The 57,671-nt window shown below is 64.1% G+C and carries 42 protein-coding genes (2 of these 42 cut by a window edge); 23 read left to right on the forward strand and 19 right to left on the reverse strand.

The genetic code is table 11. The annotated features are described in order from the left end of the window. The 3 genes from B4920_RS12485 to B4920_RS12495 all read left to right on the forward strand — a co-directional run. Nucleotides 1–1,876, forward strand: partial view of a TonB-dependent siderophore receptor gene (locus tag B4920_RS12485; RefSeq protein ID WP_079435013.1) — the 3' portion only. Its footprint begins 269 nt before the window's first position; only the last 1,876 of its 2,145 coding nucleotides appear in the window; the start codon falls outside the window, past its left edge; its stop codon occupies nucleotides 1,874–1,876. Between the two features lie 11 nt (nucleotides 1,877–1,887). Next, complete coding sequence (locus tag B4920_RS12490; RefSeq protein WP_079435014.1) at nucleotides 1,888–3,717, forward strand: ABC transporter ATP-binding protein/permease; 1,830 nt, start codon at nucleotides 1,888–1,890, stop codon at nucleotides 3,715–3,717. A gap of 83 nt (nucleotides 3,718–3,800) precedes the next feature. Next, nucleotides 3,801–5,756 carry a helicase-related protein gene (locus tag B4920_RS12495; RefSeq protein ID WP_079435015.1) on the forward strand — a complete coding sequence of 652 codons (1,956 nt, stop codon included), beginning with the start codon at nucleotides 3,801–3,803 and terminating at the stop codon, nucleotides 5,754–5,756. Between the two features lie 36 nt (nucleotides 5,757–5,792). Here B4920_RS12495 and B4920_RS12500 read toward each other — a convergent pair whose 3' ends face one another. Next, complete coding sequence (locus B4920_RS12500; protein WP_254050917.1) at nucleotides 5,793–6,845, reverse strand: DMT family transporter; 1,053 nt, start codon at nucleotides 6,843–6,845, stop codon at nucleotides 5,793–5,795. A 113-nt stretch (nucleotides 6,846–6,958) separates the two neighbouring features. Between B4920_RS12500 and B4920_RS12505 the strand changes: the two genes are divergently transcribed. From B4920_RS12505 to B4920_RS12515, 3 genes are read left to right on the forward strand one after another with little or no spacing between them, the layout of a single operon-like run. Continuing rightward, nucleotides 6,959–7,891 (forward strand): chromate resistance protein ChrB domain-containing protein, encoded by a 933-nt coding sequence (locus B4920_RS12505; RefSeq protein ID WP_216819858.1) that lies wholly within the window; start codon nucleotides 6,959–6,961, stop codon nucleotides 7,889–7,891. Then, on the forward strand, nucleotides 7,888–9,252 hold the full coding sequence (gene chrA, locus B4920_RS12510) for a chromate efflux transporter (protein WP_079435018.1): 1,365 nt from the start codon (nucleotides 7,888–7,890) through the stop codon (nucleotides 9,250–9,252). The genes B4920_RS12505 and chrA overlap by 4 nt, the downstream gene beginning before the upstream one ends. A gap of 12 nt (nucleotides 9,253–9,264) precedes the next feature. Beyond that, nucleotides 9,265–10,578 carry an MFS transporter gene (locus B4920_RS12515; RefSeq protein ID WP_254050918.1) on the forward strand — a complete coding sequence of 438 codons (1,314 nt, stop codon included), beginning with the start codon at nucleotides 9,265–9,267 and terminating at the stop codon, nucleotides 10,576–10,578. 68 nt (nucleotides 10,579–10,646) lie between these two features. Here B4920_RS12515 and B4920_RS12520 read toward each other — a convergent pair whose 3' ends face one another. Then, on the reverse strand, nucleotides 10,647–11,339 hold the full coding sequence (locus tag B4920_RS12520; protein ID WP_139379500.1) for a hypothetical protein: 693 nt from the start codon (nucleotides 11,337–11,339) through the stop codon (nucleotides 10,647–10,649). A 159-nt stretch (nucleotides 11,340–11,498) separates the two neighbouring features. Between B4920_RS12520 and B4920_RS12525 the strand changes: the two genes are divergently transcribed. After that, the gene (locus B4920_RS12525; protein ID WP_079435021.1) at nucleotides 11,499–12,269 is read left to right on the forward strand and encodes an MBL fold metallo-hydrolase; all 771 of its coding nucleotides are present in this window, start codon (nucleotides 11,499–11,501) and stop codon (nucleotides 12,267–12,269) included. A gap of 34 nt (nucleotides 12,270–12,303) precedes the next feature. Here B4920_RS12525 and B4920_RS12530 read toward each other — a convergent pair whose 3' ends face one another. Genes B4920_RS12530 through B4920_RS12540 form a run of 3 tightly spaced genes read right to left on the reverse strand, consistent with a single transcriptional unit; the run spans nucleotide 12,304 to nucleotide 15,289 of the window. Further along, nucleotides 12,304–13,482, reverse strand: a complete 1,179-nt coding sequence (locus B4920_RS12530) for a VWA domain-containing protein (RefSeq protein WP_079435022.1) — start codon at nucleotides 13,480–13,482, stop codon at nucleotides 12,304–12,306. Between the two features lie 13 nt (nucleotides 13,483–13,495). Next, nucleotides 13,496–14,338, reverse strand: coding sequence for a MoxR family ATPase (locus tag B4920_RS12535; RefSeq protein ID WP_079435023.1), 843 nt, complete (start codon nucleotides 14,336–14,338; stop codon nucleotides 13,496–13,498). A 30-nt stretch (nucleotides 14,339–14,368) separates the two neighbouring features. Then, nucleotides 14,369–15,289, reverse strand: coding sequence for a histone deacetylase (locus B4920_RS12540; RefSeq protein WP_079435024.1), 921 nt, complete (start codon nucleotides 15,287–15,289; stop codon nucleotides 14,369–14,371). Between the two features lie 94 nt (nucleotides 15,290–15,383). Between B4920_RS12540 and B4920_RS12545 the strand changes: the two genes are divergently transcribed. The 3 genes from B4920_RS12545 to rmuC all read left to right on the forward strand — a co-directional run bounded on the left by B4920_RS12545 (nucleotide 15,384) and on the right by rmuC (nucleotide 20,631). Further along, nucleotides 15,384–16,553 carry a M20 aminoacylase family protein gene (locus B4920_RS12545; protein ID WP_079435025.1) on the forward strand — a complete coding sequence of 390 codons (1,170 nt, stop codon included), beginning with the start codon at nucleotides 15,384–15,386 and terminating at the stop codon, nucleotides 16,551–16,553. Between the two features lie 109 nt (nucleotides 16,554–16,662). Further along, a complete protein-coding gene (locus B4920_RS12550; RefSeq protein WP_079435026.1) occupies nucleotides 16,663–19,149 on the forward strand; it encodes an ABC transporter permease in 2,487 nt (828 codons plus the stop codon). Nucleotides 19,150–19,164: 15 nt separating this feature from the next. Then, nucleotides 19,165–20,631: a DNA recombination protein RmuC gene (gene rmuC / locus B4920_RS12555; RefSeq protein WP_254050919.1), complete on the forward strand. Its 1,467-nt coding sequence runs from the start codon at nucleotides 19,165–19,167 to the stop codon at nucleotides 20,629–20,631. A gap of 84 nt (nucleotides 20,632–20,715) precedes the next feature. Here the strand turns inward: rmuC and B4920_RS12560 are convergent, their stop codons facing one another. Genes B4920_RS12560 through B4920_RS12585 form a run of 6 tightly spaced genes read right to left on the reverse strand, consistent with a single transcriptional unit; the run spans nucleotide 20,716 to nucleotide 28,048 of the window. Further along, nucleotides 20,716–22,170, reverse strand: coding sequence for a glycosyltransferase family 39 protein (locus B4920_RS12560; RefSeq protein ID WP_079435028.1), 1,455 nt, complete (start codon nucleotides 22,168–22,170; stop codon nucleotides 20,716–20,718). Beyond that, nucleotides 22,167–23,729: a glycosyltransferase family 39 protein gene (locus B4920_RS12565; RefSeq protein ID WP_079435029.1), complete on the reverse strand. Its 1,563-nt coding sequence runs from the start codon at nucleotides 23,727–23,729 to the stop codon at nucleotides 22,167–22,169. Before B4920_RS12565 ends, B4920_RS12560 begins: the two co-directional genes overlap by 4 nt. A 6-nt stretch (nucleotides 23,730–23,735) precedes the next feature. Continuing rightward, nucleotides 23,736–24,794, reverse strand: coding sequence for a glycosyltransferase family 2 protein (locus tag B4920_RS12570; protein ID WP_079435030.1), 1,059 nt, complete (start codon nucleotides 24,792–24,794; stop codon nucleotides 23,736–23,738). A gap of 5 nt (nucleotides 24,795–24,799) precedes the next feature. After that, nucleotides 24,800–25,771, reverse strand: coding sequence for a lysylphosphatidylglycerol synthase transmembrane domain-containing protein (locus tag B4920_RS12575; protein ID WP_254050920.1), 972 nt, complete (start codon nucleotides 25,769–25,771; stop codon nucleotides 24,800–24,802). Beyond that, a complete protein-coding gene (locus B4920_RS12580; protein ID WP_161493296.1) occupies nucleotides 25,768–26,568 on the reverse strand; it encodes a phosphatase PAP2 family protein in 801 nt (266 codons plus the stop codon). Before B4920_RS12580 ends, B4920_RS12575 begins: the two co-directional genes overlap by 4 nt. 31 nt (nucleotides 26,569–26,599) lie before the next feature. Next, on the reverse strand, nucleotides 26,600–28,048 hold the full coding sequence (locus B4920_RS12585) for a diguanylate cyclase (RefSeq protein ID WP_079435032.1): 1,449 nt from the start codon (nucleotides 28,046–28,048) through the stop codon (nucleotides 26,600–26,602). 262 nt (nucleotides 28,049–28,310) lie between these two features. Here B4920_RS12585 and purL point away from each other — a divergent pair, with 262 nt between their 5' ends. Further along, a complete protein-coding gene (purL, locus tag B4920_RS12590; protein ID WP_079435087.1) occupies nucleotides 28,311–32,240 on the forward strand; it encodes a phosphoribosylformylglycinamidine synthase in 3,930 nt (1,309 codons plus the stop codon). Between the two features lie 108 nt (nucleotides 32,241–32,348). Here the strand turns inward: purL and B4920_RS12595 are convergent, their stop codons facing one another. Then, nucleotides 32,349–33,992, reverse strand: coding sequence for an electron transfer flavoprotein-ubiquinone oxidoreductase (locus B4920_RS12595; RefSeq protein WP_079435033.1), 1,644 nt, complete (start codon nucleotides 33,990–33,992; stop codon nucleotides 32,349–32,351). A gap of 225 nt (nucleotides 33,993–34,217) precedes the next feature. Here B4920_RS12595 and B4920_RS12600 point away from each other — a divergent pair, with 225 nt between their 5' ends. The 7 genes from B4920_RS12600 to ftsB all read left to right on the forward strand — a co-directional run bounded on the left by B4920_RS12600 (nucleotide 34,218) and on the right by ftsB (nucleotide 41,568). Continuing rightward, complete coding sequence (locus B4920_RS12600; RefSeq protein WP_079435034.1) at nucleotides 34,218–34,646, forward strand: thioesterase family protein; 429 nt, start codon at nucleotides 34,218–34,220, stop codon at nucleotides 34,644–34,646. A gap of 69 nt (nucleotides 34,647–34,715) precedes the next feature. Next, nucleotides 34,716–36,695: an acetoacetate--CoA ligase gene (locus B4920_RS12605; protein WP_079435035.1), complete on the forward strand. Its 1,980-nt coding sequence runs from the start codon at nucleotides 34,716–34,718 to the stop codon at nucleotides 36,693–36,695. Between the two features lie 10 nt (nucleotides 36,696–36,705). Continuing rightward, a complete protein-coding gene (locus tag B4920_RS12610) occupies nucleotides 36,706–37,254 on the forward strand; it encodes a hydrolase (RefSeq protein ID WP_079435036.1) in 549 nt (182 codons plus the stop codon). A gap of 121 nt (nucleotides 37,255–37,375) precedes the next feature. Beyond that, a complete protein-coding gene (locus B4920_RS12615; protein WP_079435037.1) occupies nucleotides 37,376–39,010 on the forward strand; it encodes a CTP synthase in 1,635 nt (544 codons plus the stop codon). Nucleotides 39,011–39,021: 11 nt separating this feature from the next. Beyond that, on the forward strand, nucleotides 39,022–39,861 hold the full coding sequence (gene kdsA, locus B4920_RS12620) for a 3-deoxy-8-phosphooctulonate synthase (protein ID WP_079435038.1): 840 nt from the start codon (nucleotides 39,022–39,024) through the stop codon (nucleotides 39,859–39,861). A 93-nt stretch (nucleotides 39,862–39,954) separates the two neighbouring features. Beyond that, nucleotides 39,955–41,244 carry a phosphopyruvate hydratase gene (gene eno, locus B4920_RS12625; protein WP_079435039.1) on the forward strand — a complete coding sequence of 430 codons (1,290 nt, stop codon included), beginning with the start codon at nucleotides 39,955–39,957 and terminating at the stop codon, nucleotides 41,242–41,244. Nucleotides 41,245–41,292: 48 nt separating this feature from the next. Further along, nucleotides 41,293–41,568: a cell division protein FtsB gene (gene ftsB, locus B4920_RS12630; protein ID WP_079435040.1), complete on the forward strand. Its 276-nt coding sequence runs from the start codon at nucleotides 41,293–41,295 to the stop codon at nucleotides 41,566–41,568. A 155-nt stretch (nucleotides 41,569–41,723) separates the two neighbouring features. On the opposite strand, the gene B4920_RS12635 is transcribed toward ftsB, so the two are convergent. The 4 genes from B4920_RS12635 to B4920_RS12650 form a co-directional block, all read right to left on the reverse strand. Next, the gene (locus B4920_RS12635) at nucleotides 41,724–43,307 is read right to left on the reverse strand and encodes a glycosyltransferase family 39 protein (RefSeq protein WP_079435041.1); all 1,584 of its coding nucleotides are present in this window, start codon (nucleotides 43,305–43,307) and stop codon (nucleotides 41,724–41,726) included. Between the two features lie 140 nt (nucleotides 43,308–43,447). Continuing rightward, on the reverse strand, nucleotides 43,448–43,666 hold the full coding sequence (gene rpmE / locus B4920_RS12640) for a 50S ribosomal protein L31 (RefSeq protein ID WP_079435088.1): 219 nt from the start codon (nucleotides 43,664–43,666) through the stop codon (nucleotides 43,448–43,450). A 97-nt stretch (nucleotides 43,667–43,763) separates the two neighbouring features. Further along, nucleotides 43,764–45,026, reverse strand: a complete 1,263-nt coding sequence (locus B4920_RS12645; RefSeq protein WP_079435042.1) for a U32 family peptidase — start codon at nucleotides 45,024–45,026, stop codon at nucleotides 43,764–43,766. A 28-nt stretch (nucleotides 45,027–45,054) separates the two neighbouring features. Next, complete coding sequence (locus B4920_RS12650; protein WP_079435043.1) at nucleotides 45,055–46,041, reverse strand: DnaJ C-terminal domain-containing protein; 987 nt, start codon at nucleotides 46,039–46,041, stop codon at nucleotides 45,055–45,057. 52 nt (nucleotides 46,042–46,093) lie between these two features. Here B4920_RS12650 and B4920_RS12655 point away from each other — a divergent pair, with 52 nt between their 5' ends. Further along, entirely contained in the window at nucleotides 46,094–47,302 is a 1,209-nt protein-coding gene (locus tag B4920_RS12655; protein WP_079435044.1) for a hypothetical protein, read from the forward strand. Here B4920_RS12655 and B4920_RS12660 read toward each other — a convergent pair. The 3 genes from B4920_RS12660 to B4920_RS12670 all read right to left on the reverse strand — a co-directional run bounded on the left by B4920_RS12660 (nucleotide 47,299) and on the right by B4920_RS12670 (nucleotide 52,087). Beyond that, the gene (locus B4920_RS12660; protein ID WP_079435045.1) at nucleotides 47,299–48,834 is read right to left on the reverse strand and encodes a SpoVR family protein; all 1,536 of its coding nucleotides are present in this window, start codon (nucleotides 48,832–48,834) and stop codon (nucleotides 47,299–47,301) included. The genes B4920_RS12655 and B4920_RS12660 overlap by 4 nt on opposite strands. Beyond that, complete coding sequence (locus tag B4920_RS12665; RefSeq protein ID WP_079435046.1) at nucleotides 48,831–50,099, reverse strand: YeaH/YhbH family protein; 1,269 nt, start codon at nucleotides 50,097–50,099, stop codon at nucleotides 48,831–48,833. The genes B4920_RS12660 and B4920_RS12665 overlap by 4 nt, the downstream gene beginning before the upstream one ends. A 65-nt stretch (nucleotides 50,100–50,164) precedes the next feature. Then, nucleotides 50,165–52,087: a PrkA family serine protein kinase gene (locus B4920_RS12670; RefSeq protein ID WP_079435047.1), complete on the reverse strand. Its 1,923-nt coding sequence runs from the start codon at nucleotides 52,085–52,087 to the stop codon at nucleotides 50,165–50,167. 387 nt (nucleotides 52,088–52,474) lie between these two features. Between B4920_RS12670 and tig the strand changes: the two genes are divergently transcribed. The 4 genes from tig to lon form a co-directional block, all read left to right on the forward strand. Then, nucleotides 52,475–53,776 (forward strand): trigger factor, encoded by a 1,302-nt coding sequence (tig, locus tag B4920_RS12675; RefSeq protein WP_079435048.1) that lies wholly within the window; start codon nucleotides 52,475–52,477, stop codon nucleotides 53,774–53,776. A 21-nt stretch (nucleotides 53,777–53,797) separates the two neighbouring features. Beyond that, nucleotides 53,798–54,442 (forward strand): ATP-dependent Clp endopeptidase proteolytic subunit ClpP, encoded by a 645-nt coding sequence (gene clpP, locus B4920_RS12680; protein WP_079435049.1) that lies wholly within the window; start codon nucleotides 53,798–53,800, stop codon nucleotides 54,440–54,442. A 38-nt stretch (nucleotides 54,443–54,480) separates the two neighbouring features. Continuing rightward, the gene (clpX, locus tag B4920_RS12685) at nucleotides 54,481–55,752 is read left to right on the forward strand and encodes an ATP-dependent Clp protease ATP-binding subunit ClpX (RefSeq protein WP_079435050.1); all 1,272 of its coding nucleotides are present in this window, start codon (nucleotides 54,481–54,483) and stop codon (nucleotides 55,750–55,752) included. An 86-nt stretch (nucleotides 55,753–55,838) separates the two neighbouring features. Further along, nucleotides 55,839–57,671: the 5' portion of an endopeptidase La gene (gene lon, locus B4920_RS12690; RefSeq protein WP_079435051.1), read on the forward strand. The gene runs 585 nt beyond the window's last position; 1,833 of the gene's 2,418 nt are visible here — the first part of the coding sequence; its start codon is at nucleotides 55,839–55,841; its stop codon lies beyond the right edge, outside the window.

The raw sequence follows: 57,671 nt of genomic DNA on the forward strand, positions 1-57,671 counted from the left end.
GCGGACCCTCGCCGATGCCCTCAACCAGGCCACTGGCGTGACGGTGATCTCCAACGACACCACCCAGAGCCAGTACCGTTCCCGCGGCTACGCGCTGGGCGTGAGTTACGACGGCATCCCGGCCTACAACGGCTTGTCCGGCAAGTCGCAGCTCGATCTGTCGGTCTTCGAGCGGGTCGAGGTGCTGCGCGGACCGGCAGGGATTTTCAGCGGCAGCGGCGACCCCGGCGGCGTCGTCAATCTGGTGCGCAAGCGCGCCAAGGCGGATACGGCGCTGTCCGGCGCCCTCAGCGTCGGCTCGTGGAACACCACCCAGGGCGACGTGGATGTCACCGGCGCCCTCAACGAGAGCGGGACGGTGCGCGGGCGTGCCGTCATGTCCCTGACCGACCGGCAGTATTTCTACGAGCGCACGGGCACCAGCAAGTGGGTCGGCTACGCGACCATCGACTGGGACCTGACGCCCTCCACGACCCTGTCGGTGGCCGTCACCGCCCAGGAGGACCGGACGCGGGCGCCCTATATCGGACTGCCGGCATGGACGACCGGCTCGCTGACCCAGGCCTCGCGTTCCATCAATCCGCAGCCGAACTGGAGCCGGGTGGACTGGACGACCCACGACTATCTCCTCGAACTCGAACAGCGCTTCAGCAGCGGCTGGGTGGCCCGCGTCAAGCTCGACCGACGTGAGCAGACCCAGTACTGGAAGGATGCTTTCGCCTGGAGCGGTGTGAATCCGCAGACCAACACGCTCAACTACCGTCGCTGGATCGGCGACTACGACTACGATCGCAATGCCGTCGACGTCTATGCCAGCGGACCGTTCTCCCTTTTCGGGCGCAGCCACCAGGCCCTGGTCGGCTACAACTACGAGACCCTGAAGGCGGCCGGGCAGGGCTACGGCCTGGGCATGCAGCGCGATCTGGTGTCTGGCGTGCCCTTCGGCCAGCCGGGTGGCATCCCCGAGGTCACCTCGGCGTACAACTCCGGTTCGCTGAACGACACCCGCCAGCACGGCGTGTATGGCCAGTTGCGCCTCAAGCCGGCGGACCCGCTCACCGTGGTGCTCGGTGGCCGGCTCAGTACCTTCAACGACCGTTCCCGTTCGGTGGCGCCATCCACGCCGACGGACTGGAGCCAGGGCGCCCGCGAGCGCCAGCACTTCACGCCCTACGCGTCGGTGCTGTACGACATCGTTCCCGCGGTGACCCTCTACACCAGTTATTCCAGCATCTTCATTCCGCAGACCCAGCTCAAATCCGATGGCGGCACGATCAATCCGCGTGAAGGGCGGCAGTACGAGATCGGCGCCAAGGCGGCGCTGCTCGATGGCCGCTTGAACGCTTCTGCCGCGGTTTTCGACCTGCGCGACCGCAACCGCGCCTTCCTCAACGACGACGGCTTCTATCTCAATTCCGGCGAAGTGCAGAGCAAGGGCTGGGAGCTGGAGGTGGCCGGCCGGCCGGTGGCAGGCTACGAGATCCAGGCCGGCTATGCCCGCTTGGACGCCAAATACCTGAAGGACGCGAACAACGAGGGCCTGCCCTTCAACACCTGGGATCCGCGCAATTCGGCCAAGCTGTGGGGCGTGCGCCACTTCACCGAGGGCGGTGCGGCAGGGCTCGACGTTGGCCTCGGGCTGATCGCCGTCAGCGGCAGCCAGTCCGGCACCGGCAGTGCCGCCGTGCGCCGGCAGGGCGGCTACGCCGTCGTCAATGCCCTGGTGGCGTACCGGCTGAACAAGACCTTTTCCGTCCAGCTCAACGCCAACAACCTGTTCGACCGGACCTACTACACCCGGCTCGGCGGCCTGAACACCTACAACAGCTACGGCGAGCCGCGCAGCTTTGCGCTGACCTTGCGCGCCCAGTACTGAGCGGGGCGGCGATGCGTGCCATCACGAAGCGGATCGCCGGCTCGGCCGCCCCCCTGATCGCGGCCTACTGGCGCTCCGAGGAGCGCTGGCGCGCGTACGCGCTGCTGGCCCTGATCATCGGGCTCGACTTCCTCATCGTGTGGCGCGCGGCGCGTGTGACCTTCTGGCAGCGCGATCTCTACGATGCGTTCGCCGCCTACAACGTCGCCGCGTTCTGGGACCTGATGTTGCAGCTGGCGGTGCTGGCTTTCATCGGCGTCGCCATGAGCACCGCCCGCACCTACACGGCGCAGGCCCTGGAGATGCGCTGGCGCAGCTGGATGACCGAGGTCTTCGTGGCGCGCTGGCTCGACGGCAAGACCTTCTACCGGATCGAGCAGGCGCGGCGGGTGGACAATGTGGACCAGCGCATTGCCGAAGACCTGCGCATGCTGGCGACCCATACCCTGTCCCTGGGCCTCGGTCTCCTCAGCAACCTCGTCAACCTGGTGACCTTCTCGATCATCCTGTGGGGCCTGTCCGGGGTGATGAGCCTGGCCGTGGGCGGCTTCGACCTGGAGATTCCGGGCTATGCGCTGTGGGCCTCGATCCTGTTCGCCGCCGTCGGTTCGCTGGCGATGGAGAAGGTCGGCGGGCGGCTGACCGCGATCGATTACCGCCAGCAGCAGGCCGAGGCCGATTTCCGGGTGTTGCTGGTGCGGGTCAGGGACAGCGCGGAGCAGATCGCCTTCTATGCCGGGGAAGAGGCGGAGAAAGCCCGCCTGCGCCACGGCTTTGCCGCTGTGCGGGACAACTGGCGCCAGGTCATGACCTACACCAAGCGGGTGACCATGCTGGACTCGCTGTACACCGAAGGGGCGGCGCTGGTCCCTTATCTGCTCAATGCGCCGCGTTATTTTGCCCATTCCATCACGCTGGGCGAGCTGACCCAGTTCACCCAGTCCGCGATGAAGGTCCGGGTGGCCTTGTCCTGGTTCATCTACAAGTACAAGGACATCGCCCTGCTGCGCTCGGTGTGCCGTCGCCTGAGCGAGTTTGAGGCGGCCATGGGGGCGCCGGCTGCGCGGGGAATCCAGGTGGAAGAGCATGCCGGGGCGGCGGTCGATGTCCGGGACCTCGAATTGTGCCGTCCGTCGGGGGAGGCTTTGGTGTCCCTCGGCCGCTGGTGTATTGCGCCGGGCGAGCGATGGCTGGTTAAGGGGCCGTCCGGCGCCGGCAAGAGCACTTTGCTGCGGGCGCTGGCCGGCCTGTGGCCCCATGGCTGCGGCCGCATCGCCTGGCCGGCCGGTGGGCGGATGATGTTCGTGCCGCAGCGCAACTACCTGCCGCCCGGCACGCTCCAGGCTGCGCTGTGCTATCCCAGTGGAGAACACGCCTTCAGCCGGGCGGCGTGCCAGCAGGTTCTGGAGGACGTTCGGCTCGATGCGCTGGCTGGCGAACTGGATCGCTGCGACGACTGGGCCCGCCGGCTCTCCCCCGGCGAGCAGCAGCGGCTCGCGTTTGCCCGCGTGATGTTGCAGCGGCCGGATTTTCTCTTCCTGGACGAGGCCACCTCGTCCCTGGATGCCGACAACGAGGCGCGGCTCTACCGGATGCTGCTGGCGCGCCTGCCACAGCTGGCCCTCGCCAGCGTGGCCCATCGGGCGAGTCTGACCGCCTTTCATTCCCATGCGCTGGAGGTTCCCGAACTCGAACGTCTGCGCTTCGGAGAACAGGTCGGCGGTGCCGGTTATCCTGGGGTGAGCGGTGCCGATGTATCGGCTGCAGGTGGGCGCTCCACAAACGCCGGGCCATGGGGGCACGGCATCCGGATGTCTTCACATAGTGCGGATACGGTGTGAAGACGCGGCTGTCGATTGTGTCGACTGGGTTTTCATGAGAGCTTTTGGGATGCGGGCTTTCCGCATCATTCAAGAGGATTTGCATGGATTTTCAGCCCCGCGTACCCCCGACCGCCGTGCGCTTTGCGCGGACCTTCAGCGGCAACCGTGTCTGGCTGGCGGCGGGTCGTCGCGTCAGCCTCAATGGCGAGGAATACCGGGTCTTCGGTCACATCCCCGAGAGCTGCCTGGGGCAGGAGACTCACTGGCGCCGGCGGACCGCCGATGTGAGGGATGCGCTGGAGCAGACCATGCTCGAAGCCCAGGGCGCCCGGCTGGAACAGACGCTGGAGGCGGCCATCACGGCGATCGCGGCTTACCTCGATGCCTGCGTCGCAGAGGGCTTGCAGCCCAATCTGCGCAAGCTGCGCGAATCCTGGTCCTGCGGCGAGCTCGATCTGAGCGCCGCGGCGAAGGGGCTCAGCCAGTCTCTCAACGACTTGCGGGCCAAGCGCCGGCATCGGGATCTGGGGGAGCAGATCGGACGTTCAGTCCGGTTGTCCGATTACCCCGACACCTTTCCGGCGCGGCGTCGCGTCCGCAAGCTGATCGCCGTCCTGGGGCCGACGAATTCCGGCAAGACGCACGATGCTTTCGAGCGGCTGGCGACGGCGGCCAGCGGGGTGTATCTGGGGCCCTTGCGGTTGCTGGCGCTCGAGGCCTTCACCCGCTTGAACGAGGAGTTCGGCGTCAGTGCGTCGTTGGTGACCGGAGAGGAGCGCCGCATCGTCGAAGGCAGTCGGGTGACGGCTTCCACCATCGAGATGCTCGATCCCAGTCTTGAGCTGGATGTGGCGGTCATCGACGAGATCCAGATGTTGAGCGATCCGGACCGCGGCTGGGCCTGGACCCAGGCGGTACTCGGGGCCAACGCCAATGAAGTGTGGCTGCTGGGGGCGTTGTCGGCCGAGCCGGCCATTGTTGCGCTGGCGGCGCGTCTCGGCCTGCCGGTGGAGATCCGGCGCAAGGAGCGCAAGCACCCGCTGGTGGTGGGGCAGCCGCTGGCCAACAATCCGGCCGGCGCGCTGCGTCGCGCTCGCCCGGGGGATGCGTTCATCGTCTTCTCCCGGCGGGATGCGCTCAATCTGCGCGACGATCTGCTGGCCCTCGGCAAGTCCGTGGCCTGCATCTACGGCGCCCTGTCGCCGGAGGTGCGGGAACGCGAGGCGCGGCGTTTTGCCGAAGGCGACGCCGACATCCTGGTGGCGACCGACGCCATCGGCATGGGCTTGAACCTGCCGATCCAGCGGGTGGTGTTCACCGCGGTCCAGAAGTACGACGGTACGACGCGGGATACGCTTTCCCCTTCGCTGCTGCAGCAGATCGGCGGGCGGGCGGGGCGCTTCGGTCATCGGGAAGAGGAGGGCGTGGTCGCGGGCCTCACGCCCGATGAGCACAAGGTGGTCGCTGCGCTGATGAAAACGCATCAAGCCCCGCTCGAGACGCAGGGCTTCCAGATCACCGCGGGCAGCGCCTATCTCGAGCAGATTGCGCAGATGTCGGGAGACAACCGGCTCGAGGCGCTGCTGTCCTTGTTTCAGCTCCACGCGGACTGTGGCGACGGTTTCTTCGTCCCGCACATCCCCGAGGAGCAGCTGGCGCGTGCGGCCCAGCTGGACCGGATGAAGAACCTGTCCCTGCATCTGAAACACGTGTTCTCGATGGCGCCGATGGCGTCCCAGAACGAGACCATCGACGGCGAGTGGCGACGTTGGGCTTACGCGGCCAACCAGGGGCGCCACATCGCGCTGGATTTCCTGCCGAAGTCGCCCCGGCGGGCGTCATTGGAGGAGGCCGAGGTTACGGTGCGCCTGCTGGCGGCCTATCGCTGGTTTGCGTATCGCCTGCCTGAACTCTTCATTGACCACGAGATGGCGGATGCGGCGCTCGCGCCGTGGATCGCAGTCGTGGATGGGCATCTGCGCAGCCGTTACCGACAGGGGGTCGGTGGTGGGCGCAAGGGCGTGCCCAGCTGGTACTGGCCAGTGCGACGCACCTGATTGCGTGCTTCGCACCGCTTCATCGGGATGCCGTTTTCAGTGGGTATGCCCCTGGTGATGTGCGTCGGGGAAGTGGGCGTGGCTGTGAATCATCGGCTCGTGGCGATGGGCATGCGTATGGCGGGTGCCCGGCGCCACCGCTGTCTCGTGGACGTGCTGGTGGTGCTCGTCATGGACGTGTTCGTGGCTGTGTTCCAGTGCGGCATGAGCGTGTTCGTGTTCATGGCTTTCGGTCAGGTGCAACCCGATGCCGATGGCCATGAGCACGCCTGCGGCAACAAGCCTGACGGTCAGCGGTTCGCCGGTGAGCACGGCCAGCGTGGCGCCGAAGAACGGGGCCACTGAAAAGTAGGCGCCGGTGCGTGCTGTGCCGAGGTGGCGCATGGCGACAACGAACAGCACGAGACTGACACCGTAGGCGAGCAGGCCGACGCCCATTGCCAGGGCCGTGCTTGTCCACGCCGGCCAGCGATTGCCGAGCGCCAGTGCGAGTGCCAGGTTGGCACTTCCGGCAGCGATGCCTTTCACTGCCGCAATCCATGTCGCATCGGCCAGCGAGACCTTGCGGGTAAGGTTGTTGTCAATCGCCCATGCCAGGCAGGCGCCCAGGACCGCCAGTGCAGGCCAGCTTCCGGTGAGTTGTGCTTCCTGGGGCCAGCTCAGAACGACCGCCCCCAGTGCAATCGCGCCCATGCCGAGCGCGATGCGTCCATCGACGTTCTCCCGGAATACAAACCAGGCCAGAAGTGCGGTAAGCAGGCCTTCCGCGTTCAGCAGGAGGGCTGCCGCGGATGCCGGCATCGCTGTCAGCCCGAACATCAGCAACACGGGCCCCACGACGCCGCCCGCCAGCACGGCACCGGCAAACCAGCCTAGCTCGCCGCGTTGGAGCACTACCGGCCGGGCGCGGGTGATCCGTCGATAGGCCGTCAGTCCCAGTCCGGAGCCCAGGTAGAACAATCCGGCAAGCAGCCACGGGCTGAGATCCTCGAGGAGCCATTTGGCGATCGGGGCGCTGGCACCGAAAAGCAGGGCGGCAACCAGCGCTGCCGCAACCCCGGTATTGATGTTGAGAGGTCGAGTGTTCACGAGTTGAGCGCGATGTAGGCGTCGCCGGGATTGTGGCATGTCGGCGCTAGCGCATCCGGATGTCGATAAAAATCGTAGAAAGATCTACTATTTTGTAGAGTATGATTGTTTTTATGTGGACTATCCTCATTACCAGCCTCCCGACCGAGAATGCGACAGCCCGCATGCGGGCCTGGCGTAGCCTCAAGGCTTCTGGGGCCGCCGTGCTTCGGGACGGCGTGTACCTCATGCCGGAGCGGGACGATTGTCGGACGACGCTGGATGCCGTCGCGGCCGACATCCGTGCCGCGGAGGGGAGTGCATTGGTCTTGCGGGTGGAGGAGCCTGCCGACGCTGGCTTCGTCGCCTTGTTCGACCGCAGCACCGAGTACGCCGCGCTGCTGGCCGACGTCACCGAGTCGCAGCGGGGGTTGAGTCAGGAGCGCGCAGCCGAAGTGTTGAAGCACGCGCGCAAGCTCCGCAAGGCCTTCGTGAATCTCGTGGCGATCGACTTCTTTCCGGGAGAGGCCCGGAAGCAGGCCGACGAGGCTTTGCGGAGCCTGGAACAGCAGGCCGCCTGGGCCCTGTCACCCGATGAGCCGCGGGCCATCGACCATGCCCTGGTGCGTCTGAAGCGCCAGGATTATCAGGGGCGGGTGTGGGCGACCCGATGCCGGCCCTGGGTGGATCGGCTGGCCAGTGCGTGGCTGATCCGACGTTTCATCGATCCCGCCGCCACCGTGCTCTGGCTGGCATCCCCCGCGGACTGTCCGGCGGACGCGCTGGGCTTCGATTTCGACGGCGCCACTTTCACCCATGTCGGGGCACGGGTGAGCTTCGAGGTGCTGCTGGCCAGTTTCGGCCTGGAAACGCCGGCGCTGCAGCGCCTTGGCGGGCTGGTGCATTTTCTGGATGTGGGGGGCGTGCAGCCGCCCGAAGCGGCCGGCATCGAGAGCGCTCTGGCCGGACTGTGTGACACCATTGCCGACGACGACCGGCTTCTTGCACTGGCGGGCTGCCTGTTTGACGGACTGCTGGCCTCTTTTGAGAAAGGCCCGAAACCATGAATCAGCGTTCCAACGCCTTCGAATCGACGTCCCCGGAAGTCGGGCCGGCCGAAGTCAGTTTCTGGCAAGCCTTCCTGTTCTGGCTGAAGCTCGGCTTCGTCAGCTTCGGCGGGCCTGCAGGGCAGATTGCCATCATGCACCAGGAGCTGGTGGAGCGCCGCCGCTGGATCTCGGAGCGACGCTTTCTGCACGCACTCAATTATTGCATGGTGCTTCCCGGGCCGGAAGCCCAGCAACTGGCGACCTATATCGGCTGGCTGATGCACCGCAGCTGGGGCGGGATCGTGGCGGGGGCGCTGTTCGTATTGCCGTCGTTGTTCATCCTGATCGGGCTGTCGTGGATCTACGTAGCCTTCGGTGAGCTTCCCCTCGTGGCGGGACTCTTCTACGGCATCAAGCCGGCGGTCACGGCGATCGTCATGCAGGCGGCCCACCGTATCGGCGGTCGGGCCCTGAAGAACAATGCACTGTGGGCCATTGCCGCTGCAGCTTTCGTGGCGATCTTCGCCTTGAACGTTCCGTTCCCGGCCATCGTGGCGGCTGCGGCGGCCATCGGCTATGTGGGCGGGCGCGTGGCGCCGGACATGTTCAAGGCGGGGGGCGGCCATGGCAAGGCTGACAAATCCTACGGCCGCGCGCTGATCGATGACGACACTCCAACCCCGGAGCACGCCCGCTTCGGCTGGTTGAAGCTGATGAAGGTGGCGGTGGCCGGTGCATTGTTGTGGCTGCTCCCGATGGGCCTGCTGACGGCCGGCTACGGCTGGGAACACACGCTGACGCAGATGGGCTGGTTCTTCACGAAGGCCGCCTTGCTGACGTTCGGCGGCGCCTACGCGGTGCTGCCCTACGTCTTCCAGGGGGCGGTCGGTCACTACGGCTGGCTCAGTGCGCCCCAGATGATCGATGGTCTGGCGCTGGGAGAGACCACGCCCGGGCCCTTGATCATGGTGGTGACCTTTGTCGGCTTCGTCGGCGGCTATCTGAAGGCGATGTTCGGGCCGGACAGCCTGTTCCTGGCGGGGGCCGTGGCCGCCGTGGTGGTGACCTGGTTCACCTTCCTGCCGTCCTTCGTCTTCATCCTTGCTGGCGGGCCCTTCATCGAGACCACCCACAACGACCTCAAGTTCACCGCCCCCCTGACGGCGATCACCGCGGCGGTGGTCGGCGTCATCCTGAACCTGGCGCTGTTCTTCGGTTATCACGTTCTGTGGCCGCAAGGTTTTGCCGGGGGGTTCGAGTGGACCTCGGCACTCATCGCGCTGGGGGCCGCGATTGCGCTGTTCCGCTTCAAGCAGGATGTCATCCACGTGATCCTCGCCTGCGCGCTCGTCGGCTTTCTGGTGAAGATCTTCCTGTGACGTGTCGCCCTGTTGCCTGAACGCATGATGCTCCGCCGCGTGCTATTGCCGGCGGGTGTGGAGGGTGCCGTGCTGCCACTGCTGGCGGGCAAGGCCCTGCGGGCCTTCGTGGATGGATACGTGGCCGTGCTCCTGCCCAGCTATCTGCTGGCCCTGGGCTACGGAACGCTGGACGTGGGCATCCTGAGCACGGCCACCTTGCTGGGGTCGGCGCTGGCGACACTGGCGGTTGGTACCTGGGGCCATCGCGTCCACCACCGGCATCTTCTGCTCGGCGCGGCCTTGCTCATGCTGGCGACGGGCCTGTCCTTCGCCTATTTTTCGACCTTCTGGCCGCTGCTGCTGGTCGCTTTCGTCGGTACGCTCAACCCCAGTTCAGGAGACGTCAGCCTGTTTCTGCCTCTCGAACATGCCCGTTTGGCCGATTCGGGCCAGGGGACTGCGCGTACTGCGGTATTTGCCCGCTATTCGTTGCTCGGTGCCTTGTTCGCAGCGCTGGGCGCCCTGTGTTCGGGCGTGCCGGAATGGCTGGCGGCGCAGGGCTTCGGGCTGCTGGACGCCTTCCGTGCCATGTTCGTGCTGTACGGATTCATCGGGGGCGTGGTCTGGCTGCTTTATCGAAGGCTCCCGGTGCCGCCGCGCGAGCTTGGCGCCGGCGCACCTATGCCGCTGGGTGAGTCGCGGCGTACGGTCATCCGGCTGGCGGCGCTGTTCTCGGTCGACTCGTTTGCGGGTGGGCTGACCATCAACGCGCTGATGACCCTGTGGTTCCTGCAGCGCTTCGGTCTGTCCCTGGCCGTGGCCGGGCAGTTCTTCTTCTGGGCGGGGCTGCTGTCTGCGCTGTCCCAGCTCATCGCGCCGCGGGTTGCACAGCGCATCGGCTTGGTGAATACCATGGTGTTCACCCATATCCCGGCGAGCTTGTGTCTGATTGCCGCGGCATTCGTGCCGGACGTCGGCTGGGCGCTGGGGCTGTTGTTCCTGCGCGCATTGCTGTCGCAAATGGATGTGCCGGCGCGCAGCGCCTTCGTTATGGAGGTGGTTACTCCAGGCGAACGGGCTGCTGCAGCGAGTTTCACTGCGGTACCCAGAAGCCTGGCTGCCGCGGTGAGTCCGAGCATTGGCGGGGCACTGCTCGCGGCCGGCTGGCTGGCCGCGCCACTGGTTGTCTGCGGAGGGCTGAAGATCGCCTATGACCTGGCGCTCTGGAAGGCTTTCCGTCTGCACCTCACGCCAGGGCAGGTTCCGTCGAACTCATCAGCCGGGCTTGTCGGCGCTCCATCCAAAGCCTCGTCAGACGAGGCTTTGGATAAAGGCAGGCAATGAGGCGCTGAGGCGCCCTGTGCCGGCCCCGGTTGCGGCTGTGCTGAGCGGGGCCGGAGCAGCAGTTGATTTCAGGGGCTTTGCTGATAGACGCCGTAGGCGCTCATGACCTTGGGGGGCTTCAAGCCGCCCGTGGCCGGGTCGAACAGCGATGTCGAGTGGGTGGGCTGGTTGGCAAAGCCGACCGTGCGGTCCCGGGTGGCCTTGGTGCCGACCAGCATGTTGGTCCTGGCATCGTAGACGCTCTTGCTCCTGGCGTTTGCCAGGCGCGGCGCAGTGCCGCCCGGACCGCGGCCACCGGTCGAGCCGACGAGCAGCGATCCGCCGGCGGGCTTTAAGGCCGATCGGGTACGTTTGCCGCTGGAGTCACAGGCGCTGTAGATGTCGGCGCTTTTTCCGTTGAGGTTCGACGGATCGGTGGACAGGGTCACCCGCCCGGAGGCCTCCTGCCGGGTGACGGCAGTGGGCCGGGCTTGCCCCGACATGCCCTGCAGTGCGCACATGGTGGCGGAAGGGGGGCGCAGGTCCTCGGGCCGGACGCCTTCCCGGTTCATCACATTGACGCCACCGAAGCCTGCCTGGGCGCCGACGCCCTTGCGCATGGCCAGCAGCTTCTTGCGGGCGGCCATCGAACTGCCGGCTTGCGGGTTGTTCATGGCTGACGACGGAGCGCGGCTGGCCAGGCCGGTATCCAGGGACCATGCGGACTCGACGGGTACAAGCAGGATGACAGCCGCACACAGGATGGGAATGGCGTGTTTCACGACGGGTTTGAACGATCCGAAAGTGCGAAAACTACCCCAATGCCGTGGGAATGACGAGAAGTTTTTTTGACCCCGGTCAATGTAGGTGTTTGTCACGTTTTCGCCATGTGGCGTCTCGGATAAAGTATCGGACTTTCTGATACGCGGAAAGTGCACCCCATGGCAGTGGAACTCTTCAACAACGGCAAGCATGCCTGTCTGGCCTTTTATGATCTTGTGGACGAGGAGGCCGACCATGCAGTGCAGTGCAACCAGTTCCTGATCGTGGATGGGGAGCATGGCGCCCTGATCGATCCGGGCGGCAACATGACCTACAACGGCCTGCTGATGTCCATGCAGCGCTTCTTCCCGTCGCGGGGGCTGGATTACATCTTCGCCACCCACGCCGATCCGGACATCATCGCGTCCCTCAACAAGTGGATGGTGTCCACCCATTGCAAGGTGATGATCTCCCGTCTGTGGACGCGCTTCGTACCGCACTTCACCACCGGCAAGGATTACTCGGCACGGATCCTCGGCATCCCCGACGAAGGGATGAATATCCCGCTCGGCGAGAGCAAGATCAAGGCGGTGCCGGCCCACTTCATGCACTCGGAAGGCAACTTCCAGTTCTACGATCCGGTTTCCAAGATCCTCTTCTCGGGCGACATGGGCGCCTCGCTGGTGGATCATCGTCAGGCGGCCGAGCCGGTGCGGGATTTCGACGACCACGTGATCACGATGGCCGGCTTCCACCGCCGCTACATGATCTCCAACAAGATCTGCCGCTTCTGGGTGAACATGGTTCGGCAGCTGGATGTGGAGATGATCGTGCCCCAGCATGGCTGCCGCTTCGAGGGCAAGGTGATGGTCAACCGCTTCCTCGACTGGATCGAACAGCTGCCCTGCGGCATCGACATCCTGACCCAGGACAACTACCGGGCACCCTGAACGGCTTGGTCCCTAACATGCGCGGGAACAGTGCTTACTGCTTCCGCGACAGATGGGTGATGGCCCGCGTCAGGCCATCCAGCGTGAGGGGGAACATGCGCTCCCCCAGCAGCTTGCGCACGATGCCGATGGTTTGCCGGTAGTCCCACATGCGCTCCGGCTCGGGGTTGAGCCAGGCGACGGCAGGATAGGCGTCTGCAAGACGGCGCAGCCAGGTGGCGCCGGGTTCCGGGTTGCTGTATTCGATGGAGCCACCCGGCTGCAGGATCTCGTAAGGGCTCATCGTCGCGTCACCGACGAAGATCAGCTTGTATTCCGGACCGTACTTGTGGAGCACGTCGAGGGTCGGCGTCCGCTCCGTATGGCGTCGACGGCTGTCGCGCCATACGTGGTCGTACACGCAGTTGTGGAAGTAGAAATACTCCAGGTGCTTGAACTCGGTGCGGCAAGCCGAGAACAGCTCCTCGCAGACCTTGATGTGATCGTCCATCGAGCCGCCCACGTCGAAGAAGATCAGTACCTTCACTGCATTGTGGCGTTCGGGGCGCATCAGCAGGTCCAGATAGCCGGCGTTGCGGGCGGTGGCGGCGATGGTGCCGTCGAGGTCCAGTTCGTCCGGTGCGCCGAGGCGGGCGAAGCGGCGCAGGCGGCGTAGCGCCACCTTGATGTTGCGGGTGCCCAGTTCGACGGTGTCGTCCAGATTCCGGTATTCCCGCTGGTCCCACACTTTTACTGCCGTGCGGTTGCCGGCCGATTCTCCGCCGACACGGATGCCTTCCGGGTTGTAGCCGCTGTTCCCAAACGGCGAGCTGCCGCCGGTGCCGACCCATTTCGATCCGCCCTGGTGGCGCCCCTTCTGCTCCTGCAGGCGCTTCTTGAACTCATCCATCAGCTTGTCCCAGCCGAGCTTCTCGAGTTTGGCCTTCTCTGCGGGGCTGAGGTGTTTCGTCGCCATGGCCTTCAGCCACTCCTCGGGCAGATCCACTTCCAGGCCTGGGATGGTCTCGATGCCCTTGAAGTACTCGCCGAAGGCCTGGTCGAAGCGGTCGAAGTGGCTCTCGTCCTTGACCAGGCTGGCGCGGGCGAGAAAGTAGAAGTCTTCCATGCTGTGCCCGCCCAGGCCGGCTTCGAGGGCTTCGAGCAGGGTCAGGAATTCCTTCGTCGACACCGGCAGCTTGCGGTTCTTGAGGTGCAGGAAGAAGTCGATGAGCATGGTGGCGTCCGGCTCAGCGGTTGCGCTGGGCCATGTAGACCAGGCGCTCGAAGAGATGCATGTCCTGTTCGTTCTTCAACAGCGCGCCATGCAGCGGCGGGATGGCAGCCTTCTGGTCGGGCGAGCGCAGGGCTTCGACCGGAATCTCTTCAGCCACCAGCAGCTTGAGCCAGTCGATCAGCTCCGACGTGGACGGCTTTTTCTTCAGGCCCGGCACGTCGCGCAGGCCGAAGAAGACCTCCAGCGCTTCCTTCAGCAGGGCCTGCTTGATACCGGGGAAGTGCACGTCGACGATCTTCTGCATCGTGTCCCGGTCGGGAAACTTGATGTAGTGGAAGAAGCAGCGGCGCAGGAAGGCGTCCGGCAGCTCCTTTTCGTTGTTGGAGGTGATGAAAACGATGGGGCGGTGGCGCGCCTTGACGGTCTCGCGGGTCTCGTAGACATGGAACTCCATGCGGTCGAGTTCGCGCAGCAGGTCGTTGGGGAATTCGATGTCGGCCTTGTCGATCTCGTCGATCAGCACCACGGTCGGCTCGTCGGCATCGAAGGCCTGCCACAGGGTGCCCTTGACGATGTAGTTGCCGATGTCCTTCACCTTGTCGTCGCCGAGCTGGGAGTCGCGCAGGCGGGACACCGCATCGTATTCGTACAGGCCTTGCTGGGCCTTGGTGGTGGACTTGATGTGCCACTGCAGCAGCGGCATGCCGAGGGCGGCGGCGACCTCCTCGGCGAGCATGGTCTTGCCGGTGCCGGGCTCGCCCTTGATGAGCAGCGGGCGCTGCAGGCGGATTGCCGCATTGACGGCCAGCATCAGGTCGGGGGTGGCGACGTAGTTGTCGGAGCCTTCGAAACGCATTTGGGGGAGTCCTCGCTGGGGTTTTCTCGATTATAGCGGTGCTGCTTTACGTGCACGGAAGATGTGCGCGGCGCTGCTCACCGTGGCGACGTGGATGTCCACTGTGTCGTCGATCTGGCGGGCGTAGCCGCCGGCCATCGAGATGGCCACCGGCAGGCCGCGGCGCCGGCACTCGCCGAGCACCAGCTCGTCGCGGGCGGCGAGTCCGGCCTTGGTCAGCTTGAGGCGGCCGAGGCGGTCGTCCTCGAAGGGGTCGGCGCCGGCCAGATAGATGACCAGTTGCGGATCGGCACGGCGGAACACCTCGGCCAGCGCCGGCTGCAGCGCGTCGAGATAAGCCTTGTCGCCGCTGCCGTCGGGCATGTCCAGGTCCAGGTCGCTGCGTTCCTTGTCGAAGGGGTAGTTGCGGGCGCCGTGGATGCTGAAGGTGAAACAGTCCGGCCGGTTGGCGAGGATTGCCGCGGTGCCGTTGCCCTGGTGCACGTCGCAGTCGACGATGGCGACCCGTTCGACGCGGCCTTCGGCATGCATGGCCAGCGCGGCGATGGCGGCGTCGTTGAAGACGCAGAAGCCTTCGCCGCGGTCGCGGAACGCATGGTGGGTGCCGCCGGCCAGGTTGGCGGCGCAGCCGTCCTCAAGGGCGGCCCGGCAGGCGGCCAAGGTCCCGCCGGCGGAACGGCGCGAGCGCTCGACCATCGCTTCGGACCACGGGAAGCCGATGCGCCGCAGGTCGTTCTTGTCCAGCGCGCCGCGGACCACGTTCTGCAGGTAGCGGGCGTCGTGGGCGCGCAGGATTTCGGTATCGCTGGCCGCCGCAGGTACGTGGAAGTCATCGGCGTCGAACAGCCCGCTGGCGAGCAGGCGCGCCCGCAAGCGGGCGTATTTTTCCATCGGGAAGCGATGGCCCTCGGGGAGGGGGAGCACGAAATGGTCGGCGTAGAAGAGCTTCATCGATGGGAGGCGTACGCTGGCGGTGGAGCGGGGGCGAAGCCCGCTGCTATCATTTCCTTATCCACGGCCCTCAGGCCGGACATCGGGACGCATCATGCACCTTCTAGAAAATTTGCGGGCCCTCCATACGGAGACCACGGCGATCCGTCGGGACATCCACGCTCATCCGGAACTGGCTTTCGAAGAGCATCGGACGGCCGCCCTGGTCGCCGAGCGTCTGGAGGCTTTGGGTATCGAGACGCATCGGGGTATCGGCAAGACCGGCGTCGTCGGTGTGTTGCGCGCCGGCAATAGCCGGCGGGCCATCGGCCTGCGCGCCGATATGGACGCCTTGCCGATTCAGGAGAAGAACGACTTCACCCACCACTCCCGTCATCCGGGCCGCATGCATGCCTGTGGGCATGACGGGCATACCGCCATGTTGCTGGGGGCGGCAGCGCACCTGGCCCGCAACCCGGATTTCGACGGAACGGTCTATTTCCTGTTTCAGCCGGCGGAGGAGGGTGAGGGCGGTGCGCCGGCGATGATCGCCGACGGCCTTTTCGAGCGTTTCCCGATGGAGGCGGTGTTCGGTCTGCACAACTGGCCGGGCCTGCCGGTCGGCCAGATCGCGGTGCATCGCGGGCCGGTGATGGCCTGCGCCGATCGTTTCGACATCGAGATCCGTGGGCACGGCGCCCATGCGGCGATGCCGCACCAGGGCATCGATCCGGTGTTGACCGGGGCGGCGCTGGTCCAGGCGCTGCAGGCGGTGGTGGCGCGCAACGTGGATCCGCTGGATTCCGCGGTATTGTCGGTCACTCAGTTCCATGCCGGCGATGCCTACAACGTGATCCCTGACGTGGCGCAGTTGTGTGGCACCGTGCGGGCTTTCCGGCCTGAAGTGGAGGCCCGCGTCGAGGACGCGATGCAAAGGGTGTGCACCGGTGTTGCCGCGGCCTTCGGAGCGAACATCGGTTTCGAGTATCGACGCGGCTACCCGGCGACGATCAATTCGGTGCCGGAGGCGGAGTTCTGCGCCGCGGTGGCCAGGGACGTGTGCGGCGAAGCCCATGTGACGGTGGATCCCAAGCCCAGCATGGGCGCCGAGGATTTCGCCTATTTCCTGCAGGAAAAGCCCGGCTGCTACGTGTGGCTCGGCAACGGACCGGGTGAAGGCGGTTGCACGCTGCACAATCCCCATTACGATTTCAATGACGAGGCAATTCCCTACGGTGTTGCCTACTGGGTCCGCCTGGTGCAGCGCTGGCTGTCCGATGCGTAAGTGTGCTGAGCGCAGGGTTGTCATCGATCTGCGCGGATAATCCGAAAAATTCCGGCACTGGATTTCCGCCCGGCCGGAATTTTTTTGCCGCTTCCCTGCCTCAAGCCACATGAATACATTCTTCCTGTCATTCCGCATGCTCCGGCGCGACCTGCGCGCCGGCGAACTGGGGCTGCTGCTGGCGGCGCTGATCATTGCCGTGGCCAGCCTCACCAGCGTCGGTTTCTTCACCGACCGCGTCGCCCAGGCGCTGGCCCGGGAGGCCAACCAGCTGCTCGGCGGCGACCTGGTGCTGGTGTCCGACCACGCCCTCGATCCGGCCTACCGCGCCGAGGCAGGCCGGCGCGGCCTCAATACGGTGGTCTCCAGCACCTTCACCAGCATGGCCAGCCTGGGCGAGGGCGCCCAGCTGGCAGGCGTCAAGGCCGTTGAGGACGGGCATCCGCTGCGCGGCGCGCTGCGCATTGCGCCGGGGCTCAACCAGCCCGACCGGGTGGCGCCGGGTATCCCCGCGGCAGGTGAAGTGTGGCTGGACGAACGGCTGGCCAGCGCCCTCTCCGCCAAACCGGGCGACATGATCGGCCTGGGGGCGATCCGTCTGAAGATGAGCGCCGTGCTGTCCTTCGAGTCGGACCGGGGCGCCAATTTCTTCAGCCTGCTGCCGCGCCTGGTGATGAATACCGCCGATCTGCCGGCGAGCGGCCTGATCCAACCGGGCAGCCGGGTCTTCTACCGGCTGCATGTGGCGGGAGACGTGGCGCCGGTCAATGCATTTGACGCCTGGGCGCGCGCGCGTCTCAAGCGCGGCGAGAGCCTGGAGAACGTCGAAAACGCGCGCCCCGAGGTGCGTACTACGCTGGACCGCGCCGAGCGCTTCCTGCGCTTCGCGGCGATGCTGGCGGTGGTGTTGGCCGCAGTGGCGGTCGGTTTGGCCACGCGGCGCTTTGTGGAGCGGCATCTGGATGGTTGTGCGGTGATGCGCTGCGTGGGTGCGACGCAGGCGCGTCTGTTGTCCCTGTTCCTCGGCGAGTTCGCGCTGCTCGGCCTGGCGGCGGGCGTGGCCGGCTGCGGGCTGGGTTTCGTGGTGCAGTTCGCGCTCAACGAGTTGCTCGGCAGCCTGGTCGGCTTCCCGTTGCCGGCGCCGGGCTGGCTGCCGGTACTGCACGGCTTCGCGGTGTCCTTGCTGTTGCTGTTGGGCTTCGCACTGCCGCCGCTGATCAGGCTCGGGCGGGTGCCGACCTTGCGCGTGCTGCGGCGGGAATGGGACGGCATCGCGGCGCGGGAAGGTCTGGCCTGGGCACTGGGTGCATTGGTGCTGGCTGGGTTGCTGGTCGGCATCGCGCGGGACTGGCTGCTCGGGGCCTGGGTGGTCGGCGGATTCGCACTGGCCTTCGCAGTGTATGGCGGCGTGGCGTGGGCCGTCATCGGTGGCTTGGGGCGTGTGCGCAGTGTGGCGAGCAGCGGCTGGCGCTACGGATTGGCCTCCCTGCGGCGGCGGCCGGTGGCCAGCCTCGTGCAGGCCCTGGCCCTCGGCATGGGGCTGACGGCCCTGCTGCTGCTGACGCTGGTGCGCGGCGATCTCCTGTCGAGCTGGAAGCAGACCACGCCGGCCGATGCGCCCAATCGTTTCGTGATCAACATCCAGCCCGAACAGTTGCCGGCCCTGCGCCAATTCTTCAAGGACAACCGCCGTGCCGAGCCCTTGCTGCAGCCGATGATCCGCGGGCGCCTGATGGCGGTGAATGGCCGCCCGGTCGGGCCCGATGATTACACGGACGACCGGGCCAAGCGGCTGGTGGACCGCGACTTCAACCTGTCCTTCGATGCGCGGCTGCCGGGCGGCAACAGCGTCGTTGCGGGGCGTTGGCATGGGGACGAGCACGTTCCGCAGTTCTCCGTCGAACAGGGGTTGGCCCAGACCCTCGGCCTGGCGATGGGTGACCTGCTGACTTTCGAGATCAGCGGCGTGCGCAGCGAGGCGCGCATCACCAGCCTGCGCAAGCTGGACTGGGATTCGATGCGGGTGAATTTCTTCGTGATCGCCGCACCGGGCATGCTGGAGCAGCAACCGGCCAGCTACATCACCAGCTTCTACCTGCCGCCGGGGCAGCTGGATTTTTCCAACCGCCTGGTGGCGGCCTTCCCGAACCTGACGGTTATCGACGTGGCGGCGGTGATCGGCCAGATCCAGGCGATGGTCGATCAGCTGATCGCGGCGGTGCAGTTCGTCTTCGGCTTTGCGGTAGTGGCGGGCGTGGTCGTGCTGTTCGGGGCGCTGCAGTCCACCCACGACGAGCGGGAGAAGGAGCTTGCCATCCTGCGCACGCTGGGGGCCCGTAACGGCCAGCTGCGCGCGGCGCTGCTCGCCGAATTCGCCGTGCTCGGGTTGGTGGCTGGGGTGCTGGCGGGGGGCGGGGCGACGGGCATCGGTTGGGCGCTGGGGCATTTCGTCTTCAAGCTGACCTACGCGCCTAGCCTGCTGCCGCTGCTGGCCGGCGGTGTTGCCGGCTGCTCGGTGGTGACGCTGGCGGGCTGGGTCGGTACGCGGCACCTGCTGTCCCAGCCGCCGCTGGCGAGCCTGCGGGCGCTGAGCTGAGGGAAGGACGCGGGCATGGCCGGGTATACTCCGGCCATGACTCCCGAACCTGCTCCTGTCTTGCTTCCCCTGCTGTTTGCGCTTCTTCTCGTCGTCCTGTCCGTCGTCGCCTGGCTGGCCTTGCGGATCAACCGTCACAACCGGGCCCAGGACGAAATCGCCGGGCAGCTGATTGCCCATCTCGATACCCGGCTGGAGGGCCTGTTCGGCCACCAGCAACTGCAGTTCGTCCGGGAGCTGCAGGCCACGGCGACGGCAGGTGGCGACCGCGTGATTGACATGCTCGCTGGGGAGGTCGATCGCCTGCGTGATCGGCTCGACGCCGAGCAGGCCGCCTCCCGCCATGCGCTCCAGCAACTCCATCTGGCCCTGATGGCCCAGCTCGGCACGCAGAAGGAAGAGATGGCGCTACGCCTGTCCGAACTGGCTTCCGCGGTGGCCAGCGGGCAGGAGAAGCTGCGCACGGAGATGATGGCCGAGACCCTCAAGACCTTGTCCGAGCACGCCCGTGCGGACCGAGAGCTGCTGCAGAAGGGCTTGAACGGCGCGTCCCAGCAGCTGACCCATAGCATCGAGGCCATGCACCGCACCGTTGGTGAGCGCCTGGAGGCGATCAGCGGCCACGTAAACCAGCGTCTCGACGAGGGCTTCCGCAAGACCAACGAGACCTTCACCAGCGTGATGGCGCGGCTGGCGACCATCGACGAGGCGCAGAAGAAGATCGGCGACCTGACCACCAACGTGGTCAGCCTGCAGGAGTTGCTCGGCGATAAGCGGTCCCGCGGCGCCTTTGGCGAAGTCCAGCTCGAAGCCCTTGTGCGCAATGCCTTGCCGCCGGAGTCCTTCGATTTTCAGTACGTTCTGCCGAATGGCACACGGGCCGATTGTGTGCTCCGCTTGCCCGAGCCGACCGGGATGGTGGTGGTGGATTCGAAGTTCCCGCTGGAAAACTACCACCGTATGTTTGCCGGCGAGGTGGGCGACCTGGAGCGGCGCACTGCCCAGACGGCTTTCCGCAACGACGTGAAGAAGCATGTGGATGCGATTGCCGACAAGTACATCCAGCCGGAGATCACGTCGGACGGGGCGGTGATGTTCGTGCCGGCGGAGGCGGTGTTCGCCGAGATCCATGCCTATCACCCGGAGGTGGTGGCCTACGCGATGCAGCGCCGGGTGTGGATCGTCTCGCCGACGACGCTGATGGCGGTGCTGAACACCGCGCGGGCGGTGCTGAAGGACGTGGAGACGCGCAAGCAGATCCACGTCATCAAGGACGCCCTCGGCAAGCTGGCCAAGGATTTCAACCGCTTCGACGAGCGCATGCAGAAGCTCGCCACCCACATCCGCCAGGCCAACGAGGACGTGGTGGACGTGCAGACCTCGTCGCGCAAGATCAGCGCCCACTTCCAGAAGATCGAGGCGGCTCAGCTCGACGAGCCGCTGGCCGCGCTGCCGGGCGTGGAGCCCGGCGCAGGGCAGTAGCTACGCTCAAGGAAACGTCGGGCCGCTCCCAGGTTTCCTTGTCCCACAGGGGGGCGGGCTGGGCGTAGCCCGGCCCCGTGGCGTTCAGTAGCCCTTGAAGTCCTTCAGCAGGAAGACGTAGACCTCCCGCTTGAAGTCCTTGTGGACCGGCACGACGACCTTGCCGAGCAGTTCGCTGCCGCCGAAACGGGCGGCGATGCCGGGGATTTCCGGCTTGCGGCCGACGTACAGAACGTCGCGCCCTTCCTTGCCCTTCAGCGTGGTGGTGAGCTCGTAGTGGTCGATGGGCAGGTGGTCGGGATTCCAAGCCGCGTATTCGGCGGGGTGCAGGCGGTACACCAGGTGGGCGATCAGCTCCCGGTCTTCACCGACCAGGATGCTGCCCGGATGGGCCGCAAGCAGTGGCGCGACGCCGTCGGCCAGGTGGATCCAGCCGCGCGCCCGCTTGTAGGGGTCGTTCTTGGCGGTCAGCGCGGTGCCGGTGGCACGGGCGATGTCCGGCCAGTGGTAGGCCAGCATGGCGGCGACGAGGTTCACCACCACGCCGGCGATCAGCCAGCGCCGGCCGCTCTGCAGGAACACTGCCGGTACCAGCAGGCAGGCGCCGACGAAGATCGGTGCGGCCCAGTTGCCGTTGGCGCGGCCGGTGAGGGCCTGCAGGCTGACGAGCAGCAAGAGCGGCACGATGAAGACCAGCAGCGTGCGATGGGACGCATCGCGCCACAGGCTGCGCCCACGGAACAGCGCGATGCCCAGCAGCACGCCGAGCAGCGGACCGAAGGACAACCACTGGGCGCCGATGAATTCACCGAGTTGACCCGGATGCCAGCCGCGCTCCCCGTGGCCGCCGACGCGGGTGATCTCGGCGGTATGGCGGAAGGTAGGGAAGTCGTGGGTCCAGTTCCAGTACAGGTTGGGCGACAGGATCGCCACCGCCAGCAGCACGGCCAGCCAGGGCTGCGGGCGGAGCAGCCAGTGGCGCTGTTTCGGGTCCAGCGCAATCAGCAGCAGCGCCGACGGCAGGAAGGCCGCCATCGTGTACTTGGACATCAGGCCGACGCCGATCACCGCGCCGCAGGCCAGCCAGGCACCCCAGCGGCCCTTGTCCAGGGCCCGCAGCAGGAAAATCAGCGCGAGGGTCCAGCACAGCAGAAGCGGAGCGTCGGTGGACACGAACAGGCCCAGCGCCGCCACCAGCGGCATGGACATGAAGGACAGGCCGGCCCAGAAGCCCACCTTGGGCGAGTACATCCGGCTGCCCAGCGCGTACAGCGCGAAGGCCGTCGCGGGGTAGAGCAGCAGGGATGGCAGCTTGATGGCGACCAGGCCATTGCCGAACAGGGCCGTGCTGCCGGCGATCAGCGTGGCGATGACCGGTGGCTTGGAGAAATAGCCCCAGTCCAGGTTCTGCGACCAGCCCCAGTAGTAGGCCTCGTCCACGTACAGGTCGATGCCCAGATGGCCGATCACCCAGATACGGTAGACGGTGAGGACCGCGGCGATCAGCGCCAGCGGGCCGACGTAGCTGCGTTCGCTCATTGTTTCACCTTGACGAGGGCCACGCCGCCCTGGCGGAACAGGATGTCCACCGGCGCGTCGGGCGGCAGGCGGTCGACGCGCGTCAGCGCGACCTGGCCGGGCTGGGGATCGCCCTTGAGGGTGACGGCCTGGCGATAGACGCTGAAGCTCGGGGCAGTGCTGAAGTTCCAGAACATCACGTCGCCGCCCAGCTCATGGGCCTTCAGCCCGGCGGCTTTTACCGGTCCCTGGGCCAGTTCGCCGGCAAAGGGCACGACCAACCCGGCCAGCAGCACGACCTGCAGCGCGGCCGTCACGGCCAGGCGCTGCACCAGCGAGGTTTTGGAGAACAGCACGTAGATAAGCCAGATCAGCAGGGCTGCGGCGGTGAGGCCGAAGTAGATGTTGTTGCCGACTTCCAGCGCACGGCTGAGCTGAGCGCGGTAGAAGCCATCCCCCAGCGTGCTGTAGGACAGAATCTCGAAAATGCTCGGCAGCGCCGGCAGCACGGCCAGCAGTAAACCCGGCACCAGTAGGTGCGGCCAGGCGCGCCGTGCGGAGCCGGCATGCAGGCCGATCAGGATGAACAGCGGCGTGCAGCCGTACAGCACGTAGTGGGGCAGCTTGGTACCGGACAGGGAGAAGAAGGCCACCACGAAGCCGAACCACAGCCACAGGAAGCGTTGCAGCGGATCGCCGAGCCCGGCCTTGAGCTTGCCGAGGGCGACGACGAACAGCCCGCTCCACGGCAGCAGCAGCAGCGGAACCGCGATCACGTAGTAGAACGCGCTGCCACCATGGCCTTCCAGCGATCCGGAGAAGCGCTGGACGTTGTGTCGCATGATGAAGCCGTCGATGAAGTCCTGGCCGTGGCGGTGCAGCGCGTAGGCGTACCACGGGGCGACGAGGGCGATCAGGATCAGCCAGCCGAGGGGGTTGAAGACCATCCGCACCCAGCGCAGCCATTCGCCACGGCTGGCGCAGTACAGGAGGCTCACGGTACCGGGCACGATCAGGGCGACCGGTCCCTTGGTCAGTGCACCGAGTCCTATCCACACGAAAGCGCGCAGCAGCGGCGCGCGTCGGCCACCTTCAAGGTGGCGCCATACGTCGAACAGGGTCAGCGCCAGCAGGCAGTTGAGCAGGCCGTCGGCGGTGGCAGCGCGGCCGATGGCGAAGGGCCCGAGGGCCGTGCATGCGACCGCCAGCGCAATTAGCGCTGCGTCTTCGCCAACGCGTCGGCGGGCGAAGAAATAGGTCGCGTAGCTCCACACGATGGCGGCCAGTGCCGACGGCAGCCGGAAGGCCCACTCGCTGGCGCCGAAGATCAGGTAGCCAAGCGACTGCAGCCAGTAGATGAAGATCGGCTTGTCGAAGCGCGGGCTGCCGTTCAGGTAGGTGAATAGGAAGTCATGGCGCTCGAACATTTCCCGCGTTGCTTCGGAGAAGGCGCCTTCGTCCACGTCGAACAGCGGTGCGCCGCCGAGGCGCAGCAGGAAGGCGATCAGCGGTAGCGCGAGGATGAGGCGGCCGACAGGCGTGCCGGCGAGCCGCCCGCCGGCGGTCTGGATGGCCGACATGGGGGCTTACTGGGCGCTGGCTGAATGCCAGCCCTGCTCGTCCTGCAGTGCGGCGCTTTCCCGTGCCACGTAGGCCTGGCTCTGGCCGGATTCGAAATAGACGCGGGTGAGCAGTTCGGCGAGCACGCCGGAGGTCACCATCTGCACGCCGGCGATGACCAGGAAGAAGCCGCCGAAGAGCAGCGGGCGGGTGCCGATGGAGGCACCGGTGAACAGCTTGAGCAGACCCAGGTAGGCCAGGATCACCATGCCCAGCGCGCCCAGGCCCAGGCCGATGCCGCCGAAGAAGTGGCCGGGACGGGTGCGGAAGCGCATGAAGAAGTACACGAAGATCAGATCCAGGATGACCCGGAAGGTCCGCGAGATGCCGTACTTGGACTGGCCGAACATGCGCGCGTGGTGGGTGACCTCTTCCTGGGCGATCTTGCGCGGCGTGGTCACGGTGGCCAGCCAGGCCGGTATGAAACGGTGCATTTCGCCGTACAGGCGGACGTTCTTGATCGCCGTGGCGCGGAAGGCCTTCAGCGAGCAGCCGTAGTCCTGCAGATGCACGCCGGTGATCCTGGCGATCAGGCGGTTGGCGATCTTCGACGGGATCTTGCGCAGGATCATGCCGTCCTTGCGGTTCTTGCGCCAGCCGGCGACGAGGTCGAGATCTTCGTTGAGCAGGCGACCGACCATGCGCGGGATGTCGATGGGGTCGTTCTGCAGGTCGCCGTCCATGGTGACGATCACGTCGCCGCGGGCCGCGTCGAGACCGGCCTGCATGGCGGCCGTCTGCTTGAAGTTGCGCATCAGTGCGACGATGCGCACGTGAGGGCCGTAATGCTTGGCGGCAGCTTCCAGGTTATCCACGGTGCGATCCGAGCTGCCGTCATCGACGATCACCACTTCCCACGGGTAGGGATAGGGGCCGAGGGCCAGGTGGACGCGCTCGAGCAGCGGCGCCACGTTGTCCTCCTCGTTGTAGAGGGGAACGACGACCGACAGCCGGTGCGGCGGCAGGTTGGCCGGAATCTGCGGCTGGGCAGGCGGAAGCGGGGAGAGCTGGGAGGCGGCGGTCATAGTATTTATTCGTTTACAGATCGGGTATTCACCCCGTCGTGAGCGGACGAGGCGGATTGTAAGTCGGAGTGGGGCGCTGCGGCGGCTTCCGGTGTCTTTGCGGCCGGGAAGAGCCAGGCGATGGCGCCGGATGTGATGGAGCAGGCGATAACGAAGAGGTGCAGCGCCAAGGCCACCTGCAAGCCGGCGGCCAGGGGAATGCCGTTCGGCAGCAGCGCGGCGGCGGCACCGGCTTCGTAGGTGCCGAAGCCGGCCACGCCCTGTACCGGCAGGATCGCGGCGAGTTCGGCACCGAGGGCGCCGGCCGCGCCGACATCGATGGCGGCCGGCAGCAGTGCGGCCAGCAAGGCCGCCTGGGCGGCAAGCTTGACCGTCCAGTTGGCGATGGTCCACACCCAGCCGTAGCGGGCATGGCGGGTGCTCTCGGCGAAGGCGTCGCGGACCTTGGCCAGCTTGGCGGTGAAGGCCTTGCCGTCGGCCCAGTCATGGGGCGCCCGTGCCCAGCGTGGCAGCCACCAGGCCAGCGCGACCACGCCGATGATGCTGACGGTCTTGAGTGCGACGGGCAGGCCCGGCCACACGAAAGCGGCAAGGGCCATCACGACGAAGGCGTCCTGCAGGCGGAACCAGAACAGGGAGGCGACGGCGCGGGGCAGGGCGATGCCGAAGTTCTGCCGTAACAGCAGCGGGAAAGCCGCTTCGCCGCCGCGGAACGGCACCACGTTGATCATCGCGTTGTGGATCAGCACGATGCGCAGGCAGGTGCCGAAGCGGCCGGCGGCCTGGGCGCGGAACTCGTCGAATACGCGCAGTGCGCGAAGGACATAGGACAGTCCGAAGCCGCCAGCACACAGCATCAGCGTGGGTATGTCGAGGTGCGCAAACACGTCGCCGAGGCCGCGCCAGCGCCCGTCGGCCAACAGCCAGGCGAGCAGGCCGATGGAAACGGCGAGGGCAATGATGCGTTTGATGTTCATGAGCGGATCTCCGTATCCCTGCCAAGGGCCGAGGCTGCGCCGCCGATACCCCAGGCGGCAAGGCCGATCTGATACAGGCGTACGGACGGGTAGCCCAGGTCGATGAACAGGAGGGCGAGACTGCTGCCGAGGGCGATGGCGGCCATCGCGCGTACGCCACTGCGGCGCTCCCAGAAGCGCCAGCGTGTGGAGAGCAGGCTGCCCAGGGCGCCGATCAGCCAGCCGCCGCAGGCGCCGACGAGTACGTCCAGCGGCCAGTGGGCGCCCACCGCGATGCGGGAAAAGGCGATCAGTAGGGCGGCGGCAATAATGGCGAGGCGCGTGCGGGTGCTGGCCTCGGGCCACGCAAAGATCAGCGCCGCTGCTACGACGAAGGCTGTGGTTGCATGGCCGGACGGGAAGGAGTGTACATACAGCTTCTGACCGATCAGGTTGAAACTGCCGGATTCGAGCACGCCGGCTGGGCGCATGATGTCGAAAATGCGTTTGCCTCCCTCACTGAAAACCAGGGCCAGCGGGCTGGCCAGCAGTGCGGAGGCGAGCCAGCGGGGACGTGTCTTCAGGGTCGGGGCCAGCAGGGCCAGCATGCCGAACACGGAGCCCGTCAGGGACAGCGCGGACCAGGCGGACGGTGACAAGTCACTGGCGGCGGCATTGAGCGTGATGAAAAGCGACCGGTTGTCGGCGATGCAGGCCAGCGCCAGCATTGCGAGCACGGCTGCAGGCGCGATCAGCCAGCGGCGCGGCAAGGCTGTGCCTGGTGCTGGGGTTTCGTCGGGAACGGACTCGTAATGCAAGGGACCGGGGCGCTCGGCAAAACCCCGCAGTTTACCCGATAGCTTTGCTTCTTGGGCTGGCAGGCAGGGTGTCCCCGCCCGTCGCCTTGACCGCGGTGAGGCGGACTCGCCGCTTGCCCGCGTGCTTGGCCTGGTACATCGCCGCATCGGCGGCGCGAAGCAGGCTGTCCTGATCGGAACCGTCGTCTGGGGCGATCGATAGTCCGATGCTGCAGCCCATCGGAATGCTGAGGCCGGAGACCTGGAAGGGGTCGTTGAACACGCTCAGCAGGCGTTCGCCAAGCAGTGTGAGGCTCTCCCGGCTGCCCACATCCGGGAACAGCACGACGAACTCGTCGCCGCCGGTGCGGGCGATCATGTCGCTGATCCGCAGTGCGGAGCTCAGGCGTTGGGCGATCTGTACCAGCAGGCTGTCACCGATGGCATGGCCGTAGGAGTCGTTGACCGGCTTGAAACCATCCAGATCGAGCACGGCGACGCCCAGCAGCATGTCGTTGTTGATGTCCGTAAGCTCGTCCCTGAAGCGCTTTTCCAGATAGGCCCGGTTGGGGAGGCCGGTCAAGGGGTCGTGGTGGGCCAGATGCTGGAGGCACTCCGTCGTGAGGTGGCGGGCGGTGACGTCGAGCAGTGTGACGATATTGAGCGGCCCCTTGTGGCTGTCGATGGTGCCGGGAATGCGCTCGACAGCGATCGGCAGGCCATCCGGCCTGTCTCCGGTCCATACCCCGTCGTTGAGTGTGAGGACTTCTTCCAGTCGCTTGCCGCGCAACATCTTGCGGGGGCGGCCGAGCATGCGGCATGCAGCACGGTTGACGTCGGCAATGCGGCCGCCACTGCTGAGTATGCAGACCCCTGCGCCGATCTGGTTCATCATCGAGCGCAGCATCTGCCCCGAGCGCGCAAAGCGCAGTGTCTGGTGCAGCAGCAGGGAACCGACCGTGATGAATGTCAGGATGCCGGCCGCCAGCGCGATGAGACCCATCATCGTCGCGCTCCAGGCGGCCTGATTGCGCTCCAGGCTCAGGATGTTGGAGAGTTCGTGCAGGGGGGCGGACATGGCCGCGAGTTCGTCCCGCGCTTGCGTCGTGACAGATGTCCGCAGGTTGAAGTCGACGAATTTATCCCAGTGGCCCAGGGCCCTCGAGGCCGCCAGTCGTGCCGTCGGGCTGTCCAGTGGAGTGAGTTGGGTCAGTGTGTTCTCCAGGGAGAGAACCGTTCCCCCGTCGCGCAGCGCGTGCAATGTGGCGCCCAGCCAGAGCTGCCGGGATTCTACTGTGGCTCCCGCCGGAGGAGAGGAGGCCATCTGCCACGCGACGGCGCTGCCCTGATGAACCAGCGCGAGCTGTTCAGTCAGCCTGTGCTGATCGCGGGTGTACTGGTACGCGAGCCCGAGAAGACCGCTCTCGAACAGGACGAATCCTGCCGCGATAATCCAGAACAGGCGTGGAGACAGAGGTTGCGCTGCGCTGTGAGACGACATGGTCACTGCTCGACTGCTACAAAGTGTGAATTTTTACACGCATTCATCTTATCTACGATGAATTTTTGCAATCAATTTTGTCGAGCGTGACACACGACGGACCTGCGTTCCGGAGGAGATGCATGGGCGCCACGGCTGGATAGTGCGCGAAGGATGGTCGGAGCCTGGGAAGGGCTCGGGTATAATCGTTGACCTTTTCGTGTCCGGCACGGCGCTTTTGGGCCGCAGCCGGGCCGGTTTCAACTTCGCGCCCATCCTTGCCATGTCCGAAATTCTCAAGCTGCGCGGTGCGCCCGCCGTTTCCCGCTCCCGTCTTGCCCGCCTGACCGATTCGGTCAAGAGTGCGCTGCCCCGCCTGAAGGGGCTGGCTGCCGAACACTGGTACTTTGTGGAGCTCAGCGCACCGCTGGCTGCGGATGAGCAGGCAAGGCTGGTCGACCTGCTCGGAGCCCATCCCGAAGGTGCAGTTCCCGCGAGCAGCCTGCTGCTGGTGACGCCGCGATTCGGCACGATCTCGCCGTGGTCTTCGAAGGCGACCGACATCGCACGCCAGTGTGGCTTCGACAAGATCGTCCGCATCGAGCGTGGCACGGCCTACAGCTTCGATCTGCGCGGCGGCCTTTCGTCCTCCGACCGGGACGCGGTGCTGCCGGCGATCCACGACCGCATGACCGAGTCCGTACTCGACAACGTGGACGCCGCCCATGCGCTGTTCCACCACTATGAGCCGCAGCCGTTGGCCACCGTGGCGATCATCGAGAGCGGTCGCGATGCGCTGGTCGTCGCCAACAGTGAGCTGGGCCTGGCCCTGTCGGAAGACGAGATCGACTACCTGGTCGACAACTTTACGCGGATGGGCCGCAACCCGACCGACGTCGAACTGATGATGTTCGCTCAGGCAAACTCCGAGCATTGCCGTCACAAGATTTTCAACGCCGACTGGGTCATCGACGGCCGTCCGATGGACAAGACGCTGTTCGGCATGATCCGCGAAACGCACAAGGCCCACCCGGAAGGCACCGTCGTCGCGTATTCCGACAACGCCTCTGTCATCGAAGGCGCCACTGTTCCCAAGCTCTACCCGGACGAGACCGGTGCTTGGAAGTATAACGACGAGCTGACCCACATCCTGGCCAAGGTCGAAACCCACAACCACCCGACGGCGATTTCCCCGTTCCCCGGCGCCTCCACCGGCTCCGGCGGCGAGATCCGCGACGAGGGCGCGACCGGTCGCGGCTCCAAGCCGAAGGCTGGCCTGACCGGCTTCTCGGTGTCGAACCTGGAGATCCCCGGCTTCGAGCAGCCCTGGGAGCAGGCCTACGGCAAGCCCGAGCGCATCGCCTCGGCGCTGGACATCATGATCGAAGGTCCGCTGGGCGGCGCCGCGTTCAATAACGAATTCGGCCGTCCCAACCTGACCGGTTATTTCCGTACCTTCCAGCAGAGCGTGCAGGACGAGGTGCGCGGCTACCACAAGCCGATCATGATTGCCGGTGGCCTCGGCTGTATCCAGGACCAGCAGTCCTTCAAGATCAAGTTCGGTCCCGGCACGCTGCTGATCCAGCTCGGCGGCCCGGGCATGCTGATCGGTCTCGGAGGCGGCGCCGCGTCGTCGATGGCGACCGGTACCAACACCGCCGACCTGGACTTCGCGTCCGTGCAGCGCGGCAACCCGGAAATCCAGCGCCGCTGCCAGGAAGTCATCGATGCCTGCTGGCAGAAGGGCGCGGCCAACCCGATCCTGTCGATCCACGACGTGGGCGCCGGCGGCCTCTCCAATGCCTTTCCCGAGCTGGCGGACTCCGCCGAGCTGGGCGCGCGCTTTGAGCTGCGTGAAGTGCACATCGAAGAGCCGGGCATGAGCCCGCGGGAAATCTGGTCCAACGAATCCCAGGAGCGCTACGTGCTGGCAATTGCGCCGGAAAGCCTCGACGTATTCAAGGCAATCTGCGAGCGCGAGCGCTGCCCGTTTGCGGTGGTCGGCACGGCGTCCGACGACGGCCGCTTGGTCGTCGCCGACAGCCACTTCGAGAACGAGCCGGTAGATATGGAAATGCAGGTTCTCCTCGGCAAGCCGCCGAAGATGACCCGCAACGTCTCCAGCCGCCAGGTCTTCGTGCCGCCCTTCGACGTCACCGACATCGAACTGGCCGATGCCTGTCGGCGCGTGCTGCGCATGCCGGCGGTGGCCAGCAAGAACTTCCTGATCACCATCGGCGACCGTTCCGTCGGCGGCATGACCGCCCGTGACCAGATGGTCGGCCCGTGGCAGATCCCGGTTGCCGACGTGGCCGTCACTACCATGAGCTATCAGGGCTACCTCGGCGAAGCCTTCGCGATGGGCGAGCGTACGCCGGTGGCGACCCTCGATGCGCCGGCCTCCGGCCGCATGGCGATCGGCGAAGCGATCACCAACATCGCCGCGGCGGACATCCGTTCGCTGGGTGACGTGAAGCTGTCCGCCAACTGGATGGCTGCAGCCGGCCATCGCGGCGAGGACGTCAAGCTTTACCAGACCGTCGAGGCGGTGTCCCAGTTCTGCCAGCAAGCCGGGCTGGCGATCCCCGTCGGAAAGGACTCCCTGTCCATGCGTACCGCGTGGAACGAGGAGGGCGAGGACAAGCAGGTCGTGTCGCCGCTGTCGCTGATCGTCACCGGTTTTGCTCCGGTGCAGGACGTGCGCCGCACGCTGACGCCGCAGTTGCAGTTCCCGGAAGGCGTGGAAACCGAGCTGCTGCTGATCGACCTCGGCAATAACCAGAACCGTCTCGGCGGCTCCGTGCTGGCCCAGGCCTACAACTCGGTGGCCGAGCACGCGCCCGACGTGGAGGCCGCCCAGCTGAAGGTGTTCTTCGAGCTGATCCAGCAATGGCGCAAGGACGACCTGATCCTGGCTTACCATGACCGCGCCGATGGTGGCCTGTTCGCAACCCTGTGCGAAATGGCCTTCGCGTCCAAGTGCGGCCTGTCGGTGATGCTCGACACGGTGGCCTACGATCAGTTCATGAACGACGTGGATGGCCTCGACAAGCGTCCGGATGCCCTGAAGGGCCGCTTCAATGACATGCTCTTCAAAGCCTTGTTTGCCGAGGAGTTGGGGGCGGTCATCCAGATTCGCCGCGACGACCGCAGCCGTTTCACCGAGGCCCTGCGCGAGGCTCGCCTGAGCTACCACTTCGTCGGCGAGCCCAACGATCGCGACGAGCTGCGCTTCTGGCGCAATGCCAAGCTTGTGTTCAATGCACCGCGTGCCGAGCTGCTGCAGACCTGGTCCGAGACCAGCTACCAGATCGCCCGTCTGCGCGACGATGCCGAATGTGCCAAGGAAGAGTTCGACGCGCTGGCGGATGCGTCTAACCCCGGCCTGTCCGTGTCCCTGAGCTACGATCCGGCGGAAGATATCGCCGCGCCCTTCATCGCTACCGGCGCCCGGCCCAAGATCGCGATCCTGCGTGAGCAGGGCGTGAACTCCCAGGCCGAGATGGCGGCCGCTTTCGAGCGGGCCGGCTTTGCGCCCTTCGACGTGCACATGTCCGACCTGCAGGCCGGCCGCGTGCATCTGTCCGACTTCAAGGGGCTGGCGGCCTGTGGCGGCTTCTCCTACGGCGACGTGCTCGGTGCAGGACAGGGCTGGGCCAAGTCCATCCTCTTCAATCCGGCGCTGCGCGAGCAGTTCGAAACCTTCTTCAAGCGTGACGACACCTTTGCGCTGGGCGTCTGCAACGGTTGCCAGATGATGTCCAACCTGGCTGAGATCGTCCCTGGTGCCGAGACTTGGCCGCGCTTCCATCGCAACCGCAGCGAGCAGTTTGAAGCCCGCTTCGTGATGGTGGAAGTGCAGGACAGCCCGTCCATCCTGCTGGCCGGCATGGCCGGCAGCCGCATGCCCATCGTCGTGTCCCACGGCGAAGGCCGGGCGGTGTTCGCCGGCATCGATGCCCAGGACAACGCAAGGGTTGCGCTGCGCTACGTGGACAACAATGGCGCCATCGCCGAGCGCTATCCGTTCAACCCGAACGGTTCGCCGGCCGGCATCACCGGCCTGACTACGCCGGACGGCCGCTTCACGATCATGATGCCGCACCCGGAGCGCACCGCCCGGACCGTGCAGATGAGCTGGCATCCGGCCGACCTCGGTGAGGATTCGCCGTGGCTGCGGATGTTCCGCAACGCCCGCAAGTGGGTGGGGTAAGCGACTGATCCGCTGGAGCGAATGCTGTTCGCTCCAGCAGCGGAAACAAAAACGGCCGGTGTTTTTGCACCGGCCGTTTTTGTTTGTCGCGAAGGCGTCGTTGTGGGCTTACATCCCCTGATAGATAGGCCCTTCGCCGCCTTGAGGAACGACCCAATTGATGTTCTGGGTGGGGTCCTTGATGTCGCAGGTCTTGCAGTGGATGCAGTTCTGGGCGTTGATCTGCAGGCGCGGGTTGTCGCCTTCCTCGCTACGTACGATCTCATACACGCCGGCCGGGCAGTAACGCTGCTCGGGGGCATCATACTTGGCCAGGTTGATGGCGATCGGCACCGCGGCGTCCTTCAACTGCAGGTGGCAGGGCTCGTCTTCCTCGTGGTTGGTGTTGGACAGGAACACCGATGAGAGGCGGTCGAAGGTCAGCTTGCCGTCCGGCTTGGGGTAGGCGATCGGCTGGCATTCCGCGGCCGGGCGCAGGCTCGTGTGGTCGGCGTGGTTGTGCAGAGTCCAGGGCACGTTGCCGCCAAAGAGCTTCTGCTCGGCGCCGAACAGGAAGGAGCCGAGCCACAGACCCTTTTTCATGTAGGGCTTGAAGTTGCGGGTCTTGTGCAGTTCGGCGTGCAGCCAGCTGGACTTGAAGCTTTCCGGGAACGCGCTCAGTTCGTCCTGGGCGCGGCCGGCGGCAAGGGCCGCGAAGGCCGCCTCGGCGGCCAGCATGCCGGACTTCATCGCTGCATGGCTGCCCTTGATGCGGGCCGCGTTGAGGAAGCCGGCGTCGTCACCGATCAGCGCACCGCCCGGGAAGACCAGTTTGGGCTGGCTCTGCAGGCCGCCGGCGGCAATCGCGCGGGCGCCGTAGGCCAGGCGCTTGCCGCCTTCGAGGAACTGGCGGATTTCCGGATGGGTTTTGTAGCGCTGGAACTCCTCGAAGGGCGACAGATAGGGGTTGGTGTAGTTGAGGCCGACCACGTAGCCGACCGACACCAGATTGCCTTCCAGGTGGTAGCAGAAGCCGCCGCCGTAGGTGGCCGCATCCATCGGCCAGCCGGCGGTATGCACGACAAGGCCCGGCACATGCTGCCCAGCGGGGATCTCCCACAGTTCCTTGAGGCCGATGCCGTAGGTCTGCGGATCGACGCCGTTGCGCAGTGCGTACTTGGCTTCCAACTGCTTGCCCAGGTGGCCACGGCAGCCTTCGGCGAAGAAGGTGTACTTGGCGCGCAGCTCCATGCCGGGCTGGAAGTTGGGGCCCTGACTGCCGTCCTTGAGCACGCCCATGTCGCCGGTGATGACGCCGGCCACGGCGCCCTTTTCATCGAACAGCAGTTCCGCACCCGCGAACCCCGGATAAACCTCGACGCCGAGGGCTTCGGCCTGTTCGCCGAGCCACTTGGCCAGGTTGCCGAGGCGCACGATGTAGTTGCCCTCGTTGTGGAAGGCATCGGGGAGCAGGCCGTTGGGGATTTGCTTGCCGCCGGTTTCGGACAGGAAGATGACCCGGTCTTCCGTGACCGGCGTATTGAGGGGGGCGCCGAGCTCCTTCCAGTTGGGAAAGAGCTCGTTCAGCGCACGTGGGTCGACGACCGCGCCGGACAGAATGTGGGCGCCGATCTCGGCGGCCTTCTCGATCAGGCATACAGAAAAATCCTGACCCTTTTCGGCTGCCAGTTGTTTCAGCCTGATCGCCGCGGACAAGCCCGCCGGGCCGCCGCCTACGATCAGGACGTCGAATTCCATGGAATCGCGTTCCATTGCTGTCTCCTCCTGAGAGCCGTTCGATTTGTTGTGGTGTTTCACCGCGAACCGCGAAGCGTAACCCGCGCGCCGGACACCGGGCAATCCCGGAATGGGCAAATGCCGGGTCTTTCGCAGCATACGGTGCCGTATGTTACATTGCCCGAACGGATTTGGGCGAGCGTTGTACCTGGTTGCCCGAATCACGGCAAGCCATAATCAATGACCCGGAGACAGAAGACCATGAGTACCGATATTCCCGCTCAAGCCGCCCCGCGCAAGCTGTTGCTTACGACCCGCATCCCCGTGCGCTGGGGGGACATGGATTACTACGGCCATGTAAACAACACGGTCTATTTCCGCTATTTCGAGCAGGCCCGGGTCGAGTGGCTGGAAGGTGAAGGTTATACGGTCAGCCCCGAGGCTGAAGCCGGGGCCGTCATCATCAATGCCAGTTGTACTTTTCTGGTGCCGGTCAATTATCCGGCGACCGTCGTCGTGCGCCTGTATGCCGGCGAGCCTGGCCGGAGCAGCGTGATGACCTGGTATGAACTGTACGTCGAAGGCGAGGATCGGCTCTATGCGGAGGGCGCCGCCAAGGTGGTATGGATGGATCCGCGGACCGGCAGATCGGTGCCGATTCCCGATGCGCTGCGCGCCAAGGTAAGCTAGTCGGGACGTATTCCAGGATCGGCCGGGCAAAGATCTGGCCTCGATAAGAAGAAGCAAGGAGAGACACTCATGAGTTATGCCCTGGCTGATCGTCCGCTGTGGACGCCGACCCCCGAACACATCGCGTCTGCCAACATCACCGCCTTCGCGCGGGAGTCTGAGCTGCGCTGGGGGAGGAGACTCCCCGATTATGCGAGCCTGCATACATGGTCCATTGACGAGCCGGAGGAGTTCTGGGTATCGGTCTGGGAGTTCGGTGATGTGAAAGGGGTGCGTGGTGGGGGCGTGCTGGTGGATGGAGGCCGGATGCCCGGTGCGCGCTGGTTCCCTGAGGCGCGTCTCAACTTTGCCGAGAATCTTCTGCGCAGCCGCGACGAAGGCGACGCGCTGGTGTTCTGGGGGGAAGACCGGGTCAAGAACCGCCTGTCCCATGCGGACCTCTACCGCCAGGTGGCCCGTTTTGCCGCTGCGCTGCGGGAAATGGGCGTGGAGGAGGGGGACCGTGTCGCGGCATGGATGCCCAATCTGCCGGAGACGCTGGTGGCCATGTTGGCCACGGCGAGCATCGGGGCGATTTTCTCGTCGGCATCGCCGGACTTTGGCGTACAGGGTGTACTGGACCGCTTCGGCCAGATCGAGCCCAAGGTGCTGATCGCCGTGGATGGCTACTACTACAACGGAAAAGTAGTGGATTGCCTGGATCGCCTGGCGGCCATCACCGACGGCTTGCCATCGGTGATGCGGGTGGTGGTGGTGCCCTATGTGCACGCGAAACATGACATCTCTCACGTCCATCACGCCCGCCTGCTGCCGGATTTTGTAAAGCCATTCCAGGCGGTCACCGAGATCCCGTTTGTGCGGCTGCCTTTTGCGCATCCGCTGTTGATCATGTATTCCTCGGGGACGACCGGCGTACCCAAATGCATCGTCCATTGCGCGGGCGGTGTTCTGTTGCAGCATTTGAAGGAGCATCGCCTGCATGGAGACGTGAAGCCTGGCGACCGGCTTTTTTACTTCACCACCTGCGGCTGGATGATGTGGAACTGGCTGGTGTCCGGGCTGGCTTCCGGCGCAACCCTGCTGCTGTATGACGGCTCGCCGATGGTCGGCAACGGTGCGATTCTCTTCGACTACGCCCAGGCCGAGGGGATGACCCATTTCGGCACTTCGGCCAAGTTCATCGACGGGATCGCCAAGGCGGGACTCAAGCCCCGGGAGACCCATGACCTGAGCCGCCTGCGCGTGCTGTTCTCGACGGGTAGTCCGCTGGTGCCGGAGGGCTTCGAGTACGTCTATCGGGACATCAAGCCGGACCTGTGCCTGTCCTCGATCTCGGGTGGAACGGATATCGTCTCCTGTTTTGTGCTGGGTAATCCGGCGTTGCCGGTGTGGCCGGGGGAGGTCCAGTGCAAGGGGCTGGGCATGGCCGTGGATGTGTTCGACGATGGTGGGCGCCCGGTTCGCGGTGAGAAGGGGGAACTGGTGTGCGTACGTCCTTTTCCGGTAATGCCCATTGGTTTCTGGAACGACCGGGATGGGGCCAAGTACAAGGCGGCGTATTTCGAGCGCTTCGACAACGTGTGGTGTCACGGCGACTATTCCGAGATCACTGCCCACGACGGGCTGATCATCTATGGCCGTTCAGATGCCACCCTCAATCCTGGGGGGGTGCGTATCGGCACGGCGGAGATCTATCGCCAGGTCGAAAAGCTGGACGAAGTGGTCGAGTCCCTGGTCGTCGGCCAGGAGTGGCCGCTGCAGAATCCAACCGATGTACGGGTGGTGCTCTTCGTCAAGCTGCGGGAGGGGCTGGTGCTGGACGATGCGCTGATCGATCGTATCCGCCGCACGATCCGCGACAACACCACGCCGCGGCACGTGCCGGCCAAGGTTGTGCGGGTCGAGGATATTCCCCGCACCAAGAGCGGCAAGATCGTAGAGCTCGCGGTGCGTGCGGTGGTGCACGACCGACCCGTCAAGAACGTCGAAGCTCTGGCCAATCCGGCGGCACTGGAGCATTTTCGAGATCGTCCAGAGCTGCAGTCCTAAGGATGATGCCATGTTGATGACTGCGGACAAGGCCGTATTGCTGGTTGTTGACGTGCAGGAGCGTCTGCTCCCGGCGATCCATGAAGGGGAGGCCATTCTTGCCAACTGCATCTGGCTGGCGGGCGTGGCCCGCAGGCTGAGAGTGCCGGTGGTGCTTTCGGAGCAATATCCGGTGGGGCTGGGGCCGACGGCCGCAGCCTTGAAGGCAGTCCTCGATGGCGCACATGTCGTCGAGAAGACCCATTTCTCGTGCGTCTCGGATGGCTGCCTCGCGGGGACGGAGGTCGAGGCGAGGCGGCAGGTGATTGTCGTTGGCACCGAGGCCCATGTCTGTGTTCAGCAGACCGTGCTTGAGTTGCGCTGGCAGGGTAAGGAAGTCTTCGTGGTCGCCGACGCCGTAGGCTCGCGCAAGCCACTGGACAAGGATCTGGCCCTGGCGCGCATGCGGGCCCACGGTGTGGACATCGTGAGCCGCGAAATGGTGGCCTTCGAATGGTTGAGGCGTAGTGCTACGGCCCAGTTTCGTGAGATCAACCGGGATTTCATCCGGGATAATTGAGCCTGGCAAGGGGGGGCTGGAGCACTTTTGGTCCCCTGTTCCCGAGGGTGGGGCGGTCTTACCGATTGAAGAGAAGGGGCCTGATCGGCTATCATTCCCCTTTCCAGAAGTCCCCCGTGTCATGACCAAATACGTCTTTGTTACCGGTGGTGTCGTGTCCTCTCTGGGCAAGGGCATCGCCGCCGCCTCTCTCGGGGCGATTCTCGAATCCCGGGGTATCAAGGTTACCCACCTCAAGCTCGATCCCTACATCAACGTCGATCCGGGCACGATGAGCCCCTTCCAGCACGGTGAAGTCTTCGTGACCGAAGACGGCGCCGAAACCGATCTGGATCTGGGCCACTACGAGCGCTTCACCAGCGCCAAGATGAGCAAGCGCAACAACTTCACCACCGGCCAGATCTACGAGGCGGTGATCAAGAAGGAACGGCGCGGCGAATATCTCGGCAAGACCGTACAGGTCATCCCCCACATCACCGACGAGATCAAGACCTACGTCAAGCGCGGCGCCGAAGGCGCCGACGTGGCGATCATCGAGGTGGGCGGCACCGTTGGCGACATCGAATCCCTGCCGTTCCTCGAGGCCATCCGCCAGATGGGCATCGAGGAGGGGCGTCAGGGCACCTGTTTCATCCATCTGACGCTGCTGCCCTATATCCCGACCGCTGGTGAGTTGAAGACCAAGCCGACCCAGCATTCCGTCAAGGAGCTGCGCGAAATCGGCATCCAGCCCGACATCCTGCTGTGCCGTGCCGACCGTCCGGTTCCGGCCGACGAGCGCCGCAAGATCGCATTGTTCTGTAACGTGATGCCGGAAGCGGTCATCGAATGTCTCGATGCCGACTCCATCTACAGCATCCCGGGCATGTTGCACGACCAGATGCTCGACGAGATCGTCTGCCACAAGCTGGGCATCCTGGCCCGTGCAGCCGACCTGTCGGTGTGGGAGCGCCTGATCCATGCGCTGAAGAATCCCCAGCACAACATCGACATCGCCTTTGTCGGGAAGTACGTGGACCTCACCGAGTCCTACAAGTCATTGATCGAGGCTCTCAATCATGCGGGGATGCACACCCTCAGCAAGGTGAACATCCACTACATCGATTCCGAGGACGTCGAGAAGGATGGCTGTGGCGTGCTCAAGAGCATGGATGCCATCCTCGTGCCAGGCGGCTTCGGCCGGCGTGGCACCGAAGGCAAGATCGCCGCGATCCGCTACGCCCGCGAAAACAAGGTTCCGTACCTGGGCATCTGCCTGGGCATGCAACTGGCGGTGGTCGAGTTTGCCCGTGACGTGGCCGGCATGAACGGCGCTCACAGTACGGAATTCGACAAGCACTCCGACTATCCGGTCATCGGCCTGATCACCGAGTGGCTGGATGCTTCCGGCAAGGTTGAGAAGCGCGGCGAGGATTCCGACCTCGGCGGCACCATGCGTCTGGGGGCCCAGGTTTGCCATCTTGCCGATGGTTCGCTGGCCCGCGAGATCTATGGCAATGCCGACATCACCGAGCGCCATCGCCACCGCTACGAAGTTAACAACACGCTGCTGGCCAAGTTGGAAGAGCAGGGCTTGCGCGTTGCCGGTCGGGCACCGGGGACGGATCTGTGCGAGATGATCGAATTGCCGTCCGACGTGCACCCGTGGTTCGTCGGCTGTCAGTTCCATCCGGAGTTCACCTCCAACCCGCGTAACGGCCATCCGTTGTTTACCGCCTTCGTGAAGGCTGCGCTGGCTTACCAGCGCGCGGCCTGAAAGGACGCACCATGAAACTCTGCGGCTTCGATGTCGGGCTCGACAAGCCCTTCTTCCTGATCGCCGGACCCTGTGTGATCGAGTCCCGCGAGATGGCGCTGGAGACAGCAGCGCAGCTCAAGGAAATCTGTACCGAGCTGGCGATTCCCTTCATCTACAAGTCCAGCTACGACAAGGCCAATCGCAGTTCCGGCAAGTCGTACCGGGGCCTGGGGATGGAAAAGGGCTTGGAGATCCTGGCTGAAGTCCGCGAGAAGGTCGGCGTGCCCGTCCTGACCGACGTGCATGCCGAGCATGAGGTTGCCGATGTGGCTGCCGCCGTCGATGTGCTGCAGACGCCGGCCTTCCTGTGCCGCCAGACGGACTTCATCCATGCGGTGGCTGCGTCTGGCAAGCCGGTGAATATCAAGAAGGGCCAGTTCCTGGCGCCGGGCGACATGAAGAACGTCGTCGACAAGGCGCGGGAGGCCAACGGTGGGGCGGACACCATCATGGTCTGCGAACGCGGTGCGTCCTTCGGTTACAACAACCTTGTATCCGACATGCGCTCGCTGGCGATCATGCGCGAGACGGGCTGCCCGGTGGTGTTCGACGCCACGCATTCGGTGCAACTGCCCGGCGGGCAGGGTACCGTCTCTGGCGGGCAGCGGGAGTTCGTGCCGGTGCTGGCGCGGGCGGCGGTGGCCGTCGGTATCTCCGGCCTGTTCATGGAAACCCATCCTGATCCCGCCAAGGCTTTTTCCGATGGTCCGAACGCCTGGCCGCTGCCCAGGATGAAGGCGCTGCTGGCGACCCTGAAGGGTATTGACGTGCTCGTCAAGGGGCAGGGCTTCGAGGAGCTGCGCGCCTGATTTGCGCGATTATTGCTTTGTCATTTCCGGTTTTCCGGCTCGAGACGGTATCATTGCCACCGGTTTCAATTCAGTAAATAAGAGAGGAAGTTAATGAGCGCCATTGTTGATGTCATTGCCCGCGAGGTTCTCGATTCCCGCGGCAATCCCACCGTAGAAGCCGATGTGCTGCTGGAGTCCGGCGTGCTGGGTCGTGCCGCAGTTCCTTCCGGGGCTTCCACCGGCTCGCGCGAAGCCATCGAGCTGCGGGACGGCGATGCCGGTCGCTACCTGGGCAAGGGCGTGCTGCAGGCGGTTGAAAACGTCAACACGGAAATCTCCGAAGCGCTCATCGGCCTCGATGCTGAAGAGCAGGCCTTCATCGACAAGACCCTGATCGATCTCGACGGCACCGACAACAAGTCCCGCCTGGGCGCCAACGCGCTGCTGGCTGTTTCGATGGCGGTGGCCAAGGCTGCTTCCGAAGAAGCCGGCCTGCCCCTGTACCGTTACTTCGGCGGCTCCGGCGGCATGTCCCTGCCGGTGCCGATGATGAACGTCATCAACGGTGGCGCCCACGCCAACAACTCCTTGGACATCCAGGAATGCATGATCATGCCGGTGGGCGCCAAGAGCTTCCGTGAAGCCCTGCGTGCCGGTGCGGAGATCTTCCACCACCTGAAGAAGATCACCGACAAGAAGGGCTACCCGACCACCGTTGGTGATGAAGGTGGTTTCGCCCCCAACGTCTCGGGTACCGAAGAAGCGCTCAACCTGATCCTCGAAGCCACGTCCAACGCCGGCTACGAGCCGGGTCGCGACATAGTGCTGGCTCTCGACTGTGCTGCTTCCGAGTTCTACAAGAACGGCAAGTACGAGCTCGTGGGTGAAGGCCTGTCCCTGAGCGCCGAAGGCTTTACCGATTACCTCGCCACGCTGGCCGACAAGTTCCCGATCATTTCCATTGAAGACGGCATGGCCGAAGGTGACTGGGCAGGCTGGAAGGCTCTCACCGACCGTCTGGGCAAGCGTGTGCAGATCGTCGGCGACGACCTCTTCGTCACCAACACCCGCATCCTGAAGGAAGGCATCGACAAGGGCATCGCCAACTCGATCCTTATCAAGATCAACCAGATCGGCACTCTGACCGAGACCTTCGCTGCGGTCGAAATGGCCAAGCGCGCTGGTTACACTGCGGTGATCTCCCACCGTTCCGGCGAGACTGAGGACTCCACGATTGCCGATATCGCCGTTGGTCTCAACGCGATGCAGATCAAGACCGGTTCGCTGTCCCGCTCCGACCGTATCTCCAAGTACAACCAGCTGCTGCGGATCGAGGAAGATCTCGGCGATACCGCCTTCTACCCGGGTCTCTCCGCGTTCTACAACCTGCGCTCCCGTTAATCGTCGTACTTCTGCCCGGCTGTGCAATGCAGCCGGGCTTATCCTCTCATGCGCTGGCCAGCCATTGTTCTCGCTCTCCTGGTAGTTGTCCTGCAGTATCCCTTGTGGATCGGCAAGGGTGGCTGGCTGCGCGTTTGGGAGGTCGAGCAGCAGCTTGCCGCCCAAAGGGACGGTAATCACAAGCTGGAGCAGCGCAATACGGGCCTTGAGGCCGAAGTGCGTGATCTGAAATCCGGTTACGAGGCTGTTGAAGAACGCGCCCGTTTTGAGCTGGGTTTGACCAAGCCGGACGAGATCTTCGTCCAGACGCCTCCCGCAAAGTAATCTCTGCAAAGATTGGTTGTTGGCGCACTGTTGCCGATATCGTCGGTTGGCAACCGGAACGGCCATTGCTCGATCTTTCGTTCTGCATCCCCGCCGCCAGGCTGGCGAATTGTCTGGCAACGGCGTGACGCACAGGGGGTGCGCCACGCAAGGTCTCAGTTGCGTTGGTAAAGCCTGAAGGTTTCCATTTTCCGTCCGCCGCCCAGACGGCGCTGCCAGATCGGTCGCCACTCGTCCTTGGCGATGTTCGGGGAGTTGCTTGCCGTGCCATAGGTAAGCAGCAGATCACACTGTTCCTCGCTGCGGTAATGGACTGTCCGAATGTCGGAGAAGTAGTCCAGTGCAGCCCGTTGGGTGTCCCCGAGGCCGGCGCGTTTGATGCAGTTGTACGTGCGTCCGTCCAGTGCCTTGACCAGTTCGCTCGCCACGGGTTGATAGTTCTTGGTGTAAGCGAACCAGGGTTGCCACAGGGTCACCGCCAGGCACCAGAGCAGCGTCAGGCCCAGTGCCCAGTTGGTTGCGCCGCGCATGGGGCCACGGCGGGTCAGAATGGGGAGCGCAACCAGGGCTATGCTCAGGATGAAGCCGATCATGGCCCCTCCGATGACGGATTCCTCCGGGAAGTCGGGTGCGATCCGCGACACCTGGCGTGCCAGTCCCGGAGGCCAGCCAAAATGCAGTGCACTCCATCCCAGCCATACCAGCAGACCGAAGAAGATGAAGGTCATGGCGCCGAACCAATCGAATGCATTGGCTGCACCGCGCCTGAGGCTTTCCACGCCAAAGGCGGCCAGCAGGCACAGGGGCGGCAGGATGGGCAGCATGTTGGCTGGGCGCACGCTGCCGGTGAGTGCGGTAAGCAGAATCGCCAGTGTGCTGGCCAGAATCGGCAGCGTCAGCTGTGGGTTGCCCAGCCGCAATTGCTGGCGGTTGCGCCACACGGCCCACCCGGCGATCGGCCATAGGGGCCACGAGAACCAGCCGAGCAACTGGATCAGTTTGTTGAAGGCAGTCAGATTGGCCAGATGGGGGCGAACGCTGATGTACTCGTCACGCCACCAGAGGGAGACTTCACCCGGATGATTGAGTGCAACGGCACTCAGCCAGATGCCCGCAATGGTGACGGTGATGGCGAGGCTCAGGAGGGTGCCCAGAATGCCATTGCGGCATCGATGGGACGGGCAAAGCGCAGGGCTCAGGAGGATCAGTGGCGTTGTGAGCAGAAGACCGGAGAGACCGCCGGCCAGGAAGGCGATGCCGCTGCCGGCGCCGGTCTGGAGGGCGGCACGCCAGGGGCGTTCCGTCTGTTCGGCCAAGCCCGCGTAACACAAAGCCATGCCAGCGAGTTGCGCCAGGATGGGCTGGGTTTCATGGGCATGCACGACCAGACCGAGAGCGCCCAGTCCGAGCAGGATGGCGGGGGCGAAACTGCCCGGACCGTACATGCGGCGGGCAGCTAGACCGGTCCAGTACAAGGTGGCCGCCGTGAAAATGCTGCTGGCGAGCCGGGCCGCATCATGGACTGGAAGCAGGCCACCGAAGAGTTTGGCCAGGCTCGCCCCCAGCCAGTAGTACAGCGGTGGGTTTTCCCGGTAGATCTCGCCGGCGATCTCCGGCAGCAGCCAGCTACCGCGGGTCAGGATGGCGTGGATCGGTCCCAGATGGGTGAGGTCGTCACCTCGCCAGGGCAGGTGCCCGGTTGTGCCAACCAGCAGGTAGATGGCGAGAAGAACAACCAACGACCATCCTTGCAGCGGGGTTGGCAGGGAAAAGCGTGAGCTGGCTTCGGACATGAGGGCGGGCAGGTCGATTTTGTTGCAGGCAATAAAAAAGGCAGCCGCAGCTGCCTTTTTCGGGAGTTACCAATAAAACGCGGTAATCAGCCCAGGCGCTGAACGGAGCCGTACTTCTGACGGAAGCGCTCGACGCGACCAGCGGTGTCGACGATCTTCTGCTTGCCAGTGTAGAACGGATGGCAGGCGGAGCAGACTTCCACGTGGTACTGGGGCTTGCCCATGGTGGAACGGGTGGTGAAGACGTGGCCGCAGGAGCAGGTCACTTGCACTTCGGTGTAGTTAGGATGGGTATCGGCTTTCATCGCGGGTCCTTTGTGTGATACGTGGGTGGTGAATTTGGCCACCCGGAAGCGGAGCATTCTGAACTATTTCAGTGTCTTGTGCAAGATTGTCGCCCGCTTACAGGAATCGGGCAACAAAGGCACCCACACTGTCGGGCGGAAGGGGAAGCCATGCGCGATGATCGCTCCCGGGCACGCGCTGGATCTCGGTGCCGTCGGCGGTAACTAGGCGGGAGATGCTGACTTCGCGATTCCCGTTCGGGTGGATCAACTCCAGCCGATCGCCGATCGAGAATGCGTTCTTGGAAGCGATCTCGGCAAGACCCCGCTCCTTATCGTAGCCGACTACGTCGCCGACGTAGATGCTGCGGTTCGATTCAGAGTGGCCGCGCAAGTAATTCTGGGTTTCGTGGGGTGTGTGGCGTTGATAGAAGCCGTCGGTGTAACCCCGATTGGCGAGTCCTTCAAGCTGGCTGAGCAGGCCCGGATCGAGGGCGCGGCCCGCGACTGCGTCGTCGATGGCCTGGCGGTAGGCCTGGCAGGTGCGTGCGACGTAGTAGGGGCTTTTCGTGCGCCCCTCGATCTTGAAGGAGTCGATGCCGATTTCGGTGAGGCGCTGGACGTGTTCGATGGCCCGCAAGTCCTTGGAGTTCAGGATGTAGGTGCCGTGTTCGTCCTCCTCGATGGGCATGTACTCACCGGGACGCTTGTGGGGCTCTTCAATCAGATGGACGTCGCCGGCACCGCAGCTCTTGGCTTCGTGGGTCTTGAAGTCCCAGCGGCAGGAGTTGGTGCAGGTGCCCTGGTTGGGGTCCCGGTGATTGAAATAGCCCGACAGCAGGCAGCGCCCGGAGTAGGCGATGCACAGTGCGCCGTGGATGAAGACTTCGAGTTCGGTGTCGGGGCAATCCTGGCGAATGCTGGAGATTTCGTCCAGGGACAGTTCGCGGGACAGGATCACCCGCGAGATGCCCGCCATCTTCCAGAAGCGCACCGCAGCTGCATTGACGGTGTTGGCTTGAACGGACAGGTGGACCGGCATGTCGGGGAAGTTCTCGCGGACCATCATGATCAGCCCGGGGTCCGACATGATGAGTGCGTCAGGGCGCAGCGCGATGACCGGGGCGATGTCCTTGATGAACGTCTTGATCTTGGCGCCGTGGGGATAGATGTTGGCGACCACGTAGAAGCGCTTGCCGAGTGCGCGAGCGCGCTGGATGCCGTCAGCGAGGACGGGCAGATCGCCGAAGTCGTTGTTGCGGACGCGCAGGGAGTAGCGCGGTTGTCCGGCATAAATGGCATCTGCGCCAAAGGCAAAGGCGGTGTCGAGCATGGCCAGCGAGCCGGCCGGAGCGAGAAGTTCCGGGTGTTTCTGAGACATGGAGGGTATTCGGGGTTGGGGCGACGGGTCAGCGATGGTTCTCCAGCACTTCCTGCCATTGCGCCAGTGCGGGGCTTTGGGATTCGAGCTGGTGCTGAAGAACCTGTTCTGCCATTTCGAGCATGGCTTTTTGTTCCTTGCTCAGGAAGCAAGGGTATTGAGGTTCCAGGTGTACCACGAGGTCGCCGGCGTGTCGGCGGCCGCGGGGGGGGAAGCCGGCCTTCGGGACGCGGATCTGGTGCGAGTTGGTGATTTCCGCCAGCAGGATTTCCTGTAGGCCGCCGAGCGCGGGCACTTCGATGGTGCCGCCGGCGAGGAGGCGGAAGATGCTGACCGGTACGCTTACGTGAATGTCGTGCCGGTCGAGGCGAAACAGAGGATGGGGCCGGGTCCTGACTGTCAGGTATAGATCGCCGGGTTCACCGTCTTCGGGCGCGGCTCCACCTTGTCCGCTAACCCGCAATTCGTCGCCGGGCAGCATGGCGGGGGGGAGGTTGACGGCCAGCTGGCGTTCGGCCGGATGCCAGCCGCGTCCGTCACAGCTCGGGCAGCGATGGTCGGTGGTGAAGCCTTTGCCGTGGCAGTGGGTGCATGGCTTGAGTCCAGCCTTGCCGTGTACCCGCCCGCTGCCATGACAATGGGCGCACATGGTGGTACGGCCATAGTTGCGTTGCCCGCTGCCATCGCAGTCGTCACAATCGACACGGCCGTCGATGGTGATCGAGACGGTTCCGCCGTGGGCGGCTTCCAGCAGGTCGACGACGATCTCCATACGGCGATCTTCGCCCCTGGGGGGGGCGGAGCCGGTTGGGGGCTCTTCGGTTTCATCGGGTTCCGCCGGGCGGGTCAGACGCTCGAACGCTTCCCGGACGCGTCGGAACTCGTCGTGGGCTTCCGGAGCGGGATTGCGGTCCGGGTGCCAACGCATGGCGAGGCGTTTGTAGGCGCGTTTGATCTCTGCGGCCGTCGCGTCAGGGGCGACTCCGAGGATTTGATGGAAGTTTGCGGCGGACATTTCGGTATTCTAATCGGCGGAGGCCGATTGAGGGGCGGGAGGACGTGCGTTGATGGTGTTGATGCTGAGATGGGGGCTTGTCGTAATCCTGTTGCTGGCCGGGGGCAAAGGCTGGGCGGCGACCTTGCGTGTGGGGCCGGACGAGTCCATTCGCAGCATTGCCGAAGCTGCACGGGTGGCCCGGGATGGCGATATCGTGGAGATCGTCGCAGCCACCTACCGCGGGGATGTGGCGGTGTGGCCCCAGGCTCATTTGACGATTCGCGGCGTTGGCGGCCGTCCGGTTCTTGAGGCGGCGGGGCGGAGTGCCGAGGGCAAGGCGATCTGGGTCGTCCGTGGCGTGGATGTGCGCGTCGAGAATATCGTGTTCAGGGGCGCGCGCGTGCCCGACCGCAACGGAGCGGGCATTCGTCATGAGCAGGGGCGGCTGACGGTGCGCAACTGCCTGTTCGACGACAACGAGATGGGCATTCTGGCGGCCAATGGGGATTCCCTAAGCCTGATCGTCGAGGATTCCGAGTTTTCCCATGGCGTTTTGATGACGCCCCGACTGAGCCATTTGCTATACGCAGGGCGTGTCGCTCGGCTGGAGGTGCGGGGCAGCTACTTCCATCATGGGTTGATCGGTCACCTGTTGAAGAGCCGGGCGCGTTTCAGCCTGATCGAATACAACCGGTTTACCGACGAGAGCAGAGGGCGAGCCAGTTACGAACTCGATTTTCCCGATGGTGGCGTGGCGGTGTTGATCGGAAACCTGATTCAGCAGTCGGTCAGTACGGAAAACGACCGGATGATCTCGTTTGGAGAGGAGGGGCTGTTTCATGAGCAAAACGGCATCTTTCTTTCGAGCAATACCTTGGTGGATGAGTTGCCGACGGGGGGCGAGTTCCTGGCGGTGTGGTCGCCGGAGAGGGTGTCGGTAAAGACCTGGAATAACCTGCTGGTGAGCGCCTGTTCGGGATGGCGGTGTGTCGAGGGGCGGGTCAGGCAGGGGGTTCATCGGTTTCACGACCGGCTGCTGTCCTGGCGAGGGGAGATCTTTCCCGTTACATCGGGAAACCGGTATATCCCAGTCGCCGGCGCGCGGTTGGCGTTGACCGCCGACGCTTATAGCGCACTGCCTGACGGTGGGGGCATGACCGTCGACCCGGGCAGCGCAGAGGGCGTTGTACTCGCTCCCCGGGGCGAGTATGTGCATCCGGCGCACAGCCGGACACGGCCGGGAGGCGTGCCGGCCGTGCCCGGTGCGTTCCAGCCTTAGGTGTCGCTTGCTTTGCGTCGGTCCTGGCGACACTCCTGCAGGACTTCGACCGAGCCGTCTTCGCGAGCGACCTCCATGCGTACTGCGAAGCCCCACAGTCGGGCGACGTGCTTCAACACTTCGTCTGCGTCACCGCTGAGCGGGCGGCGCTGGTAGGCCTGGTGGCGCAGTGTCAGGGACCGGTCGCCGCGCAGATCCACGTTCCAGACCTGCAGGTTGGGTTCGCGGCTACCCAGGTTGTAGTTGTCGGACAGAATTTCCCTGACCCTGCGATAGCCTTCCTCGTCGTGGATGGCAGAGACCTTGAGTTTGGCTTCCTTGTCGTCGTCGAGGATCGCGAACAGGCGGAAGTCCCGCATGACCTTGGGCGACAGGAACTGGGCGATGAAGCTCTCGTCCTTGAAGTTGCGCATCGCGAAGTCGAAAGTTTCACGCCAGTCGCTGCCGGCGATGTCGGGAAACCAGTAGCGGTCCTCGTCGGTCGGGTTCTCGCAGATCCGGCGGATGTCCTGCCACATCGCAAAGCCCAGCGCATAGGGGTTGAGGCCGTGATACCAGGGCTCGCTGTAGCTGGGTTGATAGACGACGTTGGTGTGGGAGTGGAGGAACTCCAGCATGAAGTTATCCGCCAGCAGGCCTTCGTCGTACAGGGTGTTGATGAGGGTGTAATGCCAGAAGGTGGCCCAGCCTTCGTTCATGACCTGGGTTTGGCGCTGGGGGAAGAAGTACTGGCCGACCTTGCGGACGATGCGCACCACCTCGCGCTGCCAGGGTTCGAGCAGAGGGGCGTTCTTCTCGATGAAATAGAGCAGATTCTCCTGGGGTTCCGAGGGGAAGCGCCGCTCTTCGACGGCCTGGGTCTTGACGTGGGCGGTTGGCAGCGTGCGCCACAGGTCGTTGACCTGACTCTGCAGATATTCGGCCCGCTCCCGCTGGCGGGTCAGTTCCTTGTTGAGGGACAGTTTTTCGGGGCGTTTGTAGCGGTCGACCCCGACGTTCATCAGTGCGTGGCAGGAGTCGAGCAGCAGTTCGACCTCTTCTTCACCGTAGCGCTCCTCGCACTCGGTGAGGTAGTTGCGGGCGAAGATCAGGTAATCGATGATCGCGTCGGCGTTGGTCCACTGCTTGAACAGGTAGTTGCCCTTGAAGAAGCTGTTGTGGCCGTAGGCTGCGTGGGCAATCACCAGGGCCTGCATCGTCATGGTGTTCTCTTCCATGAGATAGGCGATACAGGGATTGGAGTTGATCACGATTTCGTAGGCGAGCCCCATCTGTCCGCGCCGGTAGCTCTTTTCGGTCTGCAGGAAGCTCTTGCCGAAGGACCAGTGGTGATAGTTGACCGGCATGCCCACCGACGAATAGGCATCCATCATCTGCTCGGAGGTGATCAGCTCGATCTGGTTCGGGTAGGTGTCCAGTCCGTAGTTCCTGGCCACACGGTCGATCTCGGCGTGGTAGGCCTCGATCAGCTCGAAGGTCCATTCGCCCGGGGCGGGCAGGGGCTGTCTCCGTTTCTGTCTTTTCGCGCTCATGCCAGCTTCTTCTTGAACAGTTCACGAAACACCGGATAGATGTCCGGCAGGCCCTCGATGTGCTGCATGGCGAAGTTGGCGTGGGCGCCGACCAGCTTTTCATATTCCCGCCACAGGTTCTGCGGTTCGCCCGGTGTGATCTCGATGTAGGCGAAGTACTGCACGAAGGGCAGGATGGTGTCGGCGAGCAACTCACGACAGTGCGGCGAGTCGTTCTCCCAGTTGTCGCCATCCGAAGCCTGGGCGCCGTAGACGTTCCAGGCGCCGTTCAGGTAACGGGCGTGGAGGATATCCTTCATCATCTCCAGCGCGCTTGAAACGACCGTCCCGCCGGATTCGCGGGAGTGGAAGAAATCCTCCTCGTTTACCTCTTTGGCGATCGTGTGGTGGCGGATGAACACCACTTCGATGTGCTCGTAGGTGCGGGTCAGGAATAGATAGAGGAGCATGAAGAAGCGCTTGGCGGTCGCTTTCTTGTCCTCGTCCATGGAGCCCGACACGTCCATGATGCAGAACATCACGGCCTGGGTGGTGGGTTTGGGCACCTTGATTCGGTTGTTGTAGCGCAGGTCGAAGGTGTCGATGAAGGGAATGGCATCGATCTTGGCACGCAGGATGCCGATCTCCTCCTTCAGCGCGAGGATCTCCGGATCGTCCTCCGGCCGCGTTTCAAGTAATTCATCCAACTGCTTCTGCAGTTCCCGCAACTGGCCGCGATACGGCGATGAGAGGGCCAGCCGGCGGCCGAGCGCTCCGCGCAGGGATCGGACCACGTTGATGTTGGCCGGCGTACCGTCGTTGGTGAAGCCGGCTCGCTGGCTCTTGTACTCGTGGATGCGGGCAAGCTGGGTCTTGACCAGGTTGGGCAGCGCCAGGTCGTCGAAGAAGACGTCGAGGAATTCTTCGCGGGAGAGATTGAAGACGAAGTCGTCCTCACCTTCGCCGTCCTTGCTGGCCTTGCCCTTGCCGGTACCGCCCCCGCCGCCGCCCTGCGGCCGGTTGATCTGATCGCCGGACGAGAACTGGTCGTTGCCGGTGAAGATGTTCTCCCAGATGCCGCCGCGGCCATGATGGAATTGTGGCTCCGACAGGTCCTTTGACGGAATGGTGACACTCTCGCCGTTGTCCAGATCCTTGATGGAGCGGCCGGATATGGCGTCGGCCACGGCTTCGCGGATCTGGTTCTTGAAACGGCGCATGAATCGCTGCCGGTTCACAGCACTCTTGTTCTTGCTGTCGAACCGGCGGTCGATGATACGAACCATTCGAGCCTCCCGAATTGTTGGCGTTCACCGCCGGCAAGCCCTTCAGGGCGCCGGCGCGCGGACGATCAAGACGACTTGCGGACGCGCAAATACCATTCGCACAGCAAGCGTACCTGCTTCTCGGTGTAGCCCTTTTCGATCATGCGATTGACGAAGTTCTGGTGCTTCTTCTGTTCGTCGCCGCTGGCCTTGGCGTTGAAGCTGATGACCGGCAGGAGATCCTCGGTATTGGAGAACATCTTCTTCTCGATGACGGCCCGCAGCTTTTCGTAACTGGTCCAGCTGGGGTTCTTGCCGCTGTTTTTGGCCCGGGCGCGCAGCACGAAATTGACCACCTCGTTGCGGAAATCTTTCGGGTTGCTGATGCCGGCCGGCTTCTCGATCTTCTCGAGCTCGTCGTTGAGGGCGTTGCGGTCGAGGATCTCGCCGGTGTTCTGGTCGCGGTATTCCTGGTCCTGAATCCAGAAGTCGGCGTAGGTGACGTAGCGATCGAAGATGTTCTGGCCGTACTCGCTGTAGCTCTCGAGATAGGCGGTCTGGATTTCCTTGCCGATGAACTCGGCGTAGCGCGGGGCGAGGAACTCCTTGATGAAGGCCAGATAACGGGCTTCGTTCTCCGGCGGGTATTGTTCCTGAGCGATCTGCTGTTCCAGCACGTACATCAGGTGTACCGGATTGGCCGCCACCTCCCGGTGGTCGAAGTTGAAAACCTTGGACAGCACCTTGAAGGCGAAGCGGGTGGACAGGCCGTTCATGCCTTCATCCACGCCGGCGTAGTCACGGTATTCCTGGTAGCTCTTGGCCTTGGGGTCGGTGTCCTTCAGGTTCTCGCCGTCGTAGACGCGCATCTTGGAGAAGATGCTCGAGTTCTCGGGTTCCTTGAGCCGCGACAGCACGGCGAACTGGGCCATCATCTTGAGGGTGTCCGGTGCGCACGGAGCGTGGGACAGAGAGCTGTGGGCCAGCAGCTTGTCGTAGATGCGGATCTCGTCGGACACGCGCAGGCAGTACGGCACCTTCACGGTGTAGATCCGGTCGAGGAAGGCCTCGTTGTTGCGGTTGTTGCGGAAGGCCATCCACTCGGACTCGTTGGAGTGGGCCATCACGATGCCGTCGAAGGGAATCGCGCCAAAGCCCTCGGTGCCCTTGTAGTTGCCTTCCTGGGTTGCGGTGAGCAGTGGATGCAGCACCTTGATCGGCGCCTTGAACATTTCCACGAACTCAAGCAGCCCCCGGTTGGCCAGGCACAGCCCTCCGGAGTAGGAGTAGGCATCCGGGTCGTCCTGGGAGTACTGCTCCAGCTTGCGAATGTCGATCTTGCCGACGAGGGAAGAAATGTCCTGATTGTTCTCGTCGCCCGGTTCGGTCTTGGCAACAGCGATCTGGCGCAGCACCGAGGGGCGCAGCTTGACGACTCGGAACTTGGTGATGTCACCGTTGAACTCGTGCAGGCGCTTGACCGCCCATGGGCTCATGATCGTATTGAGGTAGCGGCGCGGGATTCCGTAGTCGTCTTCAAGGATCGCCCCATCCTCGACCGAGCTGAACAGGCCCAACGGTGATTCATGCACCGGCGAACCCTTGATGGCATAGAACGGGATCTTCTCCACCAGGCTCTTCAGCTTTTCGGCCAGGGAGCTCTTGCCGCCACCGACGGGGCCGAGGAGATAAAGGATCTGTTTCTTTTCCTCCAGCCCCTGCGCTGCGTGTCGGAAATACGACACGATGTTCTCGATCGATTCCTCCATCCCGTAGAAGTCACGGAAGGCCGGATAGATCTTGATCATCTTGTTGGAAAAGATGCGGGACAGGCGCGGATCGAGCCGGGTGTCGACGAGTTCCGGTTGGCCGATGGCCTGCAGCATGCGCTCGGCGGACGTCGCGTAGGCCATGGGGTCGGACTTGCACAGCTCCAGGTATTCCTGGATCGACATTTCCTCTTCCTTGGCGGACTCGAAGCGGGCCTGGAAGCTGGTAAAGATACTCATCTAAGGTCTCCTGGGGCACAGACCCGGACCGGGGCGCCGGGGTCGCCATGTATGTACGGGACATACGGTTGATGACGCAGATACTTGAGCACCTCGTGAAGCCTGCCGCATTTGCCGTGGAGGCTGACGAACACGGCCATTTCATTCCATGTGATAGCAGAAAGGTAAGGGGAGTTCCGTGTTACGTGGGGCAGTTTTTCACATCTGTCGCCCTAAAGCCAAGCACTGGCGCGGGGGCTGCGGATGGAGCAAAGGCCTGTGTTAGACTAAAGGTTTTTCCGACGACTCCGTCCGACGGGATGAAATAGACGGCACAGGTTTTGCTATGTGTTGTCTGTCCTGTTTGCGGAGCGTTTTTGTCAAGAACGATCAGGGAATTATCTTTTCATGAGCAACCAGGTTACCGTGAGCGCGCTCGAGCGCCGTATCGACATGTCCGTGCCGCTGTCCGAAATCGACAAGGATGTCGAGGCGCGTCTCAAGCAGATGGCTCGCACCGTCAAGATGCCCGGCTTCCGTCCCGGCAAGGTTCCGTACCGTCTGGTCGCCCAGTCCTACGGCCCGCAGGCCCGCTCCGAGGCCATCGGCGCTGCCGTCGAAAAGGCCCTCGGTGAACAGATCCGCGCCCAAAGCCTGCGCATTGCCGGCTACCCGAGCATTGAGCCGAAGGAAAGCACTGCTGCCGACGTGCTGGAATTCAGCGCTGTCTTCGAGGTCTACCCGGAAGTCGTGATCGGTGATGTGAGCGCCCAGGAAGTCGAGCGCCCCCAGCTGACCGTTGGTGACGCCGAAGTGGACAAGACCCTGGACGTGCTGCGCAAGCAACGCACCAATTTTGTGCCCGCTGAACGCGCCGCCCAGGATGGTGACCGCGTGACGGTGGACTTTACCGGCCGCAAGGATGGCGTCGAGTTCGACGGTGGCAAGGCGACCGACTTCCCCTTCGTGATCGGCGGCGGCCAGATGCTCAAGGATTTCGAGACCGCAGTGCTGGGCCTGAACGTCGGTGAGAGCAAGACTTTCGACATGACCTTCCCGGCCGATTACCACGCTGCTCACCTGGCCGGCCAGACCGTGCAGTTCGAAGTCGTGCTGAAGAAGGTCGAGGAGCCCAAGCTGCCCGAGGTCGATGCCGAGTTCGCCAAGTCCCTGGGCATCGCCGATGGCGATGTGGCTAAGATGCGCGAAGAAGTGAAGGCCAACCTGGAGCGTGAAGTGAAGCGCCGCGTGCAGGCCAAGCTCAAGGAGCGCGTGATGAACGTGCTGATCGAGACCCATCCGATCGAAGTGCCGAAGGCGCTGGTCGAGCAGGAGGCCCATCAGCTGGCTGAGAACGCCAAGAAGGATTTCGAAGCCCGCGGCATGAAGACCAAGGATCTGCCGATCGAGCCTGCCTGGTTCGCCGAACAGGCCGAGCGTCGCGTCAAGCTGGGCCTGATCATGTCCGAGCTGGTCAAGGGCAAGGATCTGATCGCCAAGCCGGAGCAGATCCGCGCCGTGATCGATGATTTTGCAGCAAGCTACGAAGACCCGAGTGAGGTCGTGAGCTGGTACTACTCGCAGCCCCAGCGCCTGGCCCAGGCCGAGGCGCTGGTGATCGAGGACAATGTGGTCGAGTGGGTCGTCAGCAACGCCAAAACGACCGATGTCGCCACTTCTTTTGACGACTTGATGGGCAATGCGGCTTAATTCCGCGGAAAGTAACGGCAAATGAATCCCTTTACACCCCCGTATTCTCGTACTGACTGGGACCCGGTCGGCCTCGGCCTGATCCCGATGGTTGTCGAGCAGAGCGGCCGTGGCGAGCGCTCGTACGACATCTACTCGCGTCTTCTCAAGGAGCGGGTGGTGTTCCTGGTTGGTCCGGTCAATGATGTAACGGCCAACCTGATCGTTGCCCAGCTGCTGTTCCTTGAGTCGGAAAACCCGGACAAGGACATCTTCTTCTACATCAACTCCCCCGGTGGCTCGGTCACCGCAGGGATGGCGATCTACGACACCATGCAGTTCATCAAGCCCAATGTCAGCACGCTGTGCATCGGGCAGGCTGCGAGCATGGGGGCCTTCCTGCTGGCGGCCGGTGAGAAGGGCAAGCGCTTCTCGCTGCCCAACTCGCGGATCATGATTCACCAGCCGCTGGGTGGTTTCCAGGGCCAGGCCTCGGATATCGAGATCCATGCCCGGGAAATCCTCTCCCTGCGTTCCAAGCTCAACGACATGCTGGCCAAGCACACCGGCCAGGCCGTGGAGCAGATCGAGCGCGATACCGACCGGGACAACTTCATGTCCTCGGAAGAAGCCGTCCGTTACGGCCTGGTCGACAAGGTCCTGACCAGCCGCAACGACGTGGTTTGATGGTCTTCTAGCTTCAAGTACAGAGAGAAAGGGCAGTAATGGCGGACAAGAAAACGAGCGGTGAAAAGCTCTTGTATTGCTCGTTCTGCGGCAAGAGCCAACACGAGGTCCGCAAGCTGATCGCGGGTCCGTCCGTGTTCATCTGCGATGAGTGCATCGAACTCTGCAACGACATCATTCGCGATGAGATTACTGCAGATACCGGTGGCGCCAAGGGCGTCAAGGGCGAGCTGCCGTCTCCCAAGGAGATCAGCGCGATCCTCGACCAGTACGTGATCGGCCAGGCTTCAGCAAAGCGCATCCTCTCCGTGGCGGTGTACAACCACTACAAGCGGCTGCGTCACCTGTCGAAGACCCACGACGACGTCGAACTGTCGAAGAGCAACATCCTGCTGGTCGGCCCGACGGGCTCCGGCAAGACCCTGCTCGCCCAGACCCTGGCACGCCTTCTCAATGTGCCTTTCGTGATGGCGGATGCGACAACCCTCACCGAAGCCGGTTATGTCGGTGAGGACGTCGAGAACATCATCCAGAAGCTGCTTCAGAAGTGCGATTACGAGGTAGACAAGGCCCAGCAAGGCATTGTCTACATCGACGAGATCGACAAGATTTCCCGCAAATCCGACAACCCGTCGATCACCCGCGACGTGTCCGGCGAAGGCGTGCAGCAGGCCCTGCTCAAGCTGATCGAAGGCACCATCGCGTCGGTTCCGCCGCAGGGCGGCCGCAAGCATCCGAACCAGGATTTCGTGCAGGTGGATACCACCAACATCCTGTTCGTGTGCGGTGGTGCCTTCGATGGTCTCGACAAGGTGATCCGCAACCGCACCGAGAAGGTCGGCATCGGCTTTGGCGCGGAAGTGAAGAGCAGCGAGAACAAGGATCTGTCCGAATCCCTGCGTGAAGTGGAGCCCGGCGATCTCATCAAGTTCGGCCTCATCCCCGAACTGATCGGTCGTCTGCCGGTGGTCGCGACGCTGCAGGAACTCGACGAAGATGCGCTGATCGAGATCCTCATCGAACCGAAAAACGCGCTGATCAAGCAGTATCAGAAACTCTTCTCGATGGAAGGCGTCGAACTCGAAGTGCGTCCGGCGGCCCTGCAGGCGATTGCCCGCAAGGCCCTGAAGCGCAAGACGGGTGCCCGCGGCCTGCGTTCGATCCTCGAAGCCACGCTGCTGGACACGATGTACGAATTGCCTTCCATGGAAAACGTTTCCAAGGTCGTGATCGACGAAGGCATGATCGACGGCAGTGCCAAACCGATCCTGATTTACGCCGATCAACCCAAGGTCTCCGGCTCCAACTGACATCAAGCAGAAGTTTTTCGCAGGACTGCTTGAATTGATGTCGCTAGGGCCCCATATGGGGCCTTAGTGCCTTTAAAGGAATAATCATGTCGAGCACGCTTGACCTCCCCGAAGAACAGATCGAACTCCCGCTGCTGCCGCTGCGCGACGTAGTGGTGTTCCCTCACATGGTGATCCCGCTGTTCGTGGGGCGCCCCAAATCCATCAAGGCGCTCGAGAACGCCATGGAGGCCGGCAAGAGCATCCTGCTGGTGGCTCAAAAGTCCGCTGCGAAGGACGAGCCGTCGGCGGAAGACCTCTACGATCTCGGTTGTATCGCCAACATCCTGCAGATGCTCAAGCTGCCCGACGGCACCGTGAAGGTGCTGGTGGAAGGTGTGCAGCGTGCCCGCGTGGTGTCCGTCGAAGACCTGCGCACCCTGTTCGTCGCCAAGGCCCAGCCGATGCCGCTGGCCGATGTGCCGAACAACGAAGTCGAGGCGATGCGCCGGGCCATCATCAGCCAGTTCGACCAGTACGTTAAGCTAAACAAGAAGATTCCGCCGGAAATCCTCAGCTCGCTGTCGGGTATCGAGGAGCCGGGTCGGCTTGCCGACACTATCGCCGCGCATCTGCCGTTGAAGCTCGAGCAGAAGCAGGAAATCCTCGAGATGTTCGACGCGGGTCAGCGTCTCGAACGTCTCCTCAACCAGCTCGAGACCGAGCTGGACATCCTCCAGGTTGAAAAGCGCATCCGTGGCCGCGTCAAGCGCCAGATGGAGAAGAGCCAGCGCGAGTACTACCTCAACGAGCAGGTCAAGGCCATCCAGAAGGAGCTCGGCGAGGGCGAGGACGGCGCCGACCTCGAGGAGATGGAGAAGAAGATCAAGGCTTCCGGTATGACCAAGGAAGCTACCGCCAAGGCCCAGGCCGAGCTCAAGAAGCTGCGCCTGATGTCGCCGATGTCGGCCGAGGCGACCGTGGTCCGCAACTACATCGAGACCCTCGTCGGCCTGCCGTGGAAGAAGAAATCGCGCATCAGCAAGGATCTGGCCGAGGCCGAGAAGGTTCTCGACACCGAACACTATGGCCTTGAGAAGGTCAAGGAACGCATCCTTGAGTATCTTGCCGTGCAGCAGCGCGTCGATAAGCTGAAGGCGCCGATCCTGTGCCTCGTCGGTCCCCCGGGCGTCGGCAAGACCTCTTTGGGCCAGTCGGTCGCGCGTGCCACCAACCGCAAGTTTGTGCGCATGAGCCTCGGCGGCGTCCGTGACGAGGCCGAGATCCGTGGCCACCGTCGGACCTACATCGGCTCCATGCCGGGCAAGATCCTGCAGAACATGTCCAAGGTTGCGGTGCGCAACCCACTGTTCCTGCTCGACGAAGTGGACAAGATGGGCCAGGACTTCCGTGGCGATCCGTCGTCTGCGCTGCTGGAAGTGCTCGACCCGGAACAGAATTCGACCTTCGTGGACCACTACATCGAGGTGGAGTACGACCTGTCGGACGTGATGTTCGTGGCCACTGCCAACACCCTCAACATCCCGGCGCCGCTGCTCGACCGGATGGAGGTGATCCGCCTGTCCGGCTACACCGAAGACGAGAAGGTGAACATCGCCCAGCGCTATCTTGTTCCGAAGCAGATGAAGAACAACGGGATCAAGCGCGAGGAACTGTCGGTTACCGAAGACGCGATCCGCGACATCGTCCGTTTCTACACTCGTGAGGCGGGCGTGCGCGGTCTGGAGCGCGAAGTGTCCAAGGTTTGCCGCAAGGTGGTGAAGGCACTGGTCCTTGGCAAGCGCAAGGCCAAGGTGATCGTCAACGCCAAGACTCTCGACAAGTATCTGGGCGTGCGCAAGTACTCCTACGGCGTTGCCGAGAAGGAGAACCAGATCGGTCAGGTCACCGGTCTCGCGTGGACCGAGGTGGGCGGAGAA

The organism is Zoogloea sp. LCSB751 (assembly GCF_002028455.1).
Taxonomy (GTDB): Bacteria; Pseudomonadota; Gammaproteobacteria; order Burkholderiales; family Rhodocyclaceae; genus Zoogloea.

What these genes read in the sequence shown, in the direction of transcription:
- B4920_RS12490 (WP_079435014.1), top strand. Translation starts at nt 1,888, where the DNA reads ATGCGTGCCATCACGAAGCGGATCGCCGGCTCGGCCGCCCCCCTGATC.
- B4920_RS12495 (WP_079435015.1), top strand. Translation starts at nt 3,801, where the DNA reads ATGGATTTTCAGCCCCGCGTACCCCCGACCGCCGTGCGCTTTGCGCGG.
- B4920_RS12505 (WP_216819858.1), top strand. Translation starts at nt 6,959, where the DNA reads ATGTGGACTATCCTCATTACCAGCCTCCCGACCGAGAATGCGACAGCC.
- chrA (WP_079435018.1), top strand. Translation starts at nt 7,888, where the DNA reads ATGAATCAGCGTTCCAACGCCTTCGAATCGACGTCCCCGGAAGTCGGG.
- B4920_RS12525 (WP_079435021.1), top strand. Translation starts at nt 11,499, where the DNA reads ATGGCAGTGGAACTCTTCAACAACGGCAAGCATGCCTGTCTGGCCTTT.
- B4920_RS12530 (WP_079435022.1), bottom strand. Translation starts at nt 13,482, where the DNA reads ATGCTCATCGACTTCTTCCTGCACCTCAAGAACCGCAAGCTGCCGGTG.
- B4920_RS12535 (WP_079435023.1), bottom strand. Translation starts at nt 14,338, where the DNA reads ATGCGTTTCGAAGGCTCCGACAACTACGTCGCCACCCCCGACCTGATG.
- B4920_RS12540 (WP_079435024.1), bottom strand. Translation starts at nt 15,289, where the DNA reads ATGAAGCTCTTCTACGCCGACCATTTCGTGCTCCCCCTCCCCGAGGGC.
- B4920_RS12545 (WP_079435025.1), top strand. Translation starts at nt 15,384, where the DNA reads ATGCACCTTCTAGAAAATTTGCGGGCCCTCCATACGGAGACCACGGCG.
- B4920_RS12550 (WP_079435026.1), top strand. Translation starts at nt 16,663, where the DNA reads ATGAATACATTCTTCCTGTCATTCCGCATGCTCCGGCGCGACCTGCGC.
- rmuC (WP_254050919.1), top strand. Translation starts at nt 19,165, where the DNA reads ATGGCCGGGTATACTCCGGCCATGACTCCCGAACCTGCTCCTGTCTTG.
- B4920_RS12560 (WP_079435028.1), bottom strand. Translation starts at nt 22,170, where the DNA reads ATGAGCGAACGCAGCTACGTCGGCCCGCTGGCGCTGATCGCCGCGGTC.
- B4920_RS12565 (WP_079435029.1), bottom strand. Translation starts at nt 23,729, where the DNA reads ATGTCGGCCATCCAGACCGCCGGCGGGCGGCTCGCCGGCACGCCTGTC.
- B4920_RS12570 (WP_079435030.1), bottom strand. Translation starts at nt 24,794, where the DNA reads ATGACCGCCGCCTCCCAGCTCTCCCCGCTTCCGCCTGCCCAGCCGCAG.
- B4920_RS12575 (WP_254050920.1), bottom strand. Translation starts at nt 25,771, where the DNA reads ATGAACATCAAACGCATCATTGCCCTCGCCGTTTCCATCGGCCTGCTC.
- B4920_RS12585 (WP_079435032.1), bottom strand. Translation starts at nt 28,048, where the DNA reads ATGTCGTCTCACAGCGCAGCGCAACCTCTGTCTCCACGCCTGTTCTGG.
- purL (WP_079435087.1), top strand. Translation starts at nt 28,311, where the DNA reads ATGTCCGAAATTCTCAAGCTGCGCGGTGCGCCCGCCGTTTCCCGCTCC.
- B4920_RS12595 (WP_079435033.1), bottom strand. Translation starts at nt 33,992, where the DNA reads ATGGAACGCGATTCCATGGAATTCGACGTCCTGATCGTAGGCGGCGGC.
- B4920_RS12600 (WP_079435034.1), top strand. Translation starts at nt 34,218, where the DNA reads ATGAGTACCGATATTCCCGCTCAAGCCGCCCCGCGCAAGCTGTTGCTT.
- B4920_RS12605 (WP_079435035.1), top strand. Translation starts at nt 34,716, where the DNA reads ATGAGTTATGCCCTGGCTGATCGTCCGCTGTGGACGCCGACCCCCGAA.
- B4920_RS12610 (WP_079435036.1), top strand. Translation starts at nt 36,706, where the DNA reads ATGTTGATGACTGCGGACAAGGCCGTATTGCTGGTTGTTGACGTGCAG.
- B4920_RS12615 (WP_079435037.1), top strand. Translation starts at nt 37,376, where the DNA reads ATGACCAAATACGTCTTTGTTACCGGTGGTGTCGTGTCCTCTCTGGGC.
- kdsA (WP_079435038.1), top strand. Translation starts at nt 39,022, where the DNA reads ATGAAACTCTGCGGCTTCGATGTCGGGCTCGACAAGCCCTTCTTCCTG.
- eno (WP_079435039.1), top strand. Translation starts at nt 39,955, where the DNA reads ATGAGCGCCATTGTTGATGTCATTGCCCGCGAGGTTCTCGATTCCCGC.
- ftsB (WP_079435040.1), top strand. Translation starts at nt 41,293, where the DNA reads ATGCGCTGGCCAGCCATTGTTCTCGCTCTCCTGGTAGTTGTCCTGCAG.
- rpmE (WP_079435088.1), bottom strand. Translation starts at nt 43,666, where the DNA reads ATGAAAGCCGATACCCATCCTAACTACACCGAAGTGCAAGTGACCTGC.
- B4920_RS12645 (WP_079435042.1), bottom strand. Translation starts at nt 45,026, where the DNA reads ATGTCTCAGAAACACCCGGAACTTCTCGCTCCGGCCGGCTCGCTGGCC.
- B4920_RS12650 (WP_079435043.1), bottom strand. Translation starts at nt 46,041, where the DNA reads ATGTCCGCCGCAAACTTCCATCAAATCCTCGGAGTCGCCCCTGACGCG.
- B4920_RS12655 (WP_079435044.1), top strand. Translation starts at nt 46,094, where the DNA reads ATGGTGTTGATGCTGAGATGGGGGCTTGTCGTAATCCTGTTGCTGGCC.
- B4920_RS12660 (WP_079435045.1), bottom strand. Translation starts at nt 48,834, where the DNA reads ATGAGCGCGAAAAGACAGAAACGGAGACAGCCCCTGCCCGCCCCGGGC.
- B4920_RS12665 (WP_079435046.1), bottom strand. Translation starts at nt 50,099, where the DNA reads ATGGTTCGTATCATCGACCGCCGGTTCGACAGCAAGAACAAGAGTGCT.
- B4920_RS12670 (WP_079435047.1), bottom strand. Translation starts at nt 52,087, where the DNA reads ATGAGTATCTTTACCAGCTTCCAGGCCCGCTTCGAGTCCGCCAAGGAA.
- tig (WP_079435048.1), top strand. Translation starts at nt 52,475, where the DNA reads ATGAGCAACCAGGTTACCGTGAGCGCGCTCGAGCGCCGTATCGACATG.
- clpP (WP_079435049.1), top strand. Translation starts at nt 53,798, where the DNA reads ATGAATCCCTTTACACCCCCGTATTCTCGTACTGACTGGGACCCGGTC.
- clpX (WP_079435050.1), top strand. Translation starts at nt 54,481, where the DNA reads ATGGCGGACAAGAAAACGAGCGGTGAAAAGCTCTTGTATTGCTCGTTC.